Origin of the sequence: Arthrobacter sp. NPDC056493 (assembly GCF_042795115.1) — a bacterium.
Lineage (GTDB): Bacteria > Actinomycetota > Actinomycetes > Actinomycetales > Micrococcaceae > Arthrobacter.
The window spans coordinates 1-57671 of record NZ_JBHTSL010000021.1; the positions used below are offsets into that span (position 1 = coordinate 1).

Below are 57671 nucleotides of genomic sequence, written 5' to 3' on the forward strand. Positions count from 1 at the left end.
GCTGGGAACGCCCCCTGCTGCTACCTACTTGGGGTTCGGACTAGTTCAGGAGGGCGTCGACGAAACCCTCGGTCTCGAACGGTGCGAGGTCGTCCGCGCCCTCGCCGAGGCCGATGAGCTTGACGGGCACGCCGAGGCTCTTCTGGATGGCGACGACGATGCCGCCCTTCGCGGTTCCGTCCAGCTTGGTCAGCACGATGCCGGTGATGTTGACGACCTCGGCGAAGACCCGGGCCTGGTTGAGCCCGTTCTGCCCCGTGGTGGCGTCCAGCACCAGGAGGACCTCGTCAACCTCGGCCAGCTTTTCGATGACGCGCTTGACCTTGCCGAGTTCGTCCATCAGGCCCACTTTGTTCTGCAGGCGGCCGGCGGTGTCGATCATGACGACGTCGACTTCCTGGTCGATGCCTGCCTTGACGGCCTCGTAGGCCACGGACGCCGGGTCCGCGCCGTCGATGTCGGACTTCACGGTGGGAACCCCTACGCGCTGTCCCCAGGTGGCCAGCTGCTCGGCGGCTGCGGCACGGAAGGTGTCTGCGGCGCCGAGCAGGACGTCCTTGTCCTCCGCAACGAGGACACGGGCCAGCTTGCCCACCGTGGTGGTCTTGCCGACGCCGTTGACGCCGACCACCATCATGACGGCGGGCCGGTCGGCGTGCCGGTCAATCCGCAGGCTCCTGTCCATGGAGGGATCCACGATCTTGATGAGCTCCTCCCGGAGCAGTGCCTTGACGTGCTCGGGGTCGCGCGCGCCCAGGACCTTGACGCGTTCGCGGAGCGCGTCCACCAGCTGCATGGTCGGTTCGGTGCCGAGGTCGGCCAGGAGCAGGGTCTCCTCCACCTCGTCCCAGACGTTCTCGTCGATCTTGTCGCTGGAGAGCAGTGCCAGCAGTCCCTTGCCGAGGACGTTGTTGGACTTGACCAGGCGTTCCCGGAGACGGGTGAGCCGCCCGGCCACGGGCAGCGGAGTCTCCACCGGGATGGCTTCCAGGCCGGCAGCGTCATCCGGAACCTCGCCTTCCAGCCCTTCAAGGTCGACGGCGTCAGGAGCCTGGCGGTCAGCAGGCGCGGTGGGCGCGGCCGGGCGGTCCTCGAGAAGGGTCCCTCCGCCCCCGAGGGGCTCAACGGGGTCGTTGGCGTCCCGGGTGCCGCGGTACTGGTTGCCGGATTTCCGGGCCTTCATCAGCACCGGGACCAGCCCGCCGATGACTACCAGGGCAGCAAGAATGGGCAGAAGAATGGGGATGATGTCATTCACACCCCTAGCTTCTCACAAGCCACAGGCCCTTCTCACAAGCCGCGGGCGGCACGGACCGGCCCGGTCGCCGTCGTCCTGGAGGACCCTAGACGTCAGCTCCGAGCCGCTGGCTGATGACGGTGGACACGCCGTCGCCCCGCATCGTCACGCCGTAAAGCGCGTCGGCCACCTCCATGGTCCGCTTCTGGTGCGTGATCACAATCAGCTGGCTGGATTCCCGGAGCTCTTCAAAGATCGTAATGAGCCGGCTGAGGTTTGTGTCATCGAGGGCGGCTTCAACCTCGTCCATGACGTAGAACGGCGACGGCCGGGCCTTGAAGATGGCCACGAGCAGGGCCACTGCGGTCAGTGACCGTTCGCCGCCGGACAGCAGGGACAGCCGTTTGATCTTCTTGCCCGCGGGCCTGGCCTCGACCTCAATGCCGGTGGTGAGCATGTCCGCGGGATCGGTCAGCACCAGTCTGCCCTCGCCGCCGGGGAAGAGCCGGCCGAAGACACGCACGAACTGGGCCGAGGTGTCCGCGAAGGCCTCCGAGAAGACCTTCTGCACCCGGTCATCGACTTCCTTGATGATGTCCAGCAGGTCCCTGCGGCTGGCTCTGAGGTCCTCCAGTTGCGTGCTGAGGAACTGGTGGCGTTCCTCCAGTGCGGCGAATTCCTCCAGCGCCAGGGGGTTGACCTTGCCCAGCGACGACAGGTCACGTTCGGCCTTGCGGAGCCGCTTTTCCTGCTCCGCGCGGACGAACGGCACGCCCTCCACCACCGGCTGGCCCCCGGCGTCGACCGGGGCCCGCAGCGCCGCCCATTTGTCCGTGGAAGCGGCCGCGGGCAGGGGCACCGGCCGGTCCGGCCCGTAGTCTGCCACGAGCTGGTCCGCGGTCAGTCCCAGCTCGTCCACCGACTTCGTTTCCAGCGCCTCGATCCGGAGCCGCTGCCGGGCACGGGCCAGCTCGTCGCGGTGAACCGAGTCGGTCAGTTCCGCCAGTTCGCGGGCCAGCGCATCGTTCGCCGTGCGGATATTGGCCAGTTCACGGTCCCGCCGCTCCCGTACCTGCTCGGCGTGGTCCCGTTCCCGGCTGGCCAGCTCCACGGAGACATCGCTGAAGCGGATCAGCTGTTCCGCCGCGGCCGAGACTGCCGCCGCCCGCCTGGCCTGGATCCTTCGACGGCGCGCCCGCTCGGCCGCCTGCTCACGCGCCCTGCGTTCCGAGGCCGCCGCGCGTTCCAGCGAGGTGGCCCTGTTGCGGATGGCTGTGAGCTGTTCTTCCCGGCTGCGCAGCGACAGCCGGGCTTCCATTTCGGCGGACCGCGCCTGCGACGCGGCCAGGGCCAGCGCATCACGCTGCCCGGTAGACGGTTCCTCCTCGGCCGGGGCCTCCTGGGCCGCCGCCAGCCGGGCGGTCACCGCCGTCAGCGCCTCCTGTTCGGTGACGATGTTTGCCTCGGCACGGGCCAGCGACGCCGCCAGCCGTTCGCTTTCGCCGACGGCGCTGCGCAGGACCGAGTTGAGGTGGCCCAGCCGTTCGGCTACCGCGGCCAGCCGGGCATCCGATTCGTGCAGGCGATCCAGCGCGGCGTCCGCCCGTTCCTGCGCTTCAGAGCGGCGGGCCTCGGCGGCAGCGAGGGCAAAGCGGCACTGTTCCAGCCCGGCGGTGACGGCCGTCAGCCGGGACGCGGCGTCGTCGACGGCCGCCTGCACCTCAAGCAGCGAGGGCGCCTTCGCGGAGCCGCCGGTGACAGTCAATGCGGTGAACACGTCGCCTGCCAGGGTCACGGCGGTGAGGTCCGGGTGCCGGGCGACGAAGTCCGCCGCGGTGTCATGGTCCCCGACGACGGCGGTGGCAGCGAGCAGTGTCCGCACGGCCGCCGCCGTGGTTCCGGAGGCCGTCACCAGGTCCGCTGCCGGACGGGCACCGGCCGGCAGCGCACAGGATGCGGCGGCGCCTTCGGTTGCTGGCGTTCCTGCGGGAGGGGAAGCGGCCTCGAGCAGCAGAGTGGCCCGGCCGGCGTCGTCGTCCCGCAGGAGACGCACCAGTGCCGCTGCCGTTTCGGCATCCCGCACCACGATGGCGTCCGAAGCGCTGCCAAGGGCTGCCGCGACGGCGGCCTCATAGCCCGGTTCAACGGTCAGGGCCGCCGCCAGCGGGCCAATGGTGCCGGGCACCCCGGCACCGAGGACATGGTCGGAGCCGTCCTTGCGGTTGAGTCCCAGCTGCAGGGCTTCGTGCCGCGCCTTCAGCGCGTCCCGTTCACGGACGGCGTCGCGTTCGGTGCTCTTGAGCGAATCGATCTCAGCGAGGATGCCGTCGAGGGCGGCGCTGGCGTCCTCGTATTCGGCGTCAAGGGTTTCCTCGCCATCCTCGACCCCCGCCACCTGGGATTCGAGCGCGGTGAACTCGGACTGGGCGTGCCGGCGGCGCTCATCGCCGGCGGCACGGGATTCGCGCAGCCTGCCGACTTCGGCCTGGGCAGATTCCACCTTTGACCGTGCTGCCCCCACCTGGCCCGCCAGGCGTGCCAGCCCCTCACGCCGGTCGGCGGCGGCCCGCAGCGCGGCGGTGAGCCGCTTCTCCTCGGCCGCGGCGGCGTCCTCGGCCGCTGACTTGGCGGCAGTGGCGGCATCCAGCGCGGCGCGTCCTTCGAGGATGTCCCTTTCCAGCTCCGCCTGCTCGCCGCGGACCCGTGCGGCCTGCCGCTCCAGCTGTTCAGGGTCCCTGCCCGGCTCCGGCGCCGGGTCTGCGGAGCCAAGCAGGCGGCAGCGTTCCTGGGCCAGGGACGCGAGCGAACGCAGGCGTTCCCGTCCGGCGGAGAGCTGGTACCACGTGTCCCGGGCGGCGTTCAGCCGGGGGGTCGCCTCGGCCGCGAGCTGCTCCAGGGACGCCTGGCCCCTGCGTCCCTCGTCGAGTTGGGTTTCGACGACGGCGCGCCGCGCCTTGAGCGCAGACTCGTCGGCGATGTCCTGTGCCAGGGTGTTCTGGAGCTGGACCAGGTCATCGGCCAGCAGCCTGGCCCGGGCATCGCGGACCTCGAACTGGACGGTCTGCGCGCGCCGTGCCACCTCGGCCTGCTTGCCGAGGGGTGTGAGCTGCCGGCGGATTTCCGCGGTCAGGTCGCTGAGCCGCTGGAGGTTGGCCTGCATCGCCTCCAGCTTGCGGACGGTCTTCTCCTTGCGCCGCCGGTGTTTGAGGATGCCGGCGGCTTCTTCGATGAAGCCCCTGCGGTCCTCGGGAGTGGCGTGCAGCACCCGGTCCAGCTGGCCCTGTCCCACGATGACGTGCATTTCGCGGCCGAGTCCGGAGTCGGAGAGGAGTTCCTGGATGTCCAGGAGCCGGCAAGCCGAGCCGTTGATGGCGTACTCGGAACCGCCGGTGCGGAACAGCGTCCGGGAGATGGTGACTTCGCTGTATTCGATCGGCAGGGCGCCGTCGGTGTTGTCGATGGTGAGCGAGACATGCGCGCGGCCCAGCGGCGGGCGGCCGAACGTGCCGGCAAAGATGACGTCCTCCATTTTGCCGCCGCGGAGGGTCTTGGCGCCCTGCTCGCCCATTACCCAGGCAAGGGCGTCCACCACATTGGACTTGCCCGAGCCGTTGGGACCGACGACTGCCGTGACGCCAGGCTCAAAGTCGAACGTCGTGGCCGACGCAAACGACTTGAAGCCCCGGACGGTCAGACTTTTGAGGTGCAAGGTTTTTCAGATCTCCATAGGTGGCGGCAGCGGCTGCTTGTCATCCACCAAATCTAGTGGCTGGCGGGCCGGGATCCGCGGATTTACGGCGCTTCGGGCCCTCCGAAGCTGGGTGGCAATTGTCACCAGCGGCCATTGCGTGGCCGCGGCTGGCACACGGGGCAGGTGTAGGAGGAACGGTTCATGAACTGCTCGCGCTTCAGGATGCTGCGGATCCCCGCAGCCGCACAGCGGCGGCATTCCTGACCCTCCCTGCCGTAAGCGTTAAGCGACCGCTCAAAATAGCCGGACGCGCCGTTGACGTTGACGTACAGGGAATCGAAGCTGGTCCCGCCGGCGGCCAGGGCATCGGTCATCACGTCGCGGGCGGCGGCGAGCACGCGCTCGGCGTCGGCCCGCCGGAGGGTGTCGGTGGGCCGCGCATAGTGCAGCTTTGCCCGCCACAGGGCCTCGTCAGCGTAGATGTTGCCGATCCCGGAGACGAGCCCCTGGTCCAGCAGTGCGCGTTTGAGTCCGGTCTTCCGCTTCCGGAGGCGGCGGTAGAAAGTGTCAAAGGAAAAGTGCGGATCCAGGGGGTCGCGCGCGATGTGTAAGGCTTCCTCCGCAATGACCGGCACCGGGTCCTCCGCGATCCCGCCGGGCCCGCCGTCATCCGTGGGAACGAGCGTGGTGACGAACAGGCCGCCGAAGATCCGCTGGTCCACGAACCGCAGCTGCTCCGGCATGGTTCCCGCCGGGCTCAGCCGCAGGCGGATCTTCAGGTGCTTCTCGTCCGGAACGGAGCTGTCCTGCATCAGGAGCTGCCCGCTCATGCCAAGGTGGGCCATGAGGGCGACGCCCGGCACCCCGGAATTGGCACTGCCCGAACCGCCATGAGCGCGCGGGGCGCCGTCCTCCTGCAGCGGCATCCAGAGGAACTTGCCCCGGCGGACGACGTCGAGGACCTTGGCTCCCTCAAGGTTCCCGGCGAAATCCTCGGGTCCCAGGGCGTGCCGGCGGACGGACCTGGGGTCAACCACGTCAACGCCGGTGATGGTCCGGCCGCGCACCCAGTTGACCAGGCCGCGGCGGACCACCTCGACTTCGGGAAGTTCAGGCACGGGCGCTTAGCTGCCCGCGGCGGATTCCGACGGGGCCGCCTTGGCGTCCTCCGCTGCAGGGTCCGCGCCAGCGGGTACAGACTCGGCACCCGAGGCTTTGGCTTCCGCACCGGAAAGCTTCCGCCAGGCATCCGCGGCAGCTTCCTGCTCGGCTTCCTTCTTGGAGTGGCCGGAGCCTTTTCCGTAGGCGGTTCCGCCGATCTGGAGTACGGCGACAAAGGTACGCGCGTGGTCCGGGCCGGAGCCCTCCACGGCGTAGTAGATGCTGCCCAGCTGCCGTCCGGCGGCCAGCTCCTGGATGCTGGTTTTCCAGTCCGTGCCGGCACCGAGGGCGGCGGCGTCCTTCAGGAGCGGTCCGATCAGCCGCATCACCAGCTGGCGGGCGGTCTCGATGTCGTTGGACACGTAGGTGGCGCCAATGAGGGCTTCCATGGTGTCGGCCAGAATCGAGGCCTTGTTCTTGCCTTCGGTGAGCTTCTCCCCCTGGCCGAGGTAAATGTAATCCCCGATGCCCAGGCTGCGGCCGATGCCGGCGAGAGCCCGGGTACTCACCACGGCCGACCGGCGCTTGGCGAGGTCGCCCTCGGGAAGCGTGGGGTTGTCGCGGTACAGCGCATCGGTGACGGAGAAGCCCAGGATGGAGTCGCCCAGGAACTCAAGGCGCTCGTTGGTGGGTATGCCGCCGTTTTCGTAGGCGTACGAACGGTGTGTCAGAGCAAGACGAAGCGTCCCGGCGTCAATGAAGACACCGAGACGCTTCAGAAGCTCTTCAGTTGAAGACATCCTGATCAGCTTGGAGGCCGATTAGACGTCCGCGACCTTGCGGCCCTTGTACTCAAGGAACAGCGCAGTGCCAGCCGAGTCGGTGACGACCTTTGCCTGGTGCGGCAGGCTGTAGGTGACCTGGCCGTTCTCGATGGTCTTCACCAGGTGGGGGGCAGTTGCCTTCCACTGGGAGCGGCGGGCGCGGGTATTCGAGCGAGACATTTTCCGCTTGGGAACAGCCACGGCTAACTCATTTCTCTCTAGAAAAACACTTACAAATCAATTTTGCCGGTCAGGCTTAGCCAGATCAGCTAGGGCAGCCCAGCGAGGATCTACGACCTCGTGGTGGTGCCCCGGCTCGTCTTCCAGGCGCGCTCCACATTCGGAACACAGGCCCTGGCAGTCTTCCCGGCACACCGGCTGGAACGGCAGCATGGTAACAACTGCGTCCCGCAACACCGGCTCAAGATCGATCAGATCGTGCTCGACTCGACGTTGCTCTTCATCGTCTTCCTCGTCGGAAGGCAGTGCGCCTTCGTAGAAGAAAAGTTCTTGCACATTGACCTCAAGGTCATACGCAAGGGGATCCAGGCATCGGCCGCACTCACCTTTAACTTCGGCGAACGCGGTTCCTGATACCAGAATTCCTTCGTGTACGGCCTCAAGCCTCAGGTCGAGCTCGATATCCGAGCCTTCCTGAACGCCAATGAGCGCCACGCCGAGATCCCCCGGCGCGGGTACATGTTCCGTCAGTGTACGCATGCTCCCCGGACTGCGTCCGAGGTCCTTGACATCGAACATCAAGGGCGAACTTGCATCTCGCTTAATGAGAACTCCTGTTGAACATATGACCGACGTACCATCTTAGCCTGAACTCCCTGACGGACTCAAACCGGATGCCACGCCGGGGCACGCGGCCGGCGTGCACCGGAAACGTACCGGATAAGCCTACCCCCTGACGGGCTGGGCTGCTCAAGGCGCGCCCGAAAGAAGCCGTTTCAGCACCGACCTGGGCACGTACTCAGAGACACTGCCACCGAGGGTGGCCACTTCCTTGATCAGGGTCGATGACAGGTGAAGGTAGTGCGCTTCCGCCGGAAGGAACACGGTCTCCACTCCGCTCAGCTGGCGGTTCATCGTCGCCATGGGCAGTTCGTAGTCAAAGTCCGACGACGACCGCAGCCCCTTCACGATGGCGGACACTCCGCGCTGCCGGCAGTACTCGGCCAGGAGCCCTTCCCCGACGGGTTCCACGACGATGCCCCGAAGGGAGGCCAGCGTCTCCCTGGCCATCTCGATCCGTTCCTCGAGCGGAAACCGGTACTTCTTGGCATAGTTGGTGGACACGGCGACGATCACTTCATCAAACAGGCTCGCGGCTCTGGCGATGACCTCGAGGTGTCCATTGTGGATGGGGTCGAAGGAGCCTGGGCATACGGCGCGTCTCATGCTCCGAACCTACCGTATCGGCGGCCCGGGATACCATGACTGGGGCACCGGCCGCCCACGCGCCCGCGGCTGAAGAGAGTGCTGAACAGACAGGCAGGAAACCTATGACACAAACACTTCCGGCACCCTGGCAGCGTGCGGCCACCGGGGCGAACCTGCTGGCAAGTGACGGCGCTTTGGGCGTGACGATCTTCGAAGAGATGACCACGCTGGCCCTGCAGACCGGCGCCATCAACCTGGGGCAGGGTTTTCCCGACGAGGACGGCCCCGCGGAGATCAAGGCGGCCGCCCAGGCCGCGATCGCCGAAGGCTCCAACCAGTACGCGCCCGGCAAGGGAATCCCCCAGCTCCGGAAGGCCGTGTCCGCACACCAGAACCGGTTCTACGGACTGGAACCGGACCCGGACACGGAAATCATCGTCACCACCGGCGCCACCGAGGCAATCGCCGCGTCCCTGCTGGCCTTCGTGGGGCCCGGCGATGAGGTCCTGACCTTCGAGCCGTTCTACGACTCCTACGGCGCGATCATTGGGCTCTCCGGCGCCACGCATGTCACTGCCCCTCTGCTGGCCCCCGATTTCCTGCCTGATTCCGCAGCCCTCGAAGCGGCCTTCAGCGGCCGCACCAAAGTCGTGCTGCTGAACAACCCGCATAACCCCACCGGCGCGGTCTTCCCGCGCGAGGTGCTTCAGCGCGTCGTCGACCTCGCCCGGAAGCATGACGCGATCATCATCACCGACGAGGTTTACGAACACCTCACGTTCGGCGTCCGCCACATACCGGTGGCCACGCTGCCGGGGGCCGCCGACAGGACGGTCACCATCTCCTCGGCGGGCAAAACGTTCTCCTTCACCGGCTGGAAGGTCGGCTGGCTGAGCGGCCCCGACGACCTGGTAGCGGCGGTCCGGACCGTGAAGCAGTTCCTCACGTACAGTTCCGGCACCCCGTTCCAGAGCGCCATTGCCACCGGACTGGCCCTGCCCGACGAGTTCTACGAGGGCATCTCCGCCACGCTGCGGAAGAAGCGCGACATCCTGAGCGAGGGGCTGCGCGCGGCCGGCCTGGACGTGTTCACGCCCGACGGCACCTACTTCGTCAACGTGGACACCTCGCCGCTGGGCATCCGGGACTCGGTGGACCTGGCCCGCCGCCTGCCCGGGCTGGTGGGCGTGGCGGCGATCCCGGTGCCTGTGTTCTGCCACCCCGAGGGCGCAGAGCGGACGCGCAGCCTGCTGCGGTTCGCGTTCTGCAAGCGCGACGAAGTCCTCGAGGAAGCCGCCGCACGGCTGGCGACGCTCCAGGACAGGCTCTGACCATGGCCGACGGCGGCGCCCGGGCCACGCGCTTCCTGCGCGCCACCGGCCAGCACGCCGTCATAGAACCGGATACCTATACAGACGGCGGGTTCGTGCTCAGCATCGGCGGAGCGGAGCAGTCCCATGTGGACCTGGCCGATCCCGAGGATATCTTCTACGAATACCTGCGCCGCATCGGGCACATCGTGGACCTCGCCGCGCCGTGGGGTGAACCCATCCGCGCGCTGCACCTGGGCGCCGGCGCCCTGACCCTGGCACGGTATATCCAGGCGACCCGCCCCGGCTCCGTGCAGTACGCCGTCGAGCTCGAGCGGGAGCTGCTGGACTTCGTGCTCGAGCGGCTGCCGCTGCCGGACGGCACAAACCTCCACACCGTCATCGGTGATGCGCGCGCCGCCCTGTCGGAGCTGCCCGCGGACCTCCGTTTCGACGTCGTCATCCTCGACATCTTCTCCGGGCCGGAGGCGCCCGCGCATATCGCCTGCACAGAGTTCTACCAGGAAGCCGCCGCACGCCTCACGGAACGGGGCGTGCTGATCGTGAATGTCGGCGACGAGCCGGGCCTGACGCTCGTGCGGAGCCAGGTGGCAGCGCTGCGAAGGGCCATGACGGACGTCGCCGCCTGTGCCGAATCGGGGATGTTCACGGGAAAGTATCCGGGGAACATCATCCTTGCCGGCACCAGGAAGCCGTGGCCGCCCCCGTGGTCCGCCGCCCTCACGGCACGCGGACCCCATCCGGCGAAGGTCCTGGCAGGGGTGGAGCTGGACCGGTTGTCGGACTAAGCCGGTTGTGGGACTAGCGTCGCCTCTCAGACAAGGAACTAGTCCTCGGCCGCCAGCGCGACGTCCACTTCCTGGCCGCTGGACGGTTCGGCGTACCACAGCCGGGTCTCGCCGTATTTCTTCTCGGCGAAGCGCTCCAGTCCTTCCGGCCACCCGGGTTCGGTAGCCCGCGATGAACGTTCGACCACCACCACCGCCCCCTCGCTGAGGTGCGGTGCAAGCTTCTCCAGGACAGACGCCAGCGCCGGCTCTTCGAGGGGGTATGGCGGATCCAGGAAGGCGACGTCCCATCTGGCGTCCCCGGAGACGCGGTCGAGGAAGGACTCCACCTTGGAGCGGTGGACCGTGACGGCCTTGCGGTCCAGGACTCCGTTGATGAGATCGGCGTTGCGCTGGCACACGGCGCTGGCCTTCGCGTCGAACTCCACGAGATCGACGGTTTCAGCTCCTCTGCTGGCGCTCTCCACCCCAAGCGCCCCCGACCCGGCGTACAGGTCCAGGACCCGGGCACCGCCGAGCACGTCGAACGCGTCCAGCCGGGAAAACAGTGCCTCCTTGACCCGGTCCGTGGTGGGTCGCGTCAGGGACCCCGACACGTTGGCCAGCGGGGTTCCGCCAGCGGCACCGGCAACAATCCTGCTCATGCCCCGGCCCCCGCCAGTGCCGGCCCGGGCGGAAGGGGGTTCGTGCTAGCCGCGTTCAAGGAACGCCTCCTTCTCGGGATTCAGGTACTCGTCAATGGCCTCGGCAAGCGCCGCGTAGCCGGTCAGGGCGGCGTCTGCGGCGACGATCTTCTGCGCGTCCTGGCGGGCCCGGGCGATGATGTCCTCGTGCTCGAGCACGCGGAGCAGCTTCAGCGTGGACCGGCCACCGGACTGCGAGGCTCCGAGGATGTCGCCCTCGCGGCGCAGCTTCAGGTCCTCCTGGGACAGCTCGAATCCGTCGGTGGTGGCCGCCACGGCGTCCAGCCTGCGCCGGCTCGGGTGCCCCGGTACGAGCGTGGTCACGAGCAGGCACGTGCCCGGCAGCCCGCCCCGGCCCACGCGCCCGCGGAGCTGGTGAAGCTGGGAGATGCCGAAGCGGTCCGCGTCCAGGATGACCATCAGGGTGGCGTTGTGCACGTCCACGCCCACCTCGATGACGGTGGTGGAGACGAGCAGCTTGGTCTGGTTGGCGGTGAAGGAAGCCATGGTCTCTGACTTCAGCACCGGGTCCTGGCGTCCGTGGAGCGGCGCCAGCGCCACTCCGGCCAGGGCCGGTTCCTCTTTGAGGTGCTCGACGACGGCGGTCACGGAGGCCAGCTCGCGTGCGGATCCGTCCCCCTCCAGTTCCCCGGGGTCAGGTTCCGCTTCACCGGGAGTGAAGTCGCCGTCGTCGTCCGCCCCGATCTTGGGGCACACGACGTACACCTGGTGTCCTGACTCGATCTCCTCACGGGCCCGGGACCAGATGCGGGCTGCCCAGGCGGGGTTCTCCGCGAGTCCCACGACGTGTGTGGTGATGGGCGCACGGCCTGCCGGCAGTTCGTCAAGCACGGACGTTTCGAGGTCGCCGAACACGGTCATGGCCACGGTCCTGGGGATCGGAGTGGCGGTCATGACCAGCAGGTGCGGCGGCTTGCTGGCCTTGGCACGCAGGGCATCGCGCTGTTCCACGCCGAAGCGGTGCTGCTCGTCCACCACGATGAGGCCCAGATCGAAGAAGGTGACGTTGTCGCTCAGCAGCGCGTGCGTGCCGATGACGATCCCGGCCGTCCCGGAAGCGGCGTCGAGCAGCGCCTGCTTGCGCGCAGCGGTGGGCATGGAGCCGGTCAGCAGGCTGACCTGCACAGAATGGTCACCCAGTCCGCCCAGGAGACCGTCCCGGGCCAGCGGGCCGAGGGTGCGCCGGATGGAGTCGAAGTGCTGTGCCGCCAACACTTCCGTGGGCGCCAGCAGCGCAGCCTGTCCCCCGGCGTCGACCACCTGGAGCATGGCCCGCAGCGCCACGATGGTTTTGCCGGAGCCGACCTCGCCCTGCAGCAGCCTGTTCATGGGCCCGTTCTGCGACAGCTCCGCGGAGAGGGTCTTGCCGACGGCGGACTGGCCTGCGGTCAGGGTGAACGGCAGCTGGCGGTCGAAGGCCGCGAGCAGCCCCTCCGGCACGGGTCGCCGGGCGGTGGCCTCCTCGGAAGCAAGCTGGGCGCGGCGCCGGGCAAGGGCGGACTGGAGGACCAGCGCCTCCTGGTAACGGAACCGGTCCCTGGCCGTGCGCCAGTCCTCCGCGGTCTCCGGGGCATGGATGAGCCGGTAGGCCTGGGGCAGCGGCAGGAATTTCTCACGGGCCGAAATGGCCGCCGGCAGCGGATCCCGCAGTGCGTTCAGGTCCGCGGTTTCCAGCAGGGTTTTCACGACTTTCTGGATGGACCAGCTGGTGAGGTGTGCGGTGGCCGGGTAGATGGGGATGGGCATGGCTGCGAGCTTCTCCGGGTCCATGTCCGGGACATCCGGGTCCTCATCCAGCAGCTGGTAGTTCGGGTTCGTGAGTCCCAGGGAACCTGCATAGCGCGTCACTTTCCCGGAGAACATTGCCCGCCTGCCGGGCAGCAGCTCCGCCTTGGCGCGGCGGCCGTTGAAGAAACTGATCTTCAGCGTGCCCGTTCTGCCGTCGTCGGTAATGACGACGTCGGTGATGGAGCCTTTCCGGGCGCGCATCTGCCGGGTGCTGTTGGAGACGACGCTGGCGATGAGGGTGACGTCCTCGTCGAGCGGCAGTTCGCTGATGGGCGTCAGTTCACCCCGGTTGAGGTACCGGCGCGGATAGTAGTTGAGCAGGCCGCCCACCGTGGTGATGCCCAGGTGCTTTTCGATCACGCCGGCGGAGCGCTTGCCGACCCGGCGCTCCAGGCCGAGTTCGAGTTCGACATTCATCGTCCTTCTGCGCTCACTTCTCCCGACGGGTCCCGGGGCAGGGCGAGCTCGCTGACAGACACGTCGGCCGGATCGCCCAGCGACCTGATCATGGCAAGGGCGGGGAGCGGGTCCGGGACGTGCACGTGGACCCGCCACCGGTACCGGCCCTCGGCGTCCGCGGAAGGGCCGACCTGGCTCATGATTACGGAGTCACCGAGTTCATCCAGGCGCTGCCGGAGCGTGGCGGCGTCCAGCGGGGACAGGCTAATGGTGCACATGACCTCCACGCCGTCGTCGTCCGGCATGTCGGTGTGGATGTGGGGGTCCTGAAGGTCGTAGCCGTGCAGGCCGTCCAGCAGTTCGCTGCGCAGCTCCTCGCCGAGCACCGCCGAACGGAGGCAATCCAGAATCAGCAGCATGCCCACACCGCCGGCGTCCACTACGTGCGCGGCCTGCAGGGCATCAAGCTGCCCCTCCGTGCGGACCACGGCCTCAAGGGCAGCCTCCACAGCCGCATCCAGGACCAGTCCCAGCGCGTGGTTGCTGTCGTTGCCGTTCTGGCCTGCGTCGACGGCGGCCGCGGCCCGGCCGGCTGCTTCCATCACGGACAGCATGGTGCCGGGAACGGGGTCGCTGAGCGCGGACCAGGCCCTGATCTGGGCCCGGTTCAGGGCGGCCGCGAGGAGCGAGGAGGTCAGCCTGGCATGGCCGGCCAGCGGTTCGGCCGCGGCGCAGAGGAATACGGAGAACAGCGTGCCGGAGTTCCCTTTGGCCTGCTCCATCGCCGCCTGGCCGGCACGCGCCAGAACCGCACCCACGTCATTGTGCTGTGCATGGTGGCCGGCGGGGGCGGGTTCGGCGGCGGCATCCTGCAGCGCCCGGGATGCGGCACGGACGGTGAGGTACAGGTTGGTTCCGGTGTCACCGTCCGCCACGGGGAAGATATTGATGGCATTCAGGCGGTCGCTGTGGTTGCCCAGTGCGGTTTCGGCCTTGCCCAACCACCGCTTCATCGCTTGCGCGTTCGCGGCAACCTTAGTCTGCAAAGTGATCCCATCCCACGGAGTCAGCGGTCCGTCCCGCGATCGTCACGCCCGGCGCCTTGTCTGCGCCGCAGGCCTGTACTGAGCCTATCCCAGTAAACCCGGGCGGCACCTGCACGCCCGCCGGGAATGTGGCCAGAAGCCCGTGGTCTTCCCCGCCGCCGAGCACCCAGGCGCGCGGGTCGGCGCCCAGCAGGGTGGCCGCCGGGCGGAGGGGCCCGGCGAGCCGGCCAAGTTGCCCCGGATCCAGGTCCAGCACAACGCCGCTTGCCACGGCCAGCCTGGTTCCGTCCCGGACCAGGCCGTCGGAAATGTCCATCATGGCCGTGGCGCCGGACAGGCGTGCCAGGGGCCCGGCCTCCAGGGGCGGCTCCGGCCGGCACTGAAGCTCAAGCAGCGACAGCAGCTCTGGCGTAAGGGAACTCACATGATGACTGGACTCCAGCAATGCCAGCCCGGCGGCGGCCCAGCCTGCCCGCCCGGCGATGGCCACCGTGTCACCTTCGCGGGCACCTGACCGCAGGACCGGCTGGCCGCCGTCGAGCGTGCCGAGGACTGCAACCGTGACGGACAGCTCGCGGCCGCGGCCAAGGTCGCCGCCGGCGACAGAGCAGGCGCCCGCCCCCAGCTTGCTGATGGCAGCGGTGAGGCCGTCCGCCAGGTCCTCCACCCATCCGACCGGCGTGGCCGGGGGCATGGTCAGGCTGACCACCATGGAGGTTGCCGACGCGCCCATGGCGTTGATGTCGCTGAGGTTCTGCGCGGCGGCTTTCCATCCGACGTCATAGCCGGTGGTCCGGTAGCCGTTGTTCCACTCAAGCCGGAAGTCCTGGTCCTGGACCTGGGTGTCGATGCTGATGACCGTCCTGCCGTCCGGAACCGCAACAATGGCGGCGTCATCGCCCGGTCCAAGGACCACGGCTGCACTGTGCAGGGCGCTGAGTTCCAGGCGCGGGAAAATCCGTGCCAGAAGCTCCGCTTCGGACAGTTGGGCGACAGTCAATGGTGTTTGAGGCACGCCACTACGCTACCGCCACGGACGGACATTTTCGGCTGGCGTGTTTCCGCCCCGGCAAGCAAGGAGTGCGGACGGCACTTCGGCGGTCCGTCCGGCTCCGCGCGGAACGATAGGCTTGAAGGATGCATTACCCGCCTGTCCACAAAGCTGCCCAGAAACCTGCCCAGAAATCCGTCCGCAGGCTTGGGCTGGCAGCGGCCGCCGCGCTCACTGGACTGGCGCTGGGCGGCTGTTCACCCGCCGTCGACGTCGCCCCCGCCGCCGACGCAGCCAATCCGGCCTGCGCGCCGATGATGGTGGCACTTCCGGATGCCATCGGCGATGCCCGCCTGCGGAAGACGAACAGCCAGGCCACAGCCGCCTGGGGAGACCCGTCGCAGGTGGTCCTGCGGTGCGGGGTCAACGTCCCCGGACCCACCACTGACCGCTGCGTCAGCGTCAACGACGTCGACTGGGTGATCAAGGAGGGCAACCCCGTGTGGACGCTGACCACCTACGGCCGGGAACCCGCCACGGAAATCCTGATGGATCCGGACAAGATCAGCTCGGCCACTGTCCTCGCTGATCTGTCCGGCGCAGCCGCGAAGATCAAGGCCAGCCGCAAATGCGTGGGCCAGCAGGAAGTCCAGGACCTGCCCACCAGCAAGTAGGCAGGAATCTAGCGCAGGCCCGTTTTGCGGGTCAGCGCCAGGTGGATCAGCTCATCGATCAGGTCCGGATAGGACAGGCCGGTGGCTGCCCACATCTGCGGGTACATGCTTTTCGGGGTGAACCCGGGCATGGTGTTGATCTCGTTGATGATGAGGTCGCCGTCCTGCGTGTAGAAGAAGTCGACCCGGCTCAGGCCCTCCGCTCCTACTGAATCGAACGCCGCGGCAGCGAGCTCGCGGACGCGGGCAATCGCTTCCCCGGGCATGTCCGCAGGGCAGCTCAGGGCGGCCGCGTCATCCACGTACTTGGCCTGGAAGTCATAGAACTCGTGCTCACCGGCGGCCACGGAGATCTCGCCCGGCAGTGACGTGCGGGGCGCATCGCCACCGCGCCCCTCGAGCACGGCGCATTCGATTTCCCGGCCCACGATGCCGGCCTCAATCACCAGTTTTGGATCATGCTCCCGGGCCGCCTCGATTGCGGCGTCCAGGGCGTCGAGCGAATCGACCTTGGAGATGCCCATCGAGGATCCGGCGCGGGCGGGCTTGACGAACACCGGGAAGCCCAGCAGGTCGACCTGCTTGCGGACGGATTCGGGATCATTGCGCCACTGCCGGTCGGTCACTGCGATGTACGGACCCACTTTCAGGCCGGCGGCCTCGAAAACCACCTTCATGAAGTGCTTGTCCATGCCCACGGCCGAGGCCAGCACGCCGGCGCCGACGTAGCGGGTGTCGGAGAGCTCCAGGAGCCCCTGGATGGTGCCGTCCTCGCCGAATGGCCCGTGCAGCAGCGGGAACACCACATCAACGGCGCCAAGTTCCTGCGGCACTTCGTTGGGGGCCGTCACGATGAGCTGGTGCTCGCCGCCGATTTCCGTGAGGCTTACCGTCTGGGCCGACGGCGGGACCTCGGGAAGCGAGGTGGCGGAGAGGGACCACTGGGCTGTGTCCCCGGACGCAAGCACCCACTGGCCGGATTTAGCGATGCCGATAGGAACGACGTCGTACTTGTTCCGGTCGATGGCCCCCAGCACTCCGGCAGCGGTTACGCAGCTGACGGCATGCTCACTGGAGCGGCCGCCAAAGAGGACGGCGACCCGCGGCTTGGCTGGGGCAGGTGCGCTTTGGTTCGTTGTGTCCGCTGCGGTCAAGTTTTCTTCCGACACTGTCAGTAATCGCCTTCGGCTTTAAGTTCCCGGGACAGCAGCAGCGGCCCGAGTTGGTCAACGGACAATTTTCCGGCGAGGACCGCGACGACGGCCGCCGTGATGGGCATTTCGACGCCGAGCTTGCCGGCCAGTTCGTGGACGGCCTGGCCGGACTTGATGCCTTCAGCCGTCTGGGTCATTTTCTGGGCGACCTCGTCAAGCGTAAGTCCCTGTCCCAGCAGGCGGCCCGCGGTGTGGTTCCGGGACAGCGGCGACGAGCATGTTGCCACCAGGTCCCCGAGACCGGCCAGCCCGGCCATGGTGTGGGCCTTGCCGCCAAGGGCCAGGGCCAGGCGGGAGGTTTCGGCCAGGCCGCGGGTAATCACTGAGGCCTTGGTGTTGTCCCCCATCTGCTTACCCTCGCAGATGCCCACGGCCAGCGCGATGACGTTCTTGACGATTCCGCCGATCTCGACGCCGACGATGTCAGAAGTGGTGTAGGGACGGAAGTACGGGGCGGTGCAGCTTCTGGCGATCCAGCCGGCCGCGGCGGAGTCGGGGCAGGCGACGACCGAGGCCGTGGGCTCCTCCCGGGCGATCTCCATGGCCAGGTTGGGGCCGGAGACGACGGCGATGCGGTTGGCGGGAATGTCAAGTTCCTCGGCGATCACCTCGCTCATCCGTGCGTCCGAGCCCAGTTCGAGGCCCTTCATCAGGGACACCACGAGGGCCTCGGGCCCGACCAGGGGCTTCCATTTGCGCAGCTGGAGCCGCAGCGACTGGGCGGGAACGGCGAGGACCACGAGGTCAGCTCCGGACAGCACCTCCGCCACATCCGTGGAAGCGGTAATGCTCGGCGGAAGGTCGATGTCCGCGAGGTACTGGGGGTTGCGGTGGTTGTTGTTGATCTCAGCAACGACTTCCGCCCGGCGTCCCCAAACCCGGATCCGGCGGTCAACGCCCGAGGCGGTGGCGGCGTCGGCCAGGGTTTTCGCGAACGTGGTCCCCCACGAACCGGCGCCCAGGACTGCCACGGACACGGCCGAACCGGGCCGGCCGTGGACAGGCGTCATTTCCCGCCCCGCTCGACGTCGCGGCCGTGCTTCGTCTGGTTGTGGGCGGTCGGGTCCCAGCGCCGGGCCGGCGCCTGCTCCCCGCGGAGTTCGGCCAGGAGCCCGGTCACGGCGTCCATGATGACGTCCGTGGCCTCGGCCAGGGTGGCCTTGTCCCGGGACCGGCCCACGAAGCGGGAAAGGTCAACGGGGTCGCCGATCCGGATCCTGGACGTCTTGCGCGGGAACAGGTGGAACCGCTTGGCGTAGCGGGGAAACAGCTCGTGCGCGCCCCAGTGCGCCATCGGCACCACCGGGATGCCGGTCTCAAGCGCCAGGCGGGCGGCGCCGGTGTGACCCTTCATCGGCCACAGGTCCGGATCGCGGGTCAGCGTACCCTCGGGGTAGATGATGATGGCTCCACCGTCAGCCACAATCTCCTGGGCGAGCTGCAGCGAGCGGTTAGCCCCCGCCGTCGAACGTTCCACCGGAATCTGCTTGGTGGCATGCAATACCTGGCCAACCACCGGGACCTTGAAGAGGCCCGACTTCGCCAGGAAGTGCGGGGCGCGCTTGTTGCTGTACAGCATGTGCCCGATCACGAGGGGGTCGATCTCGGTGCAGTGGTTGGGCACGGCGATGAAGCCGCCCGCGGGAAGCTTGTCCGTGCCCTCCCATTTCTTGTTCATGACCAGGTTCAGGACCGGCCGGACAATGCCGGCGATAATCACAAACGTTATGTGGCTTTTGGCCGATTCTTTCACCGGGCCCCCGCTACTTCGCCGACGAGATGTCGAAGTCGGCGCCGAGCCCGGCCAGCTTCTCCGTGAACCGCTCGTAGCCGCGGTTGATGATGTCGATGCCCGTCACCCGCGAGGTGCCCGTGGCGGCCAGGGCGGCGATCAGGTGGCTGAAGCCGCCGCGGAGGTCCGGCACGTCAATGTCGGTTCCCTTGAGCTGAGTGGGACCCGAGATGACGGCGGAGTGCAGGAAGTTCCGCTGCCCGAAGCGGCACGGCACGCTGCCCAGGCATTCCCGGTGGACCTGGATACTGGCGCCCATGCGGATGAGGGCGTCCGTGAAGCCGAAGCGGTTCTCGTAGACGGTCTCGTGCACGATGGACACGCCCTCGGCCTGGGTCAGCGCCACGACGAGCGGCTGCTGCCAGTCGGTCATGAATCCCGGGTGGACGTCCGTTTCGAGGACCAGGGGGCTGAGTTTGCCGCCGCGGTGGTAGAAGCGGATGCCGTCCTCGCCGATGTCCATGCCGCCGCCCACCTTGCGGAAGGTGTTCAGGAAGGTCATCATGTCCCGCTGCGAGGCACCTTCGACGAAGATGTCGCCGCGCGTCACCAGCGCCGCCGACGCCCAGGAGGCCGACTCGTTGCGGTCAGACAGTGCCCGGTGGTTATAGCCGCCCAGGTCGCGGACGCCCTCGATGCGGATGGTGCGGTCCGTCTGGACGCTGATGATGGCGCCCATCTTCTGGAGCACGGCAATGAGGTCGACGATTTCGGGCTCGGTGGCGGCACCGGAGAGTTCGGTGATGCCTTCGGCGCGCGTTGCGCTCAGGAGGACCTGTTCCGTGGCACCGACGGAGGGGTACGGCAGGGAGATCTTGGCGCCGTGCAGCCCCTTGGGCGCGGAAATGTGGATGCCGCCCGGGCGCTTCTCGACGACGGCACCGAACTGCCGCAGCACGTTCAGGTGGTAGTCGATGGGCCGGTCGCCGATCTTGCAGCCACCCAGGTCCGGGATGAAGGCCTCGCCGATCGCGTGGATCAGGGGTCCGCACAGCAGGATGGGAATCCGGGAGTCACCGGCGTGGGCGTCGATGGCCGTGCTCGGCGCCGTCTTGGCCGCCTTGGGATCCAGGGTCAGGTCGCCGGTGACGGGGTCCTTCTCGACGGTCACGCCGTGCAGCTGGAGCAGGCTGGTGACCACCTCCACGTCCTTGATCTCCGGAACGTTCCGCAGCACGGAAGGCTCGTTGCCCAGCAGGGCAGCCACCATGGCCTTGGGCACAAGGTTCTTGGCACCCCGGACGCTGACACGGCCTGTTAGCGGGACGCCTCCGCGGATTGTCAGAACACTACTCATTTACCGGTTTCCTCACGACTACTCGCCCCCCAAATCCTTACAAAGGCACCAGCTAAGCATATGAGTTCGCGTTACCGAACCGAAATACTGACGCGGACGCGTGGGGCGCGGCGGCCGATCCCGGGGCAGCGGAAAGGCCCGCCGCGGCTGTCCGCGGCGGGCCTTTCCGGCAATAGTTTCCGGATTCCGGTCAGGAGGTCCTGGCCGGCAGCGTCAGGGGTTTGAAGGACGGCCGGGTGGCTTCGTAGGCCGTGATGTCCTCCTCGTGCTGCAGGGTCAGCCCGATGTCATCGAGGCCTTCGAGCAGGCGCCAGCGCGTGTAGTCGTCGATCTCGAACGGCGCCACCACGTTGCCGCAGGTCACGGTCTTGGAGGCGAGGTCAACGGTCACCTCGGTCCCGGGGGCGTTCTCGAGCGTCTTCCAGATGAGCTCAATGTCATCCTGGGCAACCTGGGCCGCAAGGAGTCCCTGCTTGCCCGAGTTGCCGCGGAAGATGTCGGCGAAACGGGAAGAGAGGACGGCACGGAAGCCATAGTCCTTGAGCGCCCAGACGGCGTGCTCACGGGAGGAACCGGTGCCGAAATCGGGGCCGGCCACCAGCACGGACCCGGCGTTGAACGGCTCCTGGTTCAGGATGAAGGAAGGGTCCTTGCGCCACGCTGAGAACAGCGCGTCTTCAAAGCCGGTGCGGGTGATGCGCTTGAGGTAAACGGCCGGGATGATCTGGTCCGTGTCAACGTTGCTCTGGCGCAGCGGGACGCCGACGCCGGTGTGGGTGGTGAACTTTTCCATGGCGTCTTCCTAGGCGGCGTCGGTGGTGAGGGCTGCGGATTCCGGTGCCGGTTCGAGGTCCGACGGCGAACTCAGCGTTCCGCGGACGGCCGTTGCGGCTGCAACCACCGGGGAAACGAGGTGCGTACGGCCGCCCTTGCCCTGCCGGCCTTCGAAGTTGCGGTTGGAGGTGGAGGCGCACCGCTCCCCCGGCTCCAGCTGGTCCGGGTTCATGCCCAGGCACATGGAGCAGCCGGCGAAGCGCCATTCTGCGCCAAAGTCCTTGAAGACCTTGTCCAGGCCCTCAGCCTCGGCCTCAAGCCGTACGCGGGCCGAGCCGGGGACTACCAGCATCCGGACCTTCGGGTCCTTCTCGCGGCCGCGGATGATGTCCGCCGCGGCGCGCAGGTCCTCGATGCGCGAGTTGGTGCAGGAGCCCAGGAAGACGGTGTCCACCCGGATGTCCTTCATGGGCGTTCCGGCTTCCAGGCCCATGTACTGCAGGGCACGTTCCGCGGCGGCCTTGGCGTTCTCGTCGCCGAAGTCTTCCGGGGACGGCACCTTGGCCGACAGCGAGACGCCCTGGCCCGGGTTGGTGCCCCAGGTGACAAACGGCTCGAGGGTGTTTGCGTCCAGGTCAACCTGGGCGTCGAAAACGGCGTCGTCGTCTGTGCGCAGCGTGTTCCAGTACTCGACGGCGGCATCCCAGTCGGCGCCCTGCGGCGCGTGCGGCCGGCCGTTGACGTATGCGTAGGTGGTCTCGTCCGGAGCCACCATGCCTGCGCGGGCGCCGGCTTCGATGGACATGTTGCAGATGGTCATCCGGGCATCCATGGACAGCGCACGGATGGCCGAGCCGCGGTACTCCAGGACATAGCCCTGCCCGCCGCCGGTGCCGATCTTGGCGATCACAGCGAGGATGATGTCCTTGGCGGTCACGCCGGGGCGCAGCGTGCCCTCGACGTTAATGGCCATGGTCTTGAACGGCTTGAGGGACAGCGTCTGGGTGGCCATGACGTGCTCCACCTCGGACGTGCCGATGCCCATGGCCAGCGCACCGAACGCGCCGTGCGTGGAGGTGTGCGAGTCGCCGCACACCACTGTCATGCCCGGCTGGGTCAGTCCCAACTGCGGACCCACAACGTGCACAATGCCCTGCTCGGCGTCACCGAGCGGGTGCAGGCGGACGCCGAACTCCTCGCAGTTGTTGCGCAGGGTCTGGATCTGGGTCCGGCTGGTAAGATCGGCGATCGGCTTGTCGATGTCCAGCGTTGGGGTGTTGTGGTCCTCGGTGGCGATGGTGAGGTCCGGGCGGCGCAGCTTGCGGCCAGCCAGGCGGAGACCTTCGAAGGCCTGCGGGGAGGTTACCTCATGGACGAGGTGCAGGTCGATGTACAGAAGGTCAGGCTGGGCGTTGACGCCTTCGCCGTCGCCTTTGCGCACCACGTGCGCATCCCAGACTTTCTCGGCCAATGTTTTGGCCATGGCCATCTCCCTTCGATGCTGTTTGTTGTTGGATCCACTGAAACAGCAGACCCCTGTAATAAGCCAGTCCAAAGATTTGCATCTCAGATATTGAGACGGCAATATCAATACATGGACAATTCTAGTGGAGTCGGTGTCATTGATAAAGCAGCACAGGTGCTCGACGCGCTTGAGGCCGGCCCCACCACTCTTGCGCAGCTGGTCGCTGCCACGGGACTGGCGCGGCCCACGGTGCACAGGCTGGCGCTGGCGCTGGTCCACCACCGCCTCGTAAGCCGCGACATCCAGGGCCGGTTCGTCCTCGGCAGCCGCCTCGTTGAGCTGGCGTCCGCCGCGGGCGAGGACCGCCTCATCGCCTCCGCCGGTCCTGTCCTTATGCAGCTCCGCGATGCCACCGGCGAAAGCGCCCAGATCTTCCGCCGCCAGGGCGACTGGCGGGTCTGCGTTGCCTCCGCCGAACGCCCCATTGGCCTGCGCGACACCATTCCCGTGGGAACGCAGCTGTCCATGAAGGCCGGATCCGCCGCCCAGGTGCTGCTCGCCTGGGAGGACCACGACCGCCTGCTGGAGGGCCTGCAGTCCGCGCGCTTCACGCCCACCGTTCTGGCGGGAGTACGACGGCGGGGCTGGGGCCAGAGCCTCGGCGAACGTGAGCCGGGCGTCGCCTCAGTCTCGGCACCTGTGCGTGGCCCCTCCGGCCGCGTCATCGCCGCCGTTTCCATCTCCGGCCCCATCGAGCGGCTCACCCGCCAGCCCGGCCGGCTGCATGCGGAAGTCGTGTGCAACGCGGCCCGCGTCCTGACGGAAGCGCTCCGCAAGAATAACGACTAGAGGCGCGTAGGGGTGGCCCGCGCCGCCCATACCCGCGCGAGCGGTGGACCACTGTCCGCGGGCACGAACGCGCCCAACTGGGTAGCACTTCAGGGCGTTCCCACGGCTGGGAACGCCCTGATCTGCTACCCAGTTGTCGTTCCCGGGCGGATTCAAAAAAAGCTTTTGGATCACTCCCCCAAGCCGGTCCGCTCGGCCCTTAATTGTCAGTCCCACTTGGCAGACTGTGTTCATGGACGGCAGCGGGAATTCGGCACTAACAGCGGCGCCGCACGGCGATGCCCTGCACGCTGCCGCGGTTCCCGGCGACTTACGTGATGCCGAGTTCCGTTTCGATGCGCTCGTCTCCACCGGATTCCGGGACTACGGGTTTCCGTATGACGATGATCTCGACGCCGCGTATCCGGAATCTTTTCCGGAGGACCCGTTTCCCGAAGCCTTGTTTGCCGGCCGTCCTTTCGACAAGGACCCCCTCTGACGACGGTGCCTTTAACGACGGCGTTGCCTCCAGCCCGCCACTTCCTGGCACGTTGCGGCGCGTTCCTCTGCGCAGGACCCTGCAACCACCTCGGGCTCGTTTCTGCCGGCGGCCGATCTCACCGCTGACAGTGCCGGGCTGATCGACCAGATCCGCGCGGGCGAGAACACGGTTGTCGGGGTTCCCGCTGTACGAAGAGTTTGAAAGCCGGACGCAGCACCACGACCTGTCGGTCCAAGCCGGGCAGTACGGCGCAATCGGGCAGTAGTGTGGGCGCATGACCAGCTACGCAGTGTTCCTCCGCGGCATCAATGTGGGCGGCATCAACATCAAGATGGCGGACCTCAAGGAAGCCCTGAAGCAGGGACCGTTCACCGGCGTGAAAACGCTACTGGCCAGCGGCAATGTGGTGCTGGCCAGCGATCTGGACCCTGCCGGCGTGAAGAAGGAATTCGAGGCAACCCTAAGGAAGGCCTTCGGCTACGACGCATGGGTGGTGGTCCTGACCGCTGGCCGGGTGGCCGAACTTGTTGCCGTGTGCCGCTACCCCGCCGACGATAAAAGCACGCACACCTACCTCACGCTTGCCTCGGACACTGCTTCGCTGGACGAGCTGTTCGCCACCGGGAAAGCCCTGGATGGCGTAGAGCAGGAACGGCTCGGTCCCGAAGCCCTGGCCTGGCTGGCACCCGCCGGCGGCACCCTGGAGAGCCCGTTCAGCAAGCTGACTGCCAAGCCGAAGTACAAGACCTCCACAACCACCCGGAACCTTCGCACCATGGTTAAAGTCCGGGACGCCGCGGCGGCCCTGGACACGGCAGCCGGCTGACGCGCCGGCACTGCTAGCCCGCGGCGGCCCGCAGCGCCGCGTTGAACGCCTTCAGCCGCCGCACCTCCGCCTCCACGGGCTCCACAACAAGCTGGCCCGCCACCCCTGCCACGGCCGCGTTGAGCCGTTTCCTGGCCCTCGCGCCGCGGCGGCTGGCCACGCCGGCAGCGATGAATTTGGCCGTCACGGCAAGCAGGATTCCCAGCGCAGCTCCGCCGGCAATCATCAGGGTGGGGACCGGCCAGCCCTCCACCCGGGGCACTTGCGGGACAGGCAGCTGCAGGTAGCCGAGCCCGGCAAGCACGCCAAGCCACCCCAGGCCTGCCACGGCGGCAAGCAGCGCCAGCCACTGGATCACGTTGAACACACCCCACCACCAGGACTTCCGGCCAGCACCGAGGTCTGCCCCGGAAATGGCTTGGTCAAGGGCGTCCGGCAGCCGGTCCCTCCCCATCCGGGCCGCCGCACGGATGGACGCCCGCCACGGGCCTGGGGCACCCTCACTGGCGGCGTCGGCAAACTGGCGGACCGCGGCATCGCTCCGTGCCCGCTCCGGAGCGCCTGCCGGCGGCAGGGACGTCCGGTTCACCTCGGCGCTGGCATTGCGGCGCAGGTTTAGCCGGCGGAGCGGATCGGGCCTGAAGCGGACGAGCCACCGCGTCACAGGCCAGCCCGTGCGCCGGGTGGACTCGATCTTGTAGGACGAGGACACCGCATCGGCCACCAGCGGCACGTTGGCCGCCGTGGCCAGTTCGCCGGCGAGCCGGGCCACCATTCCGCTTTTCACTCCGGCGGCTTCCCCGCGCCCCGAGGCCTCTTCCAGCTGCGCCGCCGACTTGGTCACGTCCGCGGACAGACGCAGTGACCGCGCTTCCCGCTGCGAGACAACGCGGCGGATGGCAGCCCGGACACCGCCCACTCCCGCTCCGGTCAGCGCGGAGGCCGCCAGCACCTCGACAGCACCCAGCCCGTCGCGGGCCAGAATCCCGCGCAGCGACTCCAGCACGGGCTCGACGTCCCCTGCCGGAAGCCTGTCCACCTGGTTGAGCACCACCAGAGTGACGGCCCCGTGGGACGCCAGCGGAGCCAGGAAGCCGTTGTGGACGGCGGCGTCGGCGTATTTCTGCGGGTCCAGCACCCAGACCAGGACGTCCACCATCCCCACCAGCCGCTCCACGGTCTCCCGGTTCGCGGTGCGCGTGGAATCGAAGTCGGGCAGGTCCAACAGAATCAGCCCGGTATCCTCGTCGGCAAACCCGTCCACGGGATCGGCGAGATGGCGGGCGCGCACGTCCAGCCAGTCCAGCAGCATCTCACTGCCGTCAGCGCCCCAGACGCTCGCCAGGGGCTCGGATGTGGTGGGCCGGCGCGCCGCCGCCGTCGCGATTTCAGCGCCGTTCACGGCGTTGAACAGGGTGGATTTCCCGCTTCCGGTCGCCCCGAAGAAGCCCACCACCGTATGGTCGGCAGAGAGTGCCCGCCGCGACCGGGCACGCTCCAGCACCCCAAGCACGTCCTCGAGGCAGGCTTCGGGCAGCACGCCGTCGGCCAGTTCCCGCGCCTCGCCCAAGGCCTCCAATCGGCTTTGCAGCCGCGCCTCTTCCCTCGCCCTCCCCCGGCGGTTCATGTGGCGTCCGCCAGCCGCGTCAGCGCATGCGCATGTTCGGCGAGTTCGACGGCGGCCTGCCCGGCTTCCGGGTCCAGCCGCGAAAGGAAGCGCTCCTGCTCGGCCGCCAACAGGCCTCGGCACCTGCTGCTCAAATCGTTCCGGGCGGTCCGTGCGAGACGGCGCACGGCATCCTCGCCGAAGACGGCCTCCAGCAGTTTCTGGCCCACGACGGCGGTGCCTCCGGCGACGCCGATCTCAAGCCCGGTCAGCCCGGCAGTCATGGAAAAAACCACGATCATCAGGGCGGCGCCGAGGCCGTTGATGCCGAACGAGAGCCACCGTGCCTGCGTCCGCTTGTCCTGCCCTTCGGTCCTGATCAGTTCCATGAGGCCCGCCTGCCAGTCGCGTATCTCGGCTGCCACGAGATCCCCAAAGCCGGGGCTCGTTCCCGAGAGGTCATCTGTGCGCAGGAGTTGCCGGCCCGCCGGATCTGAGCGCCAGCGCTGGTCCGCGTCCTCCGCCGCTTTGGCGGCCTCATCGAGGATGACGGCCTGGAGGCCTGTCTCAATGGCGGTTTCCACTTTCACGGCGGGTTCGGGCTCACCCCGGAAGAAAGCCCCAAGCCGGTCGCGGAACCGCCCGACGTTTTGCTCCAGGCTCCGGAAGAACTCTCCCGTTCCCACAAAGTCCTGCCAGCGGGCCAGGACCGCCCCGCGGAGGAGAGCCCCGTCCTTGGTGGCGTCGATGATCCGGGTGCCCGCGCCCTGGTAGGCGGCACGCACGTCATCGCCCAGCAGGTCGGCCGCACGGCCCTGCTCCTTTGCGGCGTCGGCGATGCGTCCCACCCGTTGCCCAAGCTCCCGCACCGCGCCGTGCAGGGTCCGCCGCACGATGTCGGCGCGGGCAGCGGCGTCGTCGGAAAGGCCTCGAAGCCAGTTCTGCACGGGCTCCACGGTTGCCGGCGGCAGCATGCCGGAGCTGCCAAGGGGGACTTCCGGGACCACGAAGAGGCGGGCGGCGCCCAGGCCTTCCCGGGCCAGCATGCTTCGCAGGTCCTCGCTCACCTCGGCTTCCGCAGCGGGCGGCACACGGTCGAGGACCACCGCCACCATGATGTCCCTCGACGCCGCATTCAAGAGCAGCTTCCACGGAACGGCGTCAGCGTAGCGGTTGGCGGTGGTCACGAAGATCCACAGGTCCGCTGCCGCCAGCAGCTGCCCGGCCAGCCTGCGGTTCTCGTCGGAGATGGAGTCCACGTCCGGAGCGTCCAGCAGTGCGATGCCCTGGGGAACGGCAGGATCGCCCACGAGGACCAGCGACGAAACGGGCGCGGTCTCCGACGGCGTCCCGGACCGGCTGACAGGCGCAGGCGTGGCAACGGCCGGGACGGCCCCAGAGGCAGCACCCGGGACGACGGTTCCGCGGATCCGGCTGAGGCCGGGCAATACCCGCTGGTCCTCGAACCAGGCAACCTCCGAGGGGTGGTGCAGCAGGATGGGCTGGCGGGTGGTGGGCCGGATGGCGCCGGCGCGCGTGACCGGATGGCCGACGAGTGCGTTCACGAGAGTCGATTTGCCGGCACCCGTTGAGCCGCCGACGACGGCCAGCAGCGGAGCGTCAAGGCTGCGGTAGCGGGGCAGGATGTAGTCATCGAGCTGGGCTATGGAGTTCCGGGCCTCCAGCCGCGCCTGGTCAGCTGCCGGCAGGGCCAGCGGCAGCGAGACAGCTGCCAAGCCGCGGCGGACCTCCTCCAGCAGGCGCACGCCGGCAGGCTGCGTTTCCATTTCCTGGCCGTTGTTTGGCGGCATCCGATTGGAGGTCACAGCCTCATCATGCCAGTTCGGGCCCGCATTAGGTCGAACAAGTGCATTACCTGGCCGCAAAACGCCCAGCGGTCCCACAGCATTTTCGGGCAAAGCAAAACCGGCCCCGGGCTGTTGCCCGGAGCCGGTTACTTGTGACCCCAGCGGGATTCGAACCCGCGTTACCGCCGTGAGAGGGCGGCGTACTAGGCCGCTATACGATGGGGCCGCGTACTTTCCGATCGGCGCTTCCGCCGATCAAGCCAAGTTAGTGTTTCACACATTTGGCTTTGTTCCAAATCGATAATTTTCGATTCGCAACACCTGAATTTCTGCGGAAAATCCGGAGAAATTCAGAGCTGGGATACCAGGACTCGAACCTAGAATGACGGTACCAGAAACCGTAGTGTTGCCAATTACACCATATCCCATTGGCACTTTCGGGCCGGTCGAAAGTCTTTATCTTTCGCTCCGTGCCCCTCAGCACGAGTAATTACTCTACCCGAGACTTTTGCGCCGCACAAATCGGCGGGGCGTTACCTGCGCCACACTTTGGGAGTACCGCGGCGGGTGCAGGCAACGGGCCCCGGCCGACTAGCTGGACCCGGCCGGCAGCGCCAGCAGTTCCAGCAGCGAGGTGATCTCCTGCCCCTGGAAACCCGGAGCCTGCTCCCCGCTGCGGTTCAGCCAGATGCCCAACAGTCCTGCCGCCGTCGAGCCCTCAGCGTCCAGGAGCCGGTTGTCTCCTATGTAGAGCGTGGAGGCAGGCGTGCTGCCGATCAGCCGGACGCCTTCGAGGTAGATGGCAGGGTCCGGCTTGGGGACACCGACGGTATCGGTGCCCACAAGGAACCGGATACGTTCCAGGCCGGCGCTGTCCAGCTTCACCCGCTGGTAGTCGTGCACGTTGTTGCTCACCGCGCCATAGGGAATACCGGCCTCGTCCAGGACGTCGAGGAACGGCAGGACATCCTCAAAGGTCCTGACGTAGCTGGGTTGCAGCCGCGAGTAGGTGCTGAGCCAGTTGTGCGACTCGTCCCCCTCGCCCATTTCGACGCCGAAGTGGCCCAGCGCCGCCCGGCCCCGGAGCAGCCGCTGCTCGTTGAAGGTCAACTCGCCGGCGAGGTAGCGGTCGTAATAGTGGGTTGTCTCGTGCGTGAAGATCCGCCCCACCTTCTCCCACCCCGCCTGGTCCAGACCGGGCAGGAGGTGTTCACTGGCGTCACGCAGAGCCGTGGTCATGGCGTAGGCAAGGTCCACGAGGGTGTCGTCAATGTCGAACAGGACACCGCTGACCGCCCCGAGGCTGCGGGACAGGACGGCGGTTTCCACTGCTGGCTGTGACATCAGCCGCGGAAAGCGCGCAGGCGCGCCAGGGACGATTCCTTGCCCAGGATGACCATGGACTCAAACAGCGGCGGCGAGATCCGGCGGCCGGAGATCGCGGTGCGCACGGGGCCGAACGCGAGCCGGGGCTTGATTTCCAGGTCCTCCACCAGCGCCTGCTTCAGCGCGGACTGGATGTTTTCGGCATTCCACTCGTCGATCGGCGCGAGCGCGGCAATGGCGGCATCCAGCACTTCGGCAAGGTTCCCGGGCAGGCCCTTGCGGGCGTCGTCGGCAATGTCGATGGCGTCGTCCGCCTTGAACAGGAAGGCCAGCATGTCCGGGGCTTCACCCAGCAGGGTGATGCGTTCCTGGACCAGGGGTGCGGCTTCGGTGAGGATTTCCTCCTCGCGGTCCGTCAGGATCTCCCCGACAAGGTCCGCGTCGCGGAGGTAGTGTGCCACCCTGTCGCGGAACACCTTGGGCTCGAGCATCCGGACATGGGTGCCGTTGATGGCCTCGGCCTTTTTCAGGTCGAAGCGCGCCGGGTTGCCCAGGACGTCGTGGATATCGAAGTGCTCCACGAGCTGCTCCACGGTGAAAATGTCCTCATCGGCGCTGAGCGACCAGCCGAGCAGGGACAGGTAGTTCAGCAGCCCCTCGGGGATGAAGCCGCGCTCCCGGTGGAGGAAGAGGCTGGACTCCGGATCACGCTTGGAGAGCTTCTTGTTGCCCTGGCCCATGACGTAGGGCAGGTGGCCGAACTCCGGCATGTACTCAGCGACGCCCACCGCGTAGAGGGCCCGGTACAGGGCAACCTGCCGCGGTGTGGAGCTCAGCAGGTCTTCGCCGCGCAGCACGTGCGTGATGCCCATCAGCGCGTCATCCACCGGGTTGACCAGCGTGTAGAGCGGCGCTCCGTTGGCCCGAACGACGGCGAAGTCCGGGACGGAACCTGCCTTGAACGTGATCTCGCCACGGACGAGGTCATTGAATGTGATGTCCTCATCCGGCATGCGCAGGCGGAGGACAGCCTGCCGGCCCTCTGCCCGGTACTGGGCCAGCTGCTCTTCTGTCAGGTGCCGGTCAAAGCCGTCGTAGCCAAGCTTCGGGTCCCGGCCGGCGGCACGGTGGCGTGCCTCGATCTCGTCGGGGGTGGAGAAGGACTCGTAGATGAATCCGCCGTCGTGCAGCCGCTTGATGACGTCCTGGTAGATGTCCCCGCGCTGCGACTGCCGGTAGGGCTCGTGCGGACCGCCCACCTCGACGCCCTCGTCCCAGTCGATGCCCAGCCACTTCAAGGCATCCAGCAGCTGGTGGTAGCTCTCCTCGCTGTCGCGTGCCGAGTCGGTGTCCTCGATCCGGAAGACCAGGGTGCCCTTGGTATGGCGGGCGTAGGCCCAGTTGAACAGCGCCGTGCGGATCAGCCCGACGTGCGGAGTACCCGTGGGCGAGGGGCAGAAGCGGACGCGGACGGGCGTTTCGGCGGTGACGGCAGGAATGGCAGCTGGAGCGGCGGAGGGGGTAGTCATAGTGATACCAACTTTACCAACCGGGCACCCCTTCCCCTGCCCGGTTGGCGGACCGTCGGCGGCTAGCGGCGGACGACGGGGTTCGACAGACGCCCGATGCCCTCGATCTCCACTTCGTACCGGTCCCCGGCCTGGACGAGGCCGACGCCGGCCGGCGTGCCTGTCATGATGACATCGCCCGGCAGCAGCGTGAACGCGCTGGAGACGATCGAGACCAGTTCGCGGACGCCACGGATCATCTGGCTGGTGCTGCCGTCCTGGCGAAGTTCGCCGTTGAGCCGGCCCTTGATGGACAGGTCCTCGGGATCGAGTTCGGTCTCAATCCACGGACCAAGCGGCGCGGACGTGTCGAAGCCCTTGGCACGCGTCCACTGCAGGTCTGTCTTTTGGACGTCCCGGGCCGTGAGGTCGTTGCCACAGGTGTACCCGAAGATGACGTCGTCGGCCCGCTCTTCCGGCACATCCTTGCAGATCCGGCCGATGACGACGCACAGCTCCGCCTCGAAGGAGACCTCCTCGGAGAACTCGGGCAGAACCACAGGATCGTTCGGACCCACCACGGAGGTGTTGGGCTTCAGGAACAGCAGCGGCTGCTGGGGCACCTCATTGCCGAGCTCGTGGGCGTGCTCCACAAAGTTACGCCCCACGCCGATCACCTTGCTGCGCGGAATGATGGGCGCCAGCAGACGGACGTCCTCGAGTTTGTGCCGCACGGAGGTGCGTTCCACACCGTGGAAAAAGGGGTCGCCGTTGATGACAGTGATTTCCTCACTGCCGGGCTGGCCTTCAACAACGCCGTAAAGGGGATCAGAATCGACTACAAACCGGGCAATACGCATGGTCCCAAGCCTACAGTCTCAGTCCCCGCCCCTCAGGCGGCGCAGGTATTCCAGCTGTGCCGCCACCGAATTCTCCGCGGCGCGCCGGACGGAGGGGTCGACGTCGGCATACACAACGCTGGTGACCTCACCCACGGCAGCATCCGGGCCCAGATCCTCCAGGGCCGCCCGGATCTGCGCCAGCCGGTCCAGCCGGTGGTCCCGGTAGGCGCGGACCACCGCGTCGAGCGCCGGCAGGACGGGTCCGTGGGCGGGCAGGACGGTGGCCGGTCCCAGCCGCTCCAGCCGGTCGAGGGAGGAGAGGTAGTCGGCCAGCGTGCCGTCCGGGTGATCAAGCACGGTTGTTCCCCGGCCCAGGATGGTGTCGCCGGTCAGCACCGAGCCGGCGGGCCCGTCGAGGGGCAGGTGGAAGCAGACGGAGTCGGAGGTGTGCCCCGGAGTGGAAACCACCCTGATCTCGGTGCCGCCGGCGGCGATGGTCTCCCCCGGCTGCAGCACGGCTCCCCCATGGCAGTGCTCGCGGGCGGCGGCCCGGACCGGGGCGCCGGTGATTTCGGCGAGGCGGGCCGAACCCGCCGTGTGGTCCGCGTGCCGGTGTGTGATCAGGACGAGCTCGACGGGCCCGGCAGCCGCCAGCGCCTGAAGGTGCGTCTCGTCCAGCGGACCCGGATCAACCACTACCACCGCCCCGTGGCCCCGTTCCCCGACGATGTAGGTGTTGGTCCCGTCCAGGCTCATCGGCCCCGGGTTGGGCGCGAGGCGGAAACGCGTCAGCGGGCTGCTGTCAGTAAATCCAGTGGCGATGTCCTGAGTCACAGGTTTCATTCTGTCATCCGGGAACAGCCGGAACAGCCGGCGCCTGGTGACCAGAACGACGGCGGGCGGCCGGTGAGCTGCCGAAACAGCCCAGCCGGCCACCCGCCGTCGTTCTCAAAGGAGTCAGCCGAAGCGGCTCAGGCGAGCCGGGTCAGCCAGCCGTGGGTGTCCTCGACCGTTCCGGTCTGGATGCCGAGCAACTGCTTGCGGATGGCCATGGTGGTCTCGCCGGCCTTGGCGTCCTCCGAGCCAATGAATTCCGTAGCATCCTTCAGGACACCGATGGGAGTGATGACGGCGGCGGTGCCGCAGGCAAACACCTCGGCTATCTCGCCGGAGGCAACGCCGTCGCGCCATTCGTCCAGCGTGATCTTCCGTTCGGTCACTTCGCGGCCCATGTCCTTGGCAACCTGGATGATCGAGGAGCGGGTCACGCCCTCGAGGATGGTGCCGCTGAGCGCCGGCGTCACCAGCGAGCCGTCCTTCAGAACGAAGAAGACATTCATTCCACCCAGCTCCTCAACGGCGTTGTCGTTGAACTGGTCCAGGAACAGCACCTGCTTGCAGCCGTTGGCCTCGGCCTCCTGCTGCGCGATGAGCGAGGCCGCGTAGTTGCCGCCGCACTTCGCAGCACCCGTGCCGCCCCGGCCTGCCCGTGCGTATTCGCGGGAAATCCAGATCGAGATCGGCTTCAGCTCCCCGCCGAAGTAGTTTCCGGCCGGCGAGGCAATGACGCGGAACGAAACCTCACGGGCTGCCCGCACGCCCAGGAATGCCTCGGTGGCGATCATGAACGGGCGCAGGTACAGGGCCTCGCCGTCGCCGGCGGGAACCCATTCCTTGTCTGCCGCCACGAGTTCACGGATGGCGCCGAGGAAGTATTCGGCCGGAATCTCCGGAAGCGCCAGGCGGCGGGCGGACTTGTTCATCCGGGCGGCGTTGGCCTCCGGCCGGAAGCTCCAGACGGAACCGTCAGCATGACGGTACGCCTTCAGCCCCTCGAAGATTTCCTGCCCGTAGTGCAGCACCGCGGCGGACGGGTCCAGCATGATCGGGCCGTAGGCCTCGATCCGCGCATCATGCCATCCGCCCTGTCCGCCGGCGTCGACCGTGTAGTCAACAATCGCAGTGTGGTCGGTGAAGTGGTCGCCAAAGCCTGGGTTGGCCAGGATGGCTGCACGCTCCTCAGCGGACCTCGGGGTTGCCGAGGGGTGCTGGGTGAATTCGACGCCATGGGCAGTCTGAGTCATGGTTCCTCCACGGTCGGCTGCCTGGCATCTGAACGTGGTTCAGCGTCGGACCACGGCAGCGATTGGTAATTCAGGTAAAGCTTACGCCCGCTGGCGGGGGCTAAACGGCCGCCGCAATGGCATCCCCGATGGCCCTGGTGCTGCGCACTTCGCCGTTGCGGCTTTCGACGTCGGCCACCACCGCGGACTCGATCCGCCGGGCTGCGTCGGCGTACCCCAGGTGGTCCAGCAGGAGGGCTGCGGACAGGATGGCGGCGGTGGGGTCGGCCTTCTGCTGGCCGGCAATGTCTGGTGCGGAACCGTGCACGGGTTCAAACATGGACGGCGCAGTGCGGTCCATGTTGATGTTGCCCGAGGCCGCCAGGCCGATGCCCCCGGTGACGGCTGCAGCAAGGTCGGTGATGATGTCGCCGAAGAGGTTGTCGGTGACGATGACGTCGAAGCGGGCGGGATCGGTGACCATGAAGATCGTCGCCGCGTCGATGTGCAGGTAGTCGTGGGTGACCTCGGGGAATTCCTTGGCGACAGCTTCGACAGTGCGCTTCCACAGGTGGCCGGCAAAGACCAGCACGTTGTGCTTGTGAACCAGGGTCAGCTTCTTGCGCGGGCGCTCGTTGGCCCGGCGGAAGGCATCACGGACAACCCGCTCCACGCCGTGGGCCGTGTTCAGGGAAACCTCCGTGGCCACCTCGTGCGGCGTGCCGCCGCGCAGGGTGCCGCCGTTGCCCACGTAGGGGCCCTCGGTACCTTCACGGACGACGATGAAATCGATGTTGCCCGGTTCAGCCAGCGGGCTGCCCACCGTCCCGTACAGCCGGGACGGGCGCAGGTTGACGTAGTGGTCAAGGCTGAAGCGCAGCTTGAGGAGCAGCTCGCGTTCGATCAGGCCCGACGGGATGCGCGTATCGCCCGGCGCTGCACCGATGGCACCGAAGAGGATGGCGTCGCGCGTCTTCAGGTCCTCGAGGACAGCCTCCGGGAGGGTCTCGCCGGTCTCGAGCCAGTGCCGGGCACCGAGCTCGTAGTGGGTCTGGTCCAGGGTGACACCCTCGGCGGCCACCACCTTTTCGAGAACCTTCAGGGCTTCGGCGATGACCTCCGGGCCAATGCCGTCGCCCGGGATGACAGCGAGGTTGATGGTAGATGCGCTCATATTTTCAGGGTAGCCAAGCCATCCACATTCTGGTCAAGCTGTCTCAGCATTCGGTCACGCAGCGGAAACGCTCCTTCAGCTTTCGCAACAAAACCGGAGACGCTCCCTCAGCTTTCGCGGCCCAAACGCCAACACTTCCTCACTCTCCTAAAGAAAGTGAGGAAGCGTTGGGGAAAAACCTGCAGGACGTGAGGACGCGTCCTGATCCTCTTAGGCGTCCGCGGGTTCCTCGTACTTCGGGAACACCGGCGCGGGGGCAGGCAGGTCGGTGCCCGCGGTGATCGGCGTCGCGATGGCCGTGAACTCCCGGGCCTCCCCTTCCGGCTGGCCGAGGTATCCGAGCAGCGCGGCACTGGCCGTGGGCATGACCGGCTGGGCGAGAACCGACACGATGCGCAGCACCTCGAGGGTCACGTACAACACCGTCTGCATGCGTTCGACGTCGGTCTTCCGCAGCACCCAGGGTGCCTGCTCGGCGAAGTATGCGTTGGTGTCCCCCAGCACCGTCCATATCGCCTCGAGGGCGCGGCTGAACTCCTGCTTTTCGAAGGCAGCCCGTGCCTGCTCAAGCAGTGCGTTGGCCTGGCCCAGGATGGCGTTGTCGGCCTCCGTAAACGTGCCCGGCACGGGCACCCTGCCCTCACAGTTCTTGGCCACCATGGACAGTGAGCGCTGGGCGAGGTTTCCGAAGTTGTTGGCCAGGTCGGAGTTCATCCGGCCGACGATTGCCTCGTGGTTGTAGCTGCCGTCGGCACCGAAGGGAACCTCGCGCAGGAAGAAGAACCGGACCTGGTCCAGGCCGTACTGCGCCACGAAATCCGCCGGTGCAACGACGTTGCCCAGGGACTTGGACATCTTGACGCCGTTGTTGTGCAGGAACCCGTGGATCATGACCCGCTTGGGCAGCTCGAGGCCGGCGCTCATGAGGAAGGCCGGCCAGTAAATCGCGTGGAAGCGCGAGATGTCCTTGCCGATAATGTGGACGTCGGCCGGCCAGTACCTCTTGAACGGCTCCGATTCGACGTCCGGGTAGCCTGCGCCCGTGAGGTAGTTGGTCAGGGCATCGACCCACACGTACATGACGTGCTTTTCGTCGCCCGGGACGGGCACGCCCCAGTCGAAGGTGGTGCGGCTGATGGACAGGTCCTCGAGGCCGCGCTTGACGAAGCTGATGACCTCGTTGAACCGGGACTGCGGCGCACCGAACTCGGGCTGTGCCTCGTACAGGGCCAGCAGCTTGTCCTGGTAGGCGGACAGCCGGAAGAAGTAGCTTTCCTCGGCGGTCCAGGTCACCGGGGTGTCAGTCTCCTTGGTGTACCGGGCACCGTCCTCCTTGACCACGGTGTCGTCCTCACCGTAGTAGGCCTCGTCCCGCACGGAGTACCAGCCCTCGTACTTGGACAGGTAGATGTCCCCGTTGGCTTCCATCTTCTTCCAGATGGCCTGCGAGGCGGTGTAGTGATCCGCGTCCGTCGTGCGGATGAACCGGTCGTAGCTGATGCCGAGGGCGGCGTGTGCGGCCTTGTAGATCTCCGCGTTCCGGTCCACCAACTCCTTGGGCGAGACGCCTTCCTTCTCCGCGGTCTGAGCAATCTTCAGCCCGTGCTCGTCGGTGCCGGTGAGGAACTTCACGTCATAGCCGTCGAGCCGCTTGAACCGGGCCATCGCATCCGTGGCGATGTACTCGTAGGCGTGGCCGATGTGCGGGACGCCGTTCGGGTAGGTGATGGCCGTAGTGATGTAGAAGGGGCTCTTGTCTGAGGAAGTCACGGGCGGAACGTTACCTTTATGCGAAGGAATGGATCTAGATCAGTTCGGTCAGCGTATCGCTCAGCCGGACCAGTTCGTGGTCATGTGACGCCACGAGGACTGCGATGCCGTCGGACGTTGTGTCCTTGAGGATGCTGATGATGCGGTTGGCGGAGGCCCGGTCCAGGCTCGCCGTAGGCTCATCCACCACCAGGACGCGGGTGCCCAGGATCAGGGCGCGGGCGATGGCGACGCGCTGCCGTTCACCGCCGGAGAGCTGCTCGGGACGGTGCCGCATGCGGCGGCCCAGGCCCACGAGGTCCAGCAGGTCCTTGGCCATCTCGCGCCGCTGCTCCACCTCGCCGTCCGGCACCGCCGGGAGGAGGACGTTTTCGAGCGCGCTCATGCCGTCGATCAGGGCGCCGCCCTGGTCAACATAGCCGATCAGGGCTCGGCGCCGGTCGGCGATCTCGTCGTCGGACATGGTTTCGAGGGAATCACCCTCCCACATCACCCGGCCCGACGTCGGCAGGGTCAGGCCCGCTCCGACGGTCAGGATGCTGGTCTTGCCCGAGCCGCTGCGGCCGGCCACACAGTGCATCTCCCCGGCGTTCAGGGTGAGGTCGAAGCCTTCCACGACGCTGACGGCGTCGGACCCGTTCTTGCCACCGCCGTAGCGGATGGTGATGTTGCTTAGCTCCAGCGGGGTGGCGTGATCGGCTTCCTTGACAATGGTGTTGGCCCGGGTCTGGACCGGGGTTTCAGCCTCTTTGTTCCCGCGCACGCGGCGAAGGTTCAGGTCGTTACTCATTTGACCACTTTCGTTGCAATCGGAATCCAGCAGAGAACAGCGACAAGCCCGGCCACTGCGGCCCACAGCGCTGCGTAGGGGGCAAGAACAAGGCCGATGCCCAGGGCGCCGAGGATACCCAGCGGGACGGCAACCGCACCCACCAGGGCGTTTTCGAAGAAGCGGACCTGGCCCAGCATGTCGGGGTTCCAGCCCATTGCCTGCAGCGTCCCGAGGTACCGGCGCTTGGCCTTCAGCTCGAAGCGCCCGGTCACCAGCGTGAGCAGAAGTCCCACTGCCACGCCGGACAGGCCAAGGACGATGCTCGGCAGGGCCACGCTGGCGGCAGCCAGGCCGCTGAGGGCACTGGCGCCGGCGGCACGCGGAATGTCGATCAGCAGGGCGATCAGGCCGCCAACCGCCGAGCCGAACACACCTACGGCTACCGCCAGCGAAATGGCGTTGAAGCGGTGTGTGCTCAGCTGCCGGTTCGCGAACGTCAGCGGAGAGTCGACGGCGATGAGCTTCTCGTCGTGCTGCGGCTCCTGGTTGATTTCCTCGCGGTGGCGCAACTGCTGGGCGGCAAAGAAGGCCGCGCCGAGGTAGAGGGCCAGCACGGACGCCGAGACGATGGCGGTGGCGATGTTCCAGCTCAGGAGGCTCAGCACGATGCCGGCCACGGCCAGCAGTCCGGCACCTACAGCAAACTCCTCCAGCACCCACGAGCGGATGCGGCGCTGGGTCCAGCCCATGGCGCGCAGCGTGCCGGCTTCGCTGCGGCGCAGCCGCACGTAGCTGACAGTCGAGGCGCCGGTCAGCAGCGCGGCGCCGCAGAGGGTAAGGAACAGCAAGGTGAGGTTCGTCGCCGTCAGCGAGCCGGCCACGGCGTCGGCGGCGTTCTGCCTGACCCACGACTGCTGGACCGTTCCGAGCGCTGACTCCTTGCCGGCGTCGTCCTTGGAGTAGCCGGGAACGAAGATGTTGGCGTCCTCGCGGGCGGAGCCGGCCACAACGGTGGCTTCGAGTCCCATGTCCCGGATCTCGGCGGCGAGCTTGTCCACCTCAGGCTGGACCTGCTTCCAGCTGCCGGCCGCACTGGCGCGGACGCGGACGGCGTCGATGACGGAGGCGTTCTTCTCGTAGCCGCGGGCGGCGGCCAGGCCGTAGTAGTCGGTGATGGCGCCGGCCGACTGGCTGACGAGGCCGGTGGCGCTCAGGGAGGGCTTGAGCGCGGTGCCTGAAACGTCCGTGCCCTGTGCGTCCTTGGTCAGCGTCATGGGCGTGGGATCGTAGCCGCCGAGCGGAAGCCGGTTAACGTCCCCGGCCGCGTCCTGGACGGCGGCGGGATCGAAGGTGCCGTAGACCATGGCGAGCGGGGTGGCCAGTTTCTTGCCGGTTTCGAGGTTCTCCCGGTAGGAGCGCTCGTCCACGGGGTTCCGCTGGGTCTGGTCCACGGCCTCGCCGTTTGCGCTCTTCTCCGGCAGACGGTTCACGGTGACCCACTCGCCGGGAGTGGCGGTCTTGTCCTCGGCGCCGTTGCCCGCGGTGGAGCCGGCCGTGTACTTGGGGGCGGAGGCGAAGTTGGTGCTCCAGGTTGGCGGGCTGTAGAGGCCGCGGCTGAAGCTCGCCGAGTTGCCGAGCAGCTTGGAGTAGTCCGTGGACCCGGGCCAGGACAGCGCGAAGGGCGACTTGGAGACGAAGGGCAGGTAGTCCTTGTCGAGCGAGCGCTCCGCCGTGCCGACTTCCTTGACCACGTTTCCGGAGTCGTCGATCTCTTCGATTTTCACGGAGTACTTCAGGTCAACAGCTGTGCCGGAGCGGACGATCAGCGGGATGGCCTGGGAGTCCTCGGTGAGCTGCCCGTTGCGCTTGGCCTGCTGGTACTGGGTCATGATCGGAGCCCAGTACTTGAGCTTCACGCCGAGGAAGTCAGGTCCCTCCTCGAGTTCCTTCATGCCAATGCCCGTGGTGAAGAGGCTCTCCAGGTGCTGCCCGACCGCCTCGGCGCTCCGGGCGTCCGCCGGCGGTGCCTTTTCCAGTGGCGCCAGGAAGTCACCGGCGGTGCCCAGCAGGGCACGCTCAGAGACGGGGTCGACGGCGACCACGGACTCCGTGACCTCCGGAGCCATGGGCAGGGCAACATCGAGGTTGAACAGGTTGTGCTCGGACCCGCCGGCAGGCGCCGGGAACTTGATCCCGGTCTCGCCTTCGGGGCCGGCGATCTGGATGCTGTTGCCTCCCTCGACCTGCTGCTCCACAAGCTTGCCCTTGCCGAGGGTGCCCTCGGCAGTGGACTTGAAGAGGGTGTGCTGCGAGGACCCGTCGGAGCTCGTGGCGCTGGCCGTCAGGCGGTACTTCTTGGGGGTGTCACTCAGCACGGACTGCGCGGCAGGCCACTTGCTGGGATCGGTGCCGCCCGGCTGCCCGGCCGTCGCGGTGCCGACAAGGCCCGCGTTGAAGCCCAGGTAGTCCATGGCCTCCAGGCGCGGCGTCTCGAGGTTCTGCGTCACGCGCGAGACCAGGCTGATGGGCGCGGCCACAGAGGTGCCGGACAAGTCCCGGATCTTCTGCAGCTGGTCAAAGCCGATGCCGCCCTGGCCCGTGGCAATCTCGGGCTGCATGAGCGTACCGTCCGATCCCGCCTTGGCCTGGACCAGGATGTCGTAGAGCCCGCGCGAGTTCTGGTCCACGGTCCGGTTCAGCGCTGCCTGCGACTGGGTCTGGACGAGGACTGACAGGCACATGGCGAAGATCAGAATGGCAGCGGTCAGCAGCAGCACTTTGCTTCTGATGAACCTCTGGACGGCGTTCATTGGGCTCCCTGAAACCTGGATTGCGTGCGCACGCCACGATGACCGAAAAATGTGGGGTGTCCCTTGCGGGCGTGCAAAAAGTATTGGCCGGCCTGCCGGCTGGATCCTTAAATTCGAACCTAGCCATTGTACGCAGACCGGCCAATCATACTTGGCCGGGGTGAACTCCAGGGGACGTGGAGTTCACCCCGCGTTGGGGACCTGGCCGTTGCCGGCCGGTATTCGCCGGACTAGTCCTCGAGGTCCACTTCGCGCACCATCTCGGCACCGATGCCGGCCTTGATGGCGTCCAGCACCTGCTGCGGGACGGAGCTGTCGATGGTGAGCAGCGCCAGGACCTGGCCGCCCTCCGCGTTCCGTGCCACCTGCATGCCGCCGATGTTGATGTTGTTCATGCCCAGGATGTGGCCGATGGTGCCGATGACGCCCGGGCGGTCCGCGTAGGAGACCACCACGAGGTGCTCACTGATGGGGATCTCGACGTCGTAACCGTTCACGCCGACGAGCTTCTGCACCTGCTTGGGGCCCGTCAGGGTGCCGGCCACGGAAATCTGTGCGCCGTCGCTCAGGGCACCGCGCAGTGTCAGGACGTTGCGGTAGTCCTCGGCCTCGGGGGTGGTGATGAGGCGGACGTTGATGCCGCGCTGCTCGGCGATCACGGGGGCGTTGACGTAGGACACCTGCTCGGTGACGACGTCGGCGAAGATCCCCTTGAGGGCGGCGAGCTCCAGGACCTTGACGTCAAGCGCAGCGATTTCGCCGGCAACCTCGACGTCGATCTGGGTCACCGAGGCGTGCGTCAGGGCCGTGAAGATGCGGCCCAGCTTCTCGATCAGCGGGATGCCCGGGCGGACGTCGGGGGCGATCACGCCGCCGGCGACGTTGACCGCGTCCGGAACCAGTTCCCCGGCAAGGGCAAGTCGGACGGACTTCGCGACGGAGACGCCTGCTTTTTCCTGTGCCTCGTCCGTTGATGCACCCAGGTGCGGGGTGACCACAACATTGTCCAGTTTGAAGAACGGCAGGTCGGTGCTCGGCTCCTGGACGAAGACGTCCACGGCGGCGCCGGCGATCTGGCGGTCCTGCAGCGCGGTGTAGAGGGCTTCCTCGTCCACGAGGCCGCCGCGGGCCACGTTGATCACATAGGCCGTTTCCTTCATTTTCCTGAAGGCGTCAGCGCCGAGCATGCCGACCGTTTCCGGCGTCTTGGGCATGTGGATGGTGATGAAGTCGGACTGCGCGAGCAGTTCGTCGAGGGTGACGAGCTTCACGCCGAGCTGGGCGGCGCGGGCCGAGGTGATGTAGGGGTCGAACGCGAGGATCTCGGTGTCGAAGCCCTGCAGGCGGGCGGCCACCAGGGCGCCGATGCGGCCCAGGCCGATGATGCCGATCTTCTTCTCGAAGAGTTCGATGCCGGTGTACTTGGAGCGCTTCCACTCGCCGTCCTTCAGGGCGGCGCTGGCCTGCGGGATGTGGCGGGCCAGGCTCAGGATGTGGCCGACGGTCAGTTCCGCGGCGGACACGATGTTCGACGTCGGGGCGTTGACCACCATGACACCGGCCTGGGTGGCGGCCTTGATGTCCACGTTGTCCAGGCCGACGCCGGCACGGGCGATGACCTTCAGGTTCTTCGCGGCGGCAATCGCCTCGGCGTCCACCTTCGTGGCGGAGCGGACCAGGATGGCGTCAACGTCCTCGATGGCAGAGAGCAGCTGGGAACGATCGGCGCCGTCGGTCTGGCGGATTTCAAAGTCCGGGCCAAGGGCCTCGATGGTGGCGGGCGAAAGTTCTTCGGCAAGCAATACTACGGGTTTTGACACAGCTGATCCTCTGCGTTGAAGTCCTGGGGGTAAATAAAGTCTAGGCGTACGGAAAGGCCGGGCTCACATTGTTAAGTGTGAACCCGGCCTCACTGTCGCGCTGGAAGGGCGCAGCCTTAGCGGGCTGCAGAGCCTTCGACGTAGTCCTGGTCCTGCTGCTGCCAGGAGAACAGGGAGCGCAGTTCGCGGCCGACAGCCTCGATCGGGTGCGACTCTGCCTTGGCGCGCAGCTCCTTGAATTCGGCGCCGCCGTTGTCCTGGTCATCGATGAAGCGCTTTGCGAACGCGCCGGACTGGATGTCGGCGAGGACAGCCTTCATGTTTTCCTTCACCTCGGGGGTGATGACGCGGGGGCCGGAGACGTAGTCGCCGTACTCGGCCGTGTCCGAAACGCTCCAGCGCTGCTTGGCGATGCCGCCTTCCCACATGAGGTCAACGATGAGCTTGAGCTCGTGCAGCACCTCGAAGTAGGCGATCTGCGGCTGGTAGCCAGCCTCGGTCAGGGTCTCGAAGCCGTACTGGACCAGCTGGGATACGCCGCCGCACAGAACAGACTGCTCGCCGAAGAGGTCGGTTTCGGTCTCTTCCGTGAAGGTGGTCTTGATGACGCCGGCGCGGGTGCCGCCAATGGCCTTCGCGTAGGACTTGGCCAGCTCCCAGGCGGAGCCCGAGGCGTCCTGCTCAACGGCAATGATGTCCGGGATGCCGCGGCCGGCTTCGAACTCGCGGCGCACGGTGTGGCCCGGAGCCTTCGGGGCAACCAGGATGACGTCAACGCCCTCCGGGGCCTCGATGTAGCCGAAGCGGATGTTGAAGCCGTGGGCGAAGGCCAGGGCCTTGCCGGGGGTCAGCTTGTCCTTGATGGAGTCGGTGAAGATCGAGCGCTGGTGCTGGTCCGGCGCCAGGATCATGATGACGTCGGCCCATTCGGCGGCGTCGGCAACGTTCTTGACCGTGAAGCCTGCGTCCTCGGCCTTGGCGATCGACTTCGAGCCTTCCTTGAGCGCGATGACAACCTCGACGCCGGAATCGCGCAGGTTCTGTGCGTGGGCGTGGCCCTGGGAGCCGTAGCCGACAATGGCAACCTTGCGGCCCTGGATGATCGACAGGTCTGCGTCGTCGTCGTAAAACATTTCAGTCACTTGCGTAACTCCTCTTGAGTGGATTTCTTGTAGATAGGTGTGGTGCTTGCTTGCGGGCCGAACGCTCTGCCAGGGCGATGCCCTAGGCGGAGCGCAGGGCCCGATCACTCATGGAGCGGGATCCCCGTCCAACGGCCAAGGTGCCGGACTGCACAATTTCGCGGATACCGAAGGGCTCCAGCACTGAAAGCAGTGCCGTGAGCTTTTCGGGATGGCCAGTTGCTTCAATGACCACCGAGTCTGTAGAGACGTCGACCACTGAAGCACGGAACAGGTCTGCAGCCTGGGTCACCTGCAGACGAGTTGCGGCATCCGCACGTACCTTGACCAGGATGTGGTCGCGCTGTACGGAAGATTCGGAAGTCAGTTCAACAATCTTGATCACGTTGACCAGCTTGTTCAACTGCTTGGTGACCTGTTCAATCAGGTCACCGTCGGCGTCGACGACGACGGTCATCCGGGATATGCCCGGAACTTCCGTCGGGCCAACGGCCAGGGAGTTGATGTTAAAGGCGCGGCGGGCGAAAAGGCTGGCCACGCGGGTCAGCACACCGGGCTTGTCTTCGACCAGAACGGACAGTGTGTGGCGGCTCATGATCAGTCCTCCTCTTCCCATTCCGGGGTCATGTTGCGGGCAACCTGGATCTGGTCGTTGCTGACCCCGGCGGGCACCATCGGCCACACCATGGAGTCGGGGCTGACCACGAAGTCGATGACCACGGGGCGGTCATTGATTTCCAGTGCCTTCTGGATTGTTGCGTCGATGTCCTCGTCCCGCTCGCACCGGAAGGATGCGCAGCCGTAGGCCTCGCCGAGCTTGACGAAGTCCGGGATGCGGATGGTCTCATGGCCGGTGTTCAGGTCCGTGTTGGAATAGCGGCCCTCGTAGAAGAGGGTCTGCCACTGGCGCACCATGCCCAGCGAGGAGTTGTTGATGACAGCAACCTTGATGGGGATCTTGTTGATGGCGCAGGTGGCCAGTTCCTGGTTGGTCATCTGGAAGCAGCCGTCGCCGTCGATGGCCCAGACCACGCGGTCCGGTTCCCCCACCTTGGCGCCCATGGCGGCCGGAACGGCGTAGCCCATGGTGCCGGCGCCGCCGGAGTTCAGCCAGGCGTGCGGGCGCTCGTACTTGATGAACTGGGCTGCCCACATCTGGTGCTGGCCCACACCGGCAACGTAGATGCCTTCCGGACCGGTCAGGGCACCAATGCGCTCGATGACGCGCTGCGGGGCGGTGAGGCCGTCTTCGGGTTCGGTCCAGCCCAGCGGGTAGGTGTCCTTCAGGTTGTTAAGGAACGCCCACCAGTTGGCCAGGTCCGGAGTGCCGGACGTTTCGAACTGCGTCCGGACGGCTTCGGTCAGCTCCGGAATGATCTCCTTGACGGAGCCGACGATGGGCACATCAGCCGTGCGGTTCTTGGAAATCTCAGCCGGGTCGATGTCCGCGTGGATGACCTTGGCGTTGGGGGCGAAGGTCTTCAGGACACCGGTGACGCGGTCGTCGAAGCGCGCGCCGAGGGTGACCAGCAGGTCCGCCTGCTGCAGGGCGGTCACGGCCGACACCGTGCCGTGCATGCCGGGCATGCCAACGTGCTGCGGGTGTGAATCCGGGAAGACGCCGCGGGCCATGAGGGTGGTCACCACGGGGGCGCCGGTCAGCTCGGCCAGCTCGCGCAGTTCCGCCGAGGCGTGGGCCTTGACTACGCCGCCGCCCACGTACAGCACAGGCTTGCTGGCGGCAGCGATCAGCTTCGCCGCCTCGCGGACCTGCTTGTTGTGGCCGCGGACCACCGGACGGTAGCCCGGCAGGTCGATCTTCGGCGGCCAGGAGAACGTCATCTGTCCCACCTGCGCGTCCTTGGCGATGTCCACGAGGACAGGGCCGGGGCGGCCGGTGGAGGCGAGGTGGAAGGCCTCGGCCATGACGTGCGGGATGTCGTTGGGGTCCGTCACCAGGAACGAGTGCTTGGTGATGGGCATGGTGATGCCCACGATGTCGGCTTCCTGAAAGGCATCGGTGCCGATCACGCCGCTGGAGACCTGGCCGGTGATGGCCACGAGCGGAACGGAATCCATGTGCGCATCCATGATGGCGGTGACGAGGTTGGTGGCGCCCGGGCCCGAGGTGGCGATGCAGACGCCCACCCGCCCGGTGACCATGGCATAGCCTTGCGCGGCGTGGCCGGCTCCCTGTTCGTGACGGACCAGAACGTGGTTCATTTTGGAGGCCATCAAGGGGTCGTAGGTGGGCAGGATCGCGCCACCGGGCAAACCGAAAATATCGTCGACGCCGAGTTCTTCGAGCGAGCGGACAATTGCTTGTGAGCCGGTCATCACCGTCGGGGGTACGACGTTGTTCGGCCCAAGGACAGGAGAGGCGGCTGCAGCAGTGTCGACGCCGGCCTCGGCCGGCTTGTCGACGCGTTCCGAAGCCTTGGCGGCTCCAGCGGACTTTGAAGCCATCAGCGAGGGGCTGATGGGCGATCCTTTGCTCATCGAACTCTTCCTTAGTGGATCTTGAAGTGGTGTGGTGCTTTTGAAAACTGAACGTTCCATCCCGCCCGGAAAATAAAAAAACCCCTCAGCCTGGCGGCTTTTCGAGGGGTTGCGCGTGACAGTTCGTTACCAGTCGGGCTATGGAGCCACGCGCTTGGTAAGTACGACGACGGCGCCGACGGTAACGAATGCGATCATGCGTTCAGTTTTCCCTCTGGTGAGATACGTGTCAACGAAGCGACCCGTCATCTCACCATGTGGACATCATTGTCCAACGGTTGGCCGCGTCACCCAACTGACTCACATTTGATGTCGTTTTCAGGGTTCATTACGACATCTAATGCTAGTCAGTTGGGTTCAGCCGCCGGTGCAGGCTGCTACCCGCAGTATGCGCCCGTGCTGGCGCTGTGAACCAGCTTGGCGTACTTGGCAAGCACGCCCTTGGTGTACCTGGCCGGGAGCGGCGCCCAGCCTTCCCTGCGGGCCTCGAGTTCTGCGTCATCAACGAGCAGGTCGAAGGTGCGTGCTGCAATGTCCACGCGGATCCGGTCGCCGTCCTTGACGAAGGCGATGGGACCGCCGTCGGCCGCTTCCGGGGCGACGTGGCCGATGCACAGGCCGGTGGTTCCGCCGGAGAAGCGGCCATCGGTGAGCAGCAGGACATCCTTGCCCAGGCCCGCACCCTTGATGGCACCGGTAATGGCAAGCATCTCGCGCATGCCCGGACCGCCCTTGGGTCCTTCGTAGCGGATCACCACGACGTCGCCCTTCTGGATCTTGCCGTTGTCCAGCGCGTCCAGGGCGCCCTGTTCGCGCTCGAACACGCGGGCGCTGCCTTCGAAGACGTCGGCGTCGAAGCCGGCGCTCTTCACCACGGCACCTTCGGGGGCGAGGGAGCCGTGCAGGATGGTGATGCCGCCGGTCTTGTGGATCGGGTTGTCCAGGGCGCGGAGGATCTTGCCGTCGACGTCCGGCGGGTTGATGGCCGCCAGGTTTTCCGCGACCGTCTTGCCCGTGACGGTGAGGCAGTCGCCATGGAGCAGGCCGGCGTCGAGCAGAGCCTTCATGATCACCGGCACGCCGCCGATCTTGTCGACGTCGGTCATGACGTAGCGGCCGAACGGCTTCAGGTCGCCCAGGTGCGGGATCTTGTCGCCGATGCGGTTGAAGTCATCCAGCGTCAGCTCGACTTCAGCTTCGCGGGCGATGGCCAGCAGGTGCAGGACTGCGTTGGTGGATCCGCCGAAGGCCATGGTGACGGCGATGGCGTTCTCGAACGCCTTTTTGGTCATGATGTCGCGGGCCGTGATGCCGTGGCGGAGCAGGTTCACCACTGCCTCGCCGGACTTGCGGGCGAATTCATCACGACGGCGGTCTGCCGAGGGCGGAGCCGCGGAGCCGGGCAGGGACATGCCCAGGGCCTCACCGATGCAGGCCATGGTGTTCGCGGTGTACATGCCGCCGCAGGCGCCTTCGCCGGGACAGATGGCCTTCTCGATGCGGGTGAGGTCCTCCATGCTCATCTTGCCGGCGGCGCACGCACCGACGGCTTCGAAGGCGTCAATCAGGGTGACTTCCTTTTCGGAGCCGTCCTCCAGCTTGACCCAGCCGGGCATGATTGAGCCGGCGTACAGGAAGACGCTGGCCAGGTCCAGGCGGGCCGCTGCCATCAGCATGCCCGGGAGGGACTTGTCGCAGCCGGCCAGGAGCACGGAGCCGTCAATGCGCTCCGCCTGCATCACGGTCTCGACGGAGTCGGCGATGACTTCGCGGGAGACCAGGGAGAAGTGCATGCCCTCGTGCCCCATGGAGATGCCGTCGGAAACGGAGATGGTGCCGAACTGCATCGGGAATCCGCCGCCGGCGTGAACACCTTCCTTGGCGCCCTGGGCCAGCCGGTTCAGGGACAGGTTGCAGGGAGTGATTTCGTTCCAGGAGCTCGCGACGCCGATCTGGGGCTTGGCGAAGTCGTCATCGCCCATGCCGACGGCCCGGAACATGCCACGTGCCGGAGCCGCGTGAATGCCGTCCGTGACAACCCGGCTCCGGGGCTTGATGTCAGGCTTGCTGGCCGTTTCGCTCAGGGTGTCCTCACTCATGGGTCAAAGTCTATGACCCCCGCGGACCGCCGACGACCGGAAGCGGCTGCTTTTGCCCAATTTCCGGAAAAATCCGATCAAATAGTGGACTTGCGTCTCACATTCTGGAACGCAGCCCCTTCGCGCGCCCTCCCCCGCTGGCCTCGACAAGCCTAGACAGCCCTATTGACACCGACGTACCGTCAAGCAACGGCAACCTCGTGTGACGGATGGAAGGCTTTGCTATGGAGTGGATTATCTGGGTCATTGTCATCGTATTGGTCATCGCTATCGTCTGGTGGTGGCTGAGCCGGAGCTCGCGGGGAACGGCAGCAGGCGCGGCCCGGAACGAGCAAGTGGTTTCCGGTGCCGGAACTGCATCCGCAGCTTCAGCCAGAGCGGAAGAGACGCCGCTGGCCGCCTCTGCCGCCGCAGCGGCGGCGGGACCGCCGTCGAACGCTACCCGGACCGTGCCGGAAACAGGCCGCCTGGCTCAGCCGGACGCAGGTCCGGCAGCCGCGGAAGCCGCGCCGCTGGCGGGCCAGCCTGCCCCCGCGTCCATGCGCCCGGAGCCTGAGGACGTGGAGCCGGACATCGAATCCTGGGAGGCCGCCACTGCCCGTCCTTCCTCGGCGCGGTCCGCGGGAGGCGACGTTGACGACTGGGACGACGACGGCGACAAAGCCGAATGGGAAGCCGAGTGGTCGGATGCCGGCAGCGCAGAAACAGGCAGCACAGAAACTGGCAGTGCCGAGTCAGGGAGTTCCACCCAGCAGGCTCCGGTTCAGGCCGCGACTCCGGCGCATCACGCCGAGTACACGGACCCGCACGCCCCCACCCTGCCGGGCGCGGAATCTGCCGCGGCCGAATCCCTGGACGCTGAGGCTGAAACCCAGCAGCGGATCCAGTCCTCCGCTGCCACCGAAGCCGGAGCCAGCCACGAGGCCACGCCCCATTACCGCGAACCCCAGGCCCATCACCTGGAACAGGGCTTCGGCGCGGAACGGGGTTTCGGCGAACAGCCTATCCCCCACAAACAGACCTCCGGCGAAGGCGCGGAACCCGCGGCGGAGCACCCGTACGGCGAGGGTTCGGCAGCGCCGGCAGCAGACGGCAGTGCCCCGGAGGGATACGCCGTCAAGGGCGATGTCAGCGCCATGACCTATTACGACGAGGACAGCGCCGGCTACGAGGACGCGCGGGCGGAAGTCTGGTTCCTTTCCCAGGCGCACGCCGAGGCTGCGGGGTTCCGGGCGCCGCGCCGGTCCCGGCGCTGACGCCACGCGGCGGCGCCAGACTGCGGACGGAGTAAGCGCATGGCACGCATTCACCCCGAACAGCCCGCAACGGCGGCCGCCGCCATGCCCCCGGCAGGGCCCGTCCTCTCGTTTTCCGCCCTGGCGCTGTCACTGTCCCTCACGTTGACTCTTTCCGGCTGCACGGGCGACGGCGGTCCGCCTCCCGCGGGCAGCACGGGCCCCACGGCCAGCGGGGCAACTGCGACATCCGCCCCGGGCACCGGCACCCAGGGGACGGGCACCCCGGGCACCGGTGCGGCTCCCACCTCTGCGCGGGCACCGGAAGTGCGGAGCAGGATCGAGGGACTGCAGATTCCGTGGTCGACGGTGTTCCTGCCGGACGGCACGGCGGTCATCTCGGAACGCGATTCCGCCCTGCTCAAATCGGTGACGGACGGCAAGGTTGGCACCATCGGGGCCGTTCCCGGCGTCGTTCCTGGCGGTGAGGGCGGGCTGCTGGGCCTGGCGTTGTCGCCCGACTTTGCCTCTGACCACTATCTCTACGCCTACTTCACCGCGGCCGACGACAACCGGATTGCCCGCATGCGCCTGGAACGTACCGGGGCGGCCGGCGAAGTGAACCTCCGGCTGGGTGGGCCGGAGGTGATTTTCTCTGGCATGTCCAAGGCATCCACCCACAACGGCGGCAGGCTCCGCTTCGGCCCGGACGGGTTCCTTTACGTCGGCACGGGAGACTCGCAGCGCCGGGAGCAGCCGCAGGACCGGAACGCCCTGGGCGGCAAAATACTGCGGCTCACCAAGGACGGGGCCCCCGCGCCCGGCAATCCCTTCCCGAACAACCCCGTCTACAGCCTCGGCCACCGGAACGTCCAGGGCCTCGCGTGGGACGGCCAGGGCCGGCTCTGGGCCAGCGAATTCGGTCCCGACGTCAATGACGAACTCAACCTGATCCGGCCCGGCGGAAACTATGGGTGGCCGGAAGTCACAGGAGCACCCCACCGCGACGGCTTCATCGACGCCAAGGTTGTCTGGCCATCCACTGCAGACTCCTCGCCAAGCGGACTCGAAATTGTTGGCAGCACGGCCTACCTCGGCGCACTGAGGGGCCAGCGGATCTGGGCAGTCCCGCTTGACGGCGAGAATGCCGGCACTCCTGTGGGGTACTTCACACGGGAGTTCGGCCGGATCAGGAACGTTTCGTTGGCTCCAAACGGGGACTTGTGGGCCCTCAGCAACAACGAAAACCCTGATTTCGCGCTGATTTTGCGGCTTCCACGCTAGGTGGCACGTTCCGCCCACCCCGATTTCACACTGGCGCAAACTTCGTGTAGAGTTTCATGTCGTTGCGGAGGTCAACGCGGGAAACAACAGCCCACGGATGAACAAAACAACAGATGCACCTCTAGCTCAATTGGCAGAGCAATTGACTCTTAATCAATGGGTTCCGGGTTCAAGTCCCGGGGGGTGCACCAACCGAAGCCCCGCCTTCAGGCCACAAACCTGAGGCGGGGCTTCGTCGTCCCCGGGGCTTCTTAGCCTCAGGCTCCCCCGCCGCCCGGCACATTGCCGGAGGAACCCCTGACCTGCAACTCGCTGCTGACCAGATGCTTCCGGCCCGGCAGGTCAGGATTGCCCAGCCGCTCCAGGATGAACTTGCCGGCCTGGACCCCCACGGCAAGATTGCCGTTGTCCACGGACGTCAGTGACAGGTGGCGGATGCGGGCCAGATACGTGTTGTCGTAGCCCACCAGGGAAATGCCGCCCGGAACCGTCACGCCCGCGTCCGCCGCGGCGGACAGCACGCCAATGCAGGCAATGTCGTTGAAGGCGAAAATCGCCGTTGGCGGGGTGGTGGCGGCCAGCAGCGTCCGGGCCGCGCTGTAGCCGCTTTCCTCACTCATGCCGCCCGCCACTGTGTGCGGTTCCAGGCCGGCCACCCGCATCGCCTCCTCGTAACCCGCCCGCCGCAGGCGCCCGATCTCGTCTGGGCCCTGGAGATGGGCGATGCGCCTGTGTCCGAGCGCAATGAGATGCTCGGTGGCCTTCCTGGCACCCGCGGCGTCGTCGTTGACCACAACATCCACGCCCGGCAGCTGCGGGTCAAGGGTGCCCGCCAGCACCACGGGAACCGCGGCGGAGGCGACCCTGATCGCGGCGGACTCCGTGGTGGTTCCCACCACCACCAGGCCGTCGATCCGCTGCTCCAGGAGCGCTTCCACCGACGGGCGGCCGATCCTGCGGTCCGTGTAGGAGTCGGCCAGGACGGGCGAAACGCCAGCGGCATGCAGGGTGGCGGAGAGACCTTCCAGGAGCTCGATGAACCAGGGGTTCCGGAGATCGTTGAGCAGGACACCAACGGTCCCCGTGCGCGGCATCGAGAGCCCGCGGGCAAGCTTATTGGGCCGGTAACCCAGCTCTTCCATCGCCTCAAGCACGGCCCGCCGTCGTGCTTCACTGACGTTCCCGGAACCCTGCAGAACCAGTGAGACAAGCGACTTGGACACCCCTGCCCGCTCTGCCACATCCCGGATCGTTGGCTTGGCCACGGGCAGGCCGCCGCTGGGGAACGATGGGTTCACGGTGCTCCTCTTCGGGTCATGGCAGCTCGGTCCTGCCGGTCCGGTACCAGCCTAAGGGGTTGACGAACCAAGCTCCTTCCCATCATTATGGACCGGTCCAAGAAAATTCCAAAAAATCAAAAGAGGATCCTCATGAGTGAACCGCACGCACGCCGGCTGGTGGCAGGAATGGTTGGAGGCGGCGCAGGCGCGGACATCGGCAAGACGCACCGCCGCGCGATGCGCCTGGACGGCGAGTTCGACCTCCGCGCCGGCGTCTTCGGCCGCGACCAGGGCCGCTCGGCTGCCCTGGCGTACCAGCTCGGCATCCCGGCGGACCGGCACTACGCGGACTACCGCGAGATGGCGGAACAGGAATCGGGCCGGGAGGACGGCGTCGACGTGGTGGTTGTTGCCACGCCAAACGACAGCCACTTCGAGATCGCCAGCGCTTTTCTGGAGGCCGGCATCTCCGTGGTGTGTGAAAAGCCTCTGACCCGGGATTCAGTGACCGCTGCGGAGCTGGTGCGGATCGCGGCCCATAACGGCGCGGTGCTGGCGGTTCCGCACTGCTACTCCGCCTACGCCATGGTTCGCCACGCGGCCCGCATGGTCCGGGACGGACGGCTGGGAACCATTACGTTCGCGGACGTGGAACACGCCTCGGGCTGGGCAGCTACTCCCCTGGAGCAAGGCGGCCACAAGCAGGCCACCTGGCGGACCGACCCGGACATCGCGGGTTTCCCCAGCGTGATCGGGGACCTCGGCACGCATGGCTTCCATCTTCTTCGCTACATCACCGGGCTTGAGGCGGAGAGGGTGTCCGGCCGGCTGCGGACCGTGGTTCCGGGCAGGCGGGTCTTCGACCACGCGACCGTGGAACTGCAGCTCACCGGTGAAGTCCCGGGCCGGCTATGGGCCAGCATGGCCGCCGCCGGGCACAACCACGGCCTGCGAATCCGGGTCTTCGGCACGCAGGGAAACCTCGAATGGCAGCATGAGGACCCGCATCACCTGACGGTCCAGGACCTCGATGGAACCACCACGGTGCTGACGGAAGGGCTCAGCACACTGTCTGAGGACGCCTCCCGGCTCACCAGGGTAGGGCTGGGCCATCCGGAGGGATTCCTCGAAGCTTTTGCCAACTTCTACCGCGACCTGGCCGCCGAGCTTCGCGCCCGCCGGGACGGCACCCTGCCGGAGACCCGGGAACTGTCGTTCCCCACGGGCCACGACGGCCTGGTGGGCGTCAGGTTCGTCGAGGCGGTCGCCGCATCACACGCCCGGGATGCAGCCTGGGTGACCCCGGTGGGTGCCGCGGAGAAGGTAGGAGTCTGACCATGCAGCGCTTCGCACTCCTCGGCGCAGGCTTCATCGGCTCCGTCCACGCCGCCAACCTCGCAGCCCATCCGGATGTTGATTTTGAGCTGGTCTTCGATGTTGACCAGGACCGCGCGAAGGCCCTGGCTCTCCAGCATGGCGCCAGCGCTGCCACGGACCTGGCAGAGGTGTTCGACTCCGCTGCCATCGACGCGGTGTTCATCGCCTCCTCCACCGATACCCACGCCGCGCACCTGCGCCGTGCCGCCGAGGCAGGCCTGGCAGTACTGTGCGAAAAACCCATCGACCTCGACCTCGGACAGGCCCGGGAGACTGCAGCCTTCGCCGCCAGGCACGCGGTGCCGGTCATGGTGGACTTCAACCGGCGCTTTGACCGTGACTACGCCGAGCTCAAACGGATAGTGGATGCCGGGGAAATTGGAGCCGTGGAGCTCATCCAGCTCACCAGCCGCGGCCCGGCCATGCCGCCGCTGCCCTACATCGCCACCTCCGGCGGCCAGATGCGCGACCAGACCGTGCACTTCTTCGATCTGGTCCGCTGGCTGACAGGAACTGACCCCGTTGAGGTCTTCGCCACGGGATCGGCCCTCGCCGAGCCTCGGCTGGCCGAATACGGCGATGTGGATACCTCCGTGGTGTCACTCCGGCTTCCCGGCGGCGCGCTGGTCCAGATCGACTGCGCCCGCCGCACCGGTTACGGGTATGACGAGCGGATCGAAATCATGGGATCCGAGGGCATGGCCGAGGCCGGCCGGCACCGTACCGGTGCGGTGTCGCGCTACTACTCAGGGAAGGTGGTGGCCGACGGCATGCACCCCGGCTGGTTCGAGCGGGTGCAGCCTACCTATGCCGCCGCGCTGGGCCACTTTGTGGCCGAGCTGGAGAACGGAACAGCGGCCGACGGCGGTTCAGCTGTCACGCCGTCACTCGAGGACGGCCTGAAGGCACAGGCCATCGCTGAAGCGGCGACGCTGTCCCTGCGCACAGGCAGGAGCGAAGCCATCCAGTACTGACACAGCGGGCTTACCGTCGGCGTCAGCCTGACGCGACGGGGCCGGCAGCGAGCCCGAACCGCGGAAAAAGGAGCGGCAGTCCCGTTCTCACACCGAAGTCAAGGGCATCCCCGCGGTGCCCCACACCGTTGCCCACAAAGCTCCGGGTCCTCATCCCGGCTGCCTTGGCGTCCTGCTCGGCCACCGCCGCCTGGGGTCCGTACACACGGTCCAGGGATCCGCTCGTAAAGATGGCGAGTTCATCCGGATACCTCCGGGCCTTCATGATGTTGGCGGGCTCCTCCGCGGCGAAGGCCGCACGGTTGCCCTTGAAGATGACGCTCACCGTGTGCGCCTCGGTGCCGTTGAGCGGCTTCAGCTCGCCGGATATGTCGAGAATAGTGCCGAACAGATCAGGACGCTTGGCGCCAAAGGACAGCGCGCATTCGCCGCCGTTTGAGTAGCCGCCCACCGCCCACTCCGTCCGGCGCGGATCCACGTTCAGGTTCTTGCGGATGTAGCCCACCACGTCTTGGGTGACGTAGGTGTAGACCTTGCCCATGCCGGAGTCGACGCAGACTGGATTGCTGAAGGGGTTGCCGAGCTGGTCAATGGTCAGCGTGATCGGGGCCAGGCCATGGTGCTGCCGGGCCAGCGCATCGAGTTCCCTGACCGACGATTTGTCCTGTTCCGGTCCGCCGGGCTGGCCCATCATCATGACGAGGACGGGCAGTTCCGGCGGGTTGGGGACCAGCGCGGCAGGCGGCAGGTACAGGTGGGCGTCCCGCGCATGGAAACCCGAGGCAGTGGCGGGAATGGTCACGGCGCCGCTCCGGCCCGACGCCGGCATCCCGGTGGGCGCCTTCCAGGTCATCCACAGCGGCTGCCGGGATACCGGCTTTGGGTCCAGCTTCGGCAGCGCGAGGTGGGTGGTGGTGTTGAGGTCCAGGAGGGCGCCGAGTGTGGTGTTCAGACCGTAAGCGGCATTGATGCCCAGTGTCGCCGTCGAAACAAAGAGCGCAGCGGACGCCACGGCGGCAATCCTGCGCCACCAGCGTGTGCGCCAAAGGTTGGCCAGTGCCAGGGCAACGCCAGCAAAGGCGGCCACGACCCAGGCGCGGGTGTCCGTGTCCAGGGGCAAACCGAAGATGTTGAGCCATGCCTCGCAGATGAGGAGAGTGATAACCCCGGCTGCGGCCCCGCCGGCAACCGCCAGGCCCGCAGTGCGGAGCCGCGAAAGCCCCGGCCTGGCCAGGAGGTACAGCACGGCAAGAATGCTTGCCGCATCAAAGGTGTGCAACAGGGGTCTTTGAAGAATATTGAGGTCCAACAGCTGCATCCCGGCTCCTTGTCCGCCCCCAAGGGCAGGGTAAGGCCGCAGCCTTACAGCTCCCTGAATGCTTTCTGGGCACCGGCTTGGACCCCCAGCAAAGCTTCAGGATAGGGGGCTATGGTGTACCCGCTTGCACAGCAAACTGGAGGATTCTGTTGTCGACGTGGCTGTATTCCATCAGTCTCCTGGAGGGCTGGTTCCCCAGCACCCTGTGGGTGCTCAGCGCCATCTCGCTTGGATTCCTGCTCCTCCGCAGGCGCCGGCGCTGGTGGATTTTCGCGGCGGTAACCCTGGGCGCTTCAGTGGCAGCCTGCTTTGGCCTGGCATGGCTGCTGGTCCATGCGTTCTATGTTTGGCCGGAGGACCTTCCCCCGGAGGTTGTCGCCTGGACCGGGCTTGGCGTCTTCGCCACCGCGGCCGCCGTCGGGAATATGGTCCGGAGCGGTCTTCTGCGCACCCTGGCTGCACCGGTCGCCGCCCTCATCGTCCTGAGCCTGTGCGGATTGCAGATCAACGCCTACTTTGGTTTCATGCCGACCGTAGGGACCCTGCTCGGGAAGTCCTCGTCCACGCTGCTGCCCCTGGAATCAGCGCTGGAAAAGCACGGCGACGCCGCATCCTTCGAAACCTCACCGGTCTACGGGCGCTGGCACAAGCCGCTGAACCTGGCCGCATCCGGCGTCATGCGCCATGCCGAAATCCCCGGGACCGTGTCGGGCTTTCACGGCCGCCACGCGCACATCTATCTGCCGCCCGCCTATCTGGTCAAAAACCGGCCAAAGCTTCCGGTCCTGGTTCTTGTCGGCAGCCAGCCAGGCTGGCCGGGAGTGTGGGCTCTCAGCGGGAATCTGGTCCAGATGATGAATCAGTTCGCCGAGGCGCACCGTGGGCTGGCACCGGTGGTGGTCATCCCGGATCCGAACGGCACCGAGGACGGCAACACCATGTGCATGGACACCACCCTCGCCAAAACCGACACCTATATGAGCGTGGACGTGCCCGACTGGATCAAGCACAACCTCGACGTCGACTCCGACCCGCGTCACTGGGCGGTGGGCGGCTTCTCCTTCGGCGGCACCTGCGCCGTTCAGATGGCCACCCGCCATCCCGGGGTTTACCCGAACTTCATGAGTTTCGCCGGCGAGCGCGAGCCTGCCCTCGCCGTCTCCCGGCAGGAGACTGCAGACCTGGCATTTGCGGGAAACCTCGCTGCGTTCACGGCAGAGGTTCCCCTGACCCTGCTTTCCCAGCGGCACTACCCGGACAGCTACGGTTTCTTCGCGGCAGGCGGCGATGACAGCGAATTCCGGGACAACGCCGTCGTTCTGTCGGCAGCCGCCGTGAAAGCCGGGATGCACGTCAGGACTGCCATCATTCCGGATGCGGGACACTCATGGAAAGTGGTCCTGGATTCGATGCAGCAGGCATTGAATTTCCTGGCAAAGCCGATGGGGCTGGTCCCGTGAGCGATACCCTGCCCGGCCGGGCCCCGAGGCTACTGGCCTTCGGGCGCCTGCTCGTCAGGATTCCACTCGCTTCGTGCCTCACCATCACAATGTGGACGGCCGCTGTCGCGACGCATGCAGTGACTGCCGGTCCCCCGGCCGGAATCCGGCCGGCGGTGGCGCCGAGCCTGTTCGCTGCCGGCCAGGGCGACTTCCGGGCCCTGTTCCTCTCCATTTTCTTCACCGGGAACCTGGCATCCTACGTGCTGGCGAGCATCGTCATCCTCGCCGCCATCGGGTTCGCCGAATCCACGATGGGCACCTGGCGGGCGGCGGCAGCCTTCCTCGGCGGCCATCTTGGGGCCCTGGTGCTGTACTTCGCCGTGGTCCAGGCGGGCTCCGCACTCGGCAGCGACTGGCTGGCCAGCATGAAGCACGCGGGCGTCCTGGGTCCCTATGCGGGCGCGCTCGCTGCGGCGATGGCCGCCAGTCCGCTTGTCAGTGCGCTGTGGCGACGGCGCCTGCGTTCCGTGGCCATCGCCGTGACGCTGATGCTTCTCCTGTACGTCGGGCACCCGCAGTCACTCGACGGGTTCCTGGGCCTGCTCTGCGGGCTGGCACTGGGCCAGTTCATGCACCGCCACACGGCGCGGGCCTCCCGGCTCTCAGCCCATTTCACCCGGTCGTCCAGCAGGGAAACCAGGGCCCTGCTGTCCATGACCGTGGCTGTCTTCGCGGCCGGCCCGGCAATGGCGGCCCTGGCACAGGCCCCCTCGGGTCCGCTGGCGGTGCTCCGGGACCTCATCGTTAATCCGATTCCCACCATCGGCCAGCTCCAGGCCAATTGCCCGGCGGCAATCGACC

The 57671-nt window shown here is 67.0% G+C and carries 46 protein-coding genes, 3 tRNA genes and 1 pseudogene (1 of these 50 running past the window's edge); 13 read left to right on the forward strand and 37 right to left on the reverse strand.

From position 1 onward, the window contains the following. Window positions 1-40: 40 nt before the first annotated feature. The 7 genes and pseudogenes from ftsY to coaD all read right to left on the reverse strand — a co-directional run. Window positions 41-1258 (reverse strand): signal recognition particle-docking protein FtsY, encoded by a 1218-nt coding sequence (gene ftsY, locus ACFQ50_RS10790; protein ID WP_377995525.1) that lies wholly within the window; start codon window positions 1256-1258, stop codon window positions 41-43. 85 nt (window positions 1259-1343) lie between these two features. Beyond that, entirely contained in the window at window positions 1344-4946 is a 3603-nt protein-coding gene (gene smc, locus ACFQ50_RS10795; protein ID WP_377995526.1) for a chromosome segregation protein SMC, read from the reverse strand. Window positions 4947-5068: 122 nt separating this feature from the next. Beyond that, on the reverse strand, window positions 5069-6046 hold the full coding sequence (mutM, locus tag ACFQ50_RS10800; RefSeq protein WP_377995527.1) for a bifunctional DNA-formamidopyrimidine glycosylase/DNA-(apurinic or apyrimidinic site) lyase: 978 nt from the start codon (window positions 6044-6046) through the stop codon (window positions 5069-5071). A gap of 6 nt (window positions 6047-6052) precedes the next feature. Next, window positions 6053-6829 (reverse strand): ribonuclease III, encoded by a 777-nt coding sequence (gene rnc / locus ACFQ50_RS10805; RefSeq protein WP_377995528.1) that lies wholly within the window; start codon window positions 6827-6829, stop codon window positions 6053-6055. A 21-nt stretch (window positions 6830-6850) separates the two neighbouring features. Then, complete coding sequence (gene rpmF, locus ACFQ50_RS10810; RefSeq protein ID WP_003806041.1) at window positions 6851-7054, reverse strand: 50S ribosomal protein L32; 204 nt, start codon at window positions 7052-7054, stop codon at window positions 6851-6853. Window positions 7055-7090: 36 nt separating this feature from the next. Continuing rightward, window positions 7091-7615: a YceD family protein gene (locus ACFQ50_RS10815; RefSeq protein ID WP_377995529.1), complete on the reverse strand. Its 525-nt coding sequence runs from the start codon at window positions 7613-7615 to the stop codon at window positions 7091-7093. Window positions 7616-7763: 148 nt separating this feature from the next. After that, a pseudogene (gene coaD / locus ACFQ50_RS10820) lies at window positions 7764-8260 on the reverse strand (pantetheine-phosphate adenylyltransferase); the annotation flags it as partial. Between the two features lie 104 nt (window positions 8261-8364). On the opposite strand from coaD, the gene ACFQ50_RS10825 reads away from it, so the two are divergent. Continuing rightward, on the forward strand, window positions 8365-9573 hold the full coding sequence (locus ACFQ50_RS10825; RefSeq protein WP_377995530.1) for an aminotransferase class I/II-fold pyridoxal phosphate-dependent enzyme: 1209 nt from the start codon (window positions 8365-8367) through the stop codon (window positions 9571-9573). A gap of 2 nt (window positions 9574-9575) precedes the next feature. Beyond that, a complete protein-coding gene (locus ACFQ50_RS10830) occupies window positions 9576-10361 on the forward strand; it encodes a spermidine synthase (protein ID WP_377995531.1) in 786 nt (261 codons plus the stop codon). A gap of 38 nt (window positions 10362-10399) precedes the next feature. On the opposite strand, the gene rsmD is transcribed toward ACFQ50_RS10830, so the two are convergent. The 4 genes from rsmD to ACFQ50_RS10850 are packed head-to-tail and all read right to left on the reverse strand — an operon-like array spanning window position 10400 to window position 15313. Continuing rightward, window positions 10400-11005, reverse strand: coding sequence for a 16S rRNA (guanine(966)-N(2))-methyltransferase RsmD (gene rsmD, locus ACFQ50_RS10835; RefSeq protein WP_377995532.1), 606 nt, complete (start codon window positions 11003-11005; stop codon window positions 10400-10402). A gap of 45 nt (window positions 11006-11050) precedes the next feature. Next, window positions 11051-13270 carry an ATP-dependent DNA helicase RecG gene (locus tag ACFQ50_RS10840; RefSeq protein WP_377995533.1) on the reverse strand — a complete coding sequence of 740 codons (2220 nt, stop codon included), beginning with the start codon at window positions 13268-13270 and terminating at the stop codon, window positions 11051-11053. Further along, window positions 13267-14265 (reverse strand): DAK2 domain-containing protein, encoded by a 999-nt coding sequence (locus tag ACFQ50_RS10845; protein WP_377995534.1) that lies wholly within the window; start codon window positions 14263-14265, stop codon window positions 13267-13269. The genes ACFQ50_RS10840 and ACFQ50_RS10845 overlap by 4 nt, the downstream gene beginning before the upstream one ends. Before the next feature lie 22 nt (window positions 14266-14287). After that, entirely contained in the window at window positions 14288-15313 is a 1026-nt protein-coding gene (locus ACFQ50_RS10850; protein WP_377995535.1) for a thiamine-phosphate kinase, read from the reverse strand. Window positions 15314-15435: 122 nt separating this feature from the next. Here ACFQ50_RS10850 and ACFQ50_RS10855 point away from each other — a divergent pair, with 122 nt between their 5' ends. Beyond that, window positions 15436-15963: a DUF3515 family protein gene (locus ACFQ50_RS10855; protein ID WP_377995536.1), complete on the forward strand. Its 528-nt coding sequence runs from the start codon at window positions 15436-15438 to the stop codon at window positions 15961-15963. 8 nt (window positions 15964-15971) lie between these two features. On the opposite strand, the gene ACFQ50_RS10860 is transcribed toward ACFQ50_RS10855, so the two are convergent. The 6 genes from ACFQ50_RS10860 to leuC all read right to left on the reverse strand — a co-directional run bounded on the left by ACFQ50_RS10860 (window position 15972) and on the right by leuC (window position 22523). After that, entirely contained in the window at window positions 15972-17117 is a 1146-nt protein-coding gene (locus ACFQ50_RS10860) for a D-alanine--D-alanine ligase family protein (protein ID WP_377995537.1), read from the reverse strand. 17 nt (window positions 17118-17134) lie between these two features. Continuing rightward, on the reverse strand, window positions 17135-18187 hold the full coding sequence (locus ACFQ50_RS10865) for an NAD(P)H-dependent glycerol-3-phosphate dehydrogenase (RefSeq protein ID WP_377995538.1): 1053 nt from the start codon (window positions 18185-18187) through the stop codon (window positions 17135-17137). Continuing rightward, window positions 18184-18930 carry a lysophospholipid acyltransferase family protein gene (locus ACFQ50_RS10870; RefSeq protein ID WP_377995539.1) on the reverse strand — a complete coding sequence of 249 codons (747 nt, stop codon included), beginning with the start codon at window positions 18928-18930 and terminating at the stop codon, window positions 18184-18186. The genes ACFQ50_RS10865 and ACFQ50_RS10870 overlap by 4 nt, the downstream gene beginning before the upstream one ends. 10 nt (window positions 18931-18940) lie before the next feature. Beyond that, the gene (murA, locus tag ACFQ50_RS10875; protein ID WP_307103597.1) at window positions 18941-20266 is read right to left on the reverse strand and encodes a UDP-N-acetylglucosamine 1-carboxyvinyltransferase; all 1326 of its coding nucleotides are present in this window, start codon (window positions 20264-20266) and stop codon (window positions 18941-18943) included. A gap of 190 nt (window positions 20267-20456) precedes the next feature. Next, on the reverse strand, window positions 20457-21059 hold the full coding sequence (gene leuD, locus ACFQ50_RS10880) for a 3-isopropylmalate dehydratase small subunit (protein WP_377995540.1): 603 nt from the start codon (window positions 21057-21059) through the stop codon (window positions 20457-20459). Between the two features lie 9 nt (window positions 21060-21068). Next, on the reverse strand, window positions 21069-22523 hold the full coding sequence (gene leuC / locus ACFQ50_RS10885) for a 3-isopropylmalate dehydratase large subunit (protein ID WP_377995541.1): 1455 nt from the start codon (window positions 22521-22523) through the stop codon (window positions 21069-21071). Between the two features lie 111 nt (window positions 22524-22634). Between leuC and ACFQ50_RS10890 the strand changes: the two genes are divergently transcribed. The 3 genes from ACFQ50_RS10890 (at window position 22635) to ACFQ50_RS10900 (ending at window position 24661) form a co-directional block, all read left to right on the forward strand. Continuing rightward, complete coding sequence (locus ACFQ50_RS10890; RefSeq protein WP_043420062.1) at window positions 22635-23354, forward strand: IclR family transcriptional regulator; 720 nt, start codon at window positions 22635-22637, stop codon at window positions 23352-23354. A gap of 232 nt (window positions 23355-23586) precedes the next feature. Continuing rightward, on the forward strand, window positions 23587-23832 hold the full coding sequence (locus ACFQ50_RS10895) for a hypothetical protein (protein WP_377995542.1): 246 nt from the start codon (window positions 23587-23589) through the stop codon (window positions 23830-23832). Between the two features lie 277 nt (window positions 23833-24109). Then, window positions 24110-24661, forward strand: coding sequence for a DUF1697 domain-containing protein (locus ACFQ50_RS10900; protein ID WP_377995543.1), 552 nt, complete (start codon window positions 24110-24112; stop codon window positions 24659-24661). 13 nt (window positions 24662-24674) lie between these two features. On the opposite strand, the gene ACFQ50_RS10905 is transcribed toward ACFQ50_RS10900, so the two are convergent. The 18 genes from ACFQ50_RS10905 to ilvD all read right to left on the reverse strand — a co-directional run bounded on the left by ACFQ50_RS10905 (window position 24675) and on the right by ilvD (window position 47900). Further along, on the reverse strand, window positions 24675-26288 hold the full coding sequence (locus ACFQ50_RS10905; RefSeq protein ID WP_377995544.1) for a GTPase: 1614 nt from the start codon (window positions 26286-26288) through the stop codon (window positions 24675-24677). After that, window positions 26285-28054, reverse strand: coding sequence for a dynamin family protein (locus ACFQ50_RS10910; protein WP_377995545.1), 1770 nt, complete (start codon window positions 28052-28054; stop codon window positions 26285-26287). The genes ACFQ50_RS10905 and ACFQ50_RS10910 overlap by 4 nt, the downstream gene beginning before the upstream one ends. Before the next feature lie 174 nt (window positions 28055-28228). Next, window positions 28229-28301 (reverse strand) — tRNA-Glu (locus ACFQ50_RS10915). Between the two features lie 130 nt (window positions 28302-28431). Beyond that, window positions 28432-28503, reverse strand: a tRNA-Gln gene (locus tag ACFQ50_RS10920). 163 nt (window positions 28504-28666) lie between these two features. Further along, on the reverse strand, window positions 28667-29419 hold the full coding sequence (locus ACFQ50_RS10925; RefSeq protein WP_377995546.1) for an HAD family hydrolase: 753 nt from the start codon (window positions 29417-29419) through the stop codon (window positions 28667-28669). After that, window positions 29419-30930, reverse strand: a complete 1512-nt coding sequence (gltX, locus tag ACFQ50_RS10930) for a glutamate--tRNA ligase (RefSeq protein WP_377995547.1) — start codon at window positions 30928-30930, stop codon at window positions 29419-29421. The genes ACFQ50_RS10925 and gltX overlap by 1 nt, the downstream gene beginning before the upstream one ends. 62 nt (window positions 30931-30992) lie before the next feature. After that, window positions 30993-31769 (reverse strand): fumarylacetoacetate hydrolase family protein, encoded by a 777-nt coding sequence (locus ACFQ50_RS10935; RefSeq protein ID WP_377995548.1) that lies wholly within the window; start codon window positions 31767-31769, stop codon window positions 30993-30995. A gap of 18 nt (window positions 31770-31787) precedes the next feature. Then, the gene (locus tag ACFQ50_RS10940; protein ID WP_377995549.1) at window positions 31788-32585 is read right to left on the reverse strand and encodes an MBL fold metallo-hydrolase; all 798 of its coding nucleotides are present in this window, start codon (window positions 32583-32585) and stop codon (window positions 31788-31790) included. A gap of 137 nt (window positions 32586-32722) precedes the next feature. Beyond that, entirely contained in the window at window positions 32723-33835 is a 1113-nt protein-coding gene (locus ACFQ50_RS10945) for a branched-chain amino acid aminotransferase (protein WP_377995550.1), read from the reverse strand. A 100-nt stretch (window positions 33836-33935) separates the two neighbouring features. Further along, window positions 33936-34988: a 3-isopropylmalate dehydrogenase gene (locus ACFQ50_RS10950; protein ID WP_377995551.1), complete on the reverse strand. Its 1053-nt coding sequence runs from the start codon at window positions 34986-34988 to the stop codon at window positions 33936-33938. Window positions 34989-35198: 210 nt separating this feature from the next. Beyond that, window positions 35199-36758, reverse strand: a complete 1560-nt coding sequence (metG, locus tag ACFQ50_RS10955; RefSeq protein WP_377995552.1) for a methionine--tRNA ligase — start codon at window positions 36756-36758, stop codon at window positions 35199-35201. Window positions 36759-36792: 34 nt separating this feature from the next. Next, on the reverse strand, window positions 36793-37548 hold the full coding sequence (locus tag ACFQ50_RS10960; protein WP_377995553.1) for an ABC transporter ATP-binding protein: 756 nt from the start codon (window positions 37546-37548) through the stop codon (window positions 36793-36795). Further along, complete coding sequence (locus ACFQ50_RS10965) at window positions 37545-40340, reverse strand: ABC transporter permease (protein ID WP_377995554.1); 2796 nt, start codon at window positions 40338-40340, stop codon at window positions 37545-37547. Before ACFQ50_RS10965 ends, ACFQ50_RS10960 begins: the two co-directional genes overlap by 4 nt. Window positions 40341-40570: 230 nt before the next feature. Then, the gene (serA, locus tag ACFQ50_RS10970; RefSeq protein WP_377995555.1) at window positions 40571-42160 is read right to left on the reverse strand and encodes a phosphoglycerate dehydrogenase; all 1590 of its coding nucleotides are present in this window, start codon (window positions 42158-42160) and stop codon (window positions 40571-40573) included. Between the two features lie 116 nt (window positions 42161-42276). Beyond that, window positions 42277-43302, reverse strand: coding sequence for a ketol-acid reductoisomerase (gene ilvC / locus ACFQ50_RS10975; protein WP_377995556.1), 1026 nt, complete (start codon window positions 43300-43302; stop codon window positions 42277-42279). An 82-nt stretch (window positions 43303-43384) separates the two neighbouring features. Then, window positions 43385-43897 carry an acetolactate synthase small subunit gene (gene ilvN / locus ACFQ50_RS10980; protein WP_003801493.1) on the reverse strand — a complete coding sequence of 171 codons (513 nt, stop codon included), beginning with the start codon at window positions 43895-43897 and terminating at the stop codon, window positions 43385-43387. Window positions 43898-43899: 2 nt separating this feature from the next. Then, window positions 43900-45801 (reverse strand): acetolactate synthase large subunit, encoded by a 1902-nt coding sequence (locus ACFQ50_RS10985; protein ID WP_377995557.1) that lies wholly within the window; start codon window positions 45799-45801, stop codon window positions 43900-43902. 377 nt (window positions 45802-46178) lie between these two features. Then, window positions 46179-47900, reverse strand: a complete 1722-nt coding sequence (gene ilvD, locus ACFQ50_RS10990) for a dihydroxy-acid dehydratase (protein ID WP_377995558.1) — start codon at window positions 47898-47900, stop codon at window positions 46179-46181. A gap of 224 nt (window positions 47901-48124) precedes the next feature. On the opposite strand from ilvD, the gene ACFQ50_RS10995 reads away from it, so the two are divergent. The 3 genes from ACFQ50_RS10995 (at window position 48125) to ACFQ50_RS11005 (ending at window position 50610) form a co-directional block, all read left to right on the forward strand. Continuing rightward, entirely contained in the window at window positions 48125-49156 is a 1032-nt protein-coding gene (locus tag ACFQ50_RS10995; protein ID WP_377995559.1) for a hypothetical protein, read from the forward strand. 84 nt (window positions 49157-49240) lie between these two features. Beyond that, entirely contained in the window at window positions 49241-50419 is a 1179-nt protein-coding gene (locus ACFQ50_RS11000) for a PQQ-dependent sugar dehydrogenase (RefSeq protein WP_377995575.1), read from the forward strand. 115 nt (window positions 50420-50534) lie between these two features. Continuing rightward, window positions 50535-50610: transfer RNA gene (locus ACFQ50_RS11005), tRNA-Lys, on the forward strand. 66 nt (window positions 50611-50676) lie between these two features. On the opposite strand, the gene ACFQ50_RS11010 is transcribed toward ACFQ50_RS11005, so the two are convergent. Beyond that, window positions 50677-51717 carry a LacI family DNA-binding transcriptional regulator gene (locus ACFQ50_RS11010; protein WP_377995560.1) on the reverse strand — a complete coding sequence of 347 codons (1041 nt, stop codon included), beginning with the start codon at window positions 51715-51717 and terminating at the stop codon, window positions 50677-50679. Window positions 51718-51849: 132 nt separating this feature from the next. Here ACFQ50_RS11010 and ACFQ50_RS11015 point away from each other — a divergent pair, with 132 nt between their 5' ends. Together ACFQ50_RS11015 and ACFQ50_RS11020 are read left to right on the forward strand one after the other, a co-directional pair. After that, complete coding sequence (locus ACFQ50_RS11015) at window positions 51850-53034, forward strand: Gfo/Idh/MocA family protein (protein ID WP_377995561.1); 1185 nt, start codon at window positions 51850-51852, stop codon at window positions 53032-53034. A 2-nt stretch (window positions 53035-53036) separates the two neighbouring features. Beyond that, window positions 53037-54050, forward strand: coding sequence for a Gfo/Idh/MocA family oxidoreductase (locus tag ACFQ50_RS11020; RefSeq protein WP_377995562.1), 1014 nt, complete (start codon window positions 53037-53039; stop codon window positions 54048-54050). 22 nt (window positions 54051-54072) lie between these two features. On the opposite strand, the gene ACFQ50_RS11025 is transcribed toward ACFQ50_RS11020, so the two are convergent. After that, entirely contained in the window at window positions 54073-55368 is a 1296-nt protein-coding gene (locus ACFQ50_RS11025) for an alpha/beta hydrolase (protein WP_377995563.1), read from the reverse strand. Window positions 55369-55517: 149 nt separating this feature from the next. Between ACFQ50_RS11025 and ACFQ50_RS11030 the strand changes: the two genes are divergently transcribed. Continuing rightward, window positions 55518-56828: an alpha/beta hydrolase-fold protein gene (locus tag ACFQ50_RS11030; protein ID WP_377995564.1), complete on the forward strand. Its 1311-nt coding sequence runs from the start codon at window positions 55518-55520 to the stop codon at window positions 56826-56828. After that, window positions 56825-57671 carry the 5' end (the start) of a bifunctional lysylphosphatidylglycerol flippase/synthetase MprF gene (locus ACFQ50_RS11035; RefSeq protein ID WP_377995565.1) on the forward strand. Its footprint extends 1706 nt past the window's final position, so 847 of the gene's 2553 nt are visible here — the first part of the coding sequence; it begins with the start codon at window positions 56825-56827; the stop codon falls past the right edge of the window. The genes ACFQ50_RS11030 and ACFQ50_RS11035 overlap by 4 nt, the downstream gene beginning before the upstream one ends.

Coding starts and splice junctions, on each gene's coding strand:
- ACFQ50_RS10840 (WP_377995533.1), bottom strand. CDS start 13,270: ATGAATGTCGAACTCGAACTCGGCCTGGAGCGCCGGGTCGGCAAGCGC.
- ACFQ50_RS10925 (WP_377995546.1), bottom strand. CDS start 29,419: ATGTCACAGCCAGCAGTGGAAACCGCCGTCCTGTCCCGCAGCCTCGGG.
- ACFQ50_RS10845 (WP_377995534.1), bottom strand. CDS start 14,265: ATGAAGCGGTGGTTGGGCAAGGCCGAAACCGCACTGGGCAACCACAGC.
- ACFQ50_RS10890 (WP_043420062.1), top strand. CDS start 22,635: ATGGACAATTCTAGTGGAGTCGGTGTCATTGATAAAGCAGCACAGGTG.
- ACFQ50_RS10945 (WP_377995550.1), bottom strand. CDS start 33,835: ATGACTCAGACTGCCCATGGCGTCGAATTCACCCAGCACCCCTCGGCA.
- ACFQ50_RS10960 (WP_377995553.1), bottom strand. CDS start 37,548: ATGAGTAACGACCTGAACCTTCGCCGCGTGCGCGGGAACAAAGAGGCT.
- ACFQ50_RS10895 (WP_377995542.1), top strand. CDS start 23,587: ATGGACGGCAGCGGGAATTCGGCACTAACAGCGGCGCCGCACGGCGAT.
- ACFQ50_RS10855 (WP_377995536.1), top strand. CDS start 15,436: ATGCATTACCCGCCTGTCCACAAAGCTGCCCAGAAACCTGCCCAGAAA.
- ACFQ50_RS10995 (WP_377995559.1), top strand. CDS start 48,125: ATGGAGTGGATTATCTGGGTCATTGTCATCGTATTGGTCATCGCTATC.
- ACFQ50_RS10965 (WP_377995554.1), bottom strand. CDS start 40,340: ATGAACGCCGTCCAGAGGTTCATCAGAAGCAAAGTGCTGCTGCTGACC.
- ACFQ50_RS10905 (WP_377995544.1), bottom strand. CDS start 26,288: ATGAACCGCCGGGGGAGGGCGAGGGAAGAGGCGCGGCTGCAAAGCCGA.
- ACFQ50_RS11000 (WP_377995575.1), top strand. CDS start 49,241: ATGCCCCCGGCAGGGCCCGTCCTCTCGTTTTCCGCCCTGGCGCTGTCA.
- ACFQ50_RS11025 (WP_377995563.1), bottom strand. CDS start 55,368: ATGCAGCTGTTGGACCTCAATATTCTTCAAAGACCCCTGTTGCACACC.
- gltX (WP_377995547.1), bottom strand. CDS start 30,930: ATGACTACCCCCTCCGCCGCTCCAGCTGCCATTCCTGCCGTCACCGCC.
- ACFQ50_RS10865 (WP_377995538.1), bottom strand. CDS start 18,187: ATGACGCCTGTCCACGGCCGGCCCGGTTCGGCCGTGTCCGTGGCAGTC.
- ACFQ50_RS10830 (WP_377995531.1), top strand. CDS start 9,576: ATGGCCGACGGCGGCGCCCGGGCCACGCGCTTCCTGCGCGCCACCGGC.
- ilvN (WP_003801493.1), bottom strand. CDS start 43,897: ATGAGCCGCCACACACTGTCCGTTCTGGTCGAAGACAAGCCCGGTGTG.
- rnc (WP_377995528.1), bottom strand. CDS start 6,829: ATGTCTTCAACTGAAGAGCTTCTGAAGCGTCTCGGTGTCTTCATTGAC.
- ACFQ50_RS10950 (WP_377995551.1), bottom strand. CDS start 34,988: ATGAGCGCATCTACCATCAACCTCGCTGTCATCCCGGGCGACGGCATT.
- murA (WP_307103597.1), bottom strand. CDS start 20,266: ATGAGTAGTGTTCTGACAATCCGCGGAGGCGTCCCGCTAACAGGCCGT.
- ACFQ50_RS10900 (WP_377995543.1), top strand. CDS start 24,110: ATGACCAGCTACGCAGTGTTCCTCCGCGGCATCAATGTGGGCGGCATC.
- ACFQ50_RS10825 (WP_377995530.1), top strand. CDS start 8,365: ATGACACAAACACTTCCGGCACCCTGGCAGCGTGCGGCCACCGGGGCG.
- rsmD (WP_377995532.1), bottom strand. CDS start 11,005: ATGAGCAGGATTGTTGCCGGTGCCGCTGGCGGAACCCCGCTGGCCAAC.
- ACFQ50_RS10935 (WP_377995548.1), bottom strand. CDS start 31,769: ATGCGTATTGCCCGGTTTGTAGTCGATTCTGATCCCCTTTACGGCGTT.
- ilvD (WP_377995558.1), bottom strand. CDS start 47,900: ATGAGTGAGGACACCCTGAGCGAAACGGCCAGCAAGCCTGACATCAAG.
- ACFQ50_RS10910 (WP_377995545.1), bottom strand. CDS start 28,054: ATGGAAACGCAGCCTGCCGGCGTGCGCCTGCTGGAGGAGGTCCGCCGC.
- ACFQ50_RS10985 (WP_377995557.1), bottom strand. CDS start 45,801: ATGAGCAAAGGATCGCCCATCAGCCCCTCGCTGATGGCTTCAAAGTCC.
- ACFQ50_RS11015 (WP_377995561.1), top strand. CDS start 51,850: ATGAGTGAACCGCACGCACGCCGGCTGGTGGCAGGAATGGTTGGAGGC.
- leuD (WP_377995540.1), bottom strand. CDS start 21,059: ATGGAAAAGTTCACCACCCACACCGGCGTCGGCGTCCCGCTGCGCCAG.
- ACFQ50_RS11020 (WP_377995562.1), top strand. CDS start 53,037: ATGCAGCGCTTCGCACTCCTCGGCGCAGGCTTCATCGGCTCCGTCCAC.
- leuC (WP_377995541.1), bottom strand. CDS start 22,523: ATGGCCAAAACATTGGCCGAGAAAGTCTGGGATGCGCACGTGGTGCGC.